Source organism: Pseudomonas sp. HP_12 (assembly GCF_055283955.1).
The window spans coordinates 1-57,671 of the sequence record NZ_JBTOQG010000056.1 but is presented as its reverse complement, the minus strand read 5'-3'; the positions used below and the strand labels follow the sequence as shown (position 1 = coordinate 57,671).

The window sequence follows — 57,671 nt, the reverse complement described above, 5'->3', positions numbered from 1 at the left end:
ACGTCGGTGCCGGTCAGCTTGACCGCCACGGTGTTGTCTTCGTCGCCCGTCGCCGTCGCTGGCTTGGTCACCGGCGCATCGTTGACGGAAATCACGTTGATCTGGCTGTCATGAACGACGGTCAGGTTGTTGGTGCCATTGGCATCCACGTCGGTCACAGCAATGGTCACGCCGCGCGGTGTGGTGCTCGGGTTGTTGCTGTTGTCGGCGTAGGTGATCGACTTGATCAGGGTTTCATAGTTGGCGACCGAAGCGTTGCCAACCAGATCGATAACGATGTTGCCGTTGGCGTCGTTGCTCAGGGTGTACTTGATGCCCAGACCGGTATCGCCGCTGTTATCGCCTTTGTAGTACTGGGAAACGATCAGGTCTTCGGCCTGAATACCGGTCAGCGTGATCTTCGCGCTGCTCAGTTGAGTGCTGTCGACGTCACTGATGCTGAAGTCTTTGACGATCGCGATCGGCGCGCCGTTTTCGGTGTAGGTGATGCTGCCGAAGTTGACCACAGGCGCGTCGTTGACGGGCGTGACCGTGATGGTGCCGGTGGCCGGGGTGGTGGAAGCCAGGCCCTGGTTGTCAACGGCGGTATAGGCGAACGGCGTGCTGCCATTCCAGTTGGCATCCGGCTTGAAGTAGATCGTCGCGCCGTTGTTGGTGGCGGTGATGTCGTTCAAGTTGGTCAGCGGCTGGGTGCCAGCGGCGTCGGAGTAGAAAGTGCCATTGGCAGGCGTGTTGACCAGGTTGAAGTGGTCAATGGCGCCGTCGACGTCGGAGCCGGTCAGCTTGACCGCAACGAGGGTGTCTTCGCTGCCATTGCCTGTGGCGGTGTTGACTACCGGCGCATCGTTCACGGATGCGACGTTGACGGTCAGCGACTTAACCGTGGTGGCCGAGTCATTGTTGGCGCTTTCGGTCGACGTCGAGCTCACTTGCAGGTTGAACGAGCCGTTGAAGTCTTTCGGCGGCGTGATGGTCAGGGTGCTCAGGTTCCAGCCGGTGAGGTACGCCTCGCCATCGCCGCCTTCAGAAACAGGGATGGAGGTGTAGCTGTGGCCGTTGCCATCGCTCAGCACCGCGCCCACTGGGATGCCGCCCACAATGACCGGGCCGAGGGACTCGGAACCATCGGTGTCCACCAGTGCAGCGCTCAGGTCCAGCTTGATGGCGCTGTCTTCATCGCCCTGAGCGTTGGTGACGGTGACGATCGGGGCATCCGCCACAGGCGTGACGTTGATCGTGCCAGTTGCCGTGTTGCCGGCTGGCAGGTTCTGGTTGTCGACCGCGGTGTAGGTGAAGGTGGTGTCGCCCGCCCAGTTCGCGTCTGGCTTGAAGTAGATCGTCGCGCCGTTGTTGCTGGCGGCGATGTTGGTCAAATTGGTCAGCGGCTGGGTGCCGGCGGCGTCGGAGTAGAACGTACCGTGTGCAGGCGCAGTGACCAGGTTGAAGTGGCCAATGGTGCCATCAACATCGGAGCCAGACAGCTTGACCGCGATGGTGGTGTCTTCATTACCTGCACCCGAAGCGGCGTTGACTACCGGCGCATCGTTGACGGAAATGACATTGATCTGGCTATCGTGAACGACGGTCAGGTTGTTGGTGCCGTTGGCATCAGCGTCAGTAACGGCGATGGTCACGCCGCGTGGGGCAGTGCTCGGGTTCTCGCTGTTGTCAGCGTAGGTGATCGACTTGATCAGGGTTTCGTAGTTGGCAACCGAAGCCTTGCCAGTCAGGTCGATGACGATGTTGCCGTTGGCGTCGTTGCTCAGCGTGTACTTGATGCCCAGACCGGTATCGCCGCTGGTATCGCCTTTGTAGTACTGAGACACGATCAGGTCTTCAGCCTGAATACCGGTCAGCGTGATCTTCGCGCTGCTCAGTTGAGTGCTGTCGACGTCGCTGATGCTGAGGTTATTGACGATCGCAACCGGTGCACCGTTTTCGGTATACGAGGTGCTGTCGAAGTTGACCACTGGCGCGTCATTGACGGCCGTGACGTTGATCGTGCCAGTGCCTGGAGTGGCGGCGGGCAGACCTTGATTGTCGACAGCGGTGTAGGTGAACGGCGTGCTGCCATTCCAGTTCGCATCCGGCTTGAAGTAGATCGTCGCACCGTTGTTGGTTGCGGTGATGTCGTTCAAGTTGGTCAGCGGCTGAGTGCCAGCGGCGTCGGAGTAGAACGTGCCGTTGGCAGGCGTGTTGACCAGATTGAAATGGTCGATCGTGCCGTCCACATCAGAGCCGGTCAGCTTGACCGCGACGATAGTGTCTTCGTTGCCATTGCCGGTGGCGGCGTTAACAACTGGAGCGTCGTTCACGGCAATAACGTTGATCTGGCTGTCGTGAACAACGGTCAGGTTGTTGGTGCCGTTGGCATCCACGTCGGTGACAGCGATGGTCACGCCACGTGGGGCAGTGCTCGGGTTCTCGCTGTTGTCGGCGTAAGTAATCGACTTGATCAGGGTTTCGTAGTTCGCAACCGAAGCCTTGCCGGTCAAGTCGATGACGATGTTGCCGTTGGCGTCGTTGCTCAGCTTGTAGCTGATACCCAGACTGGTGGTACCGGTGGTGCCATCGGTGCCGCCTTTGTAGTACTGGGAAACGATCAGGTCTTCAGCCTGAATACCGGTCAGCGTGATTTTCGCGCTGCTCAGTTCGGTGCTGTCGACATCAGCGATGCTGAAGTCTTTGACGATCGCGATCGGCGCACCGTTTTCGGTGTAGGTGATGCTGCCGAAGTTGACCACGGGCGCGTCGTTGACAGGCGTGACCGTGATGGTGCCGGTCGCCGGGGTGGTGGAAGCCAGGCCCTGATTATCAACGGCGATATAGGTGAACGGCGTGCTGCCGTTCCAGTTCGCATCTGGCTTGAAGTAGATCGTCGCGCCGTTGTTGGTCGCGGTGATGTCGTTCAAGTTGGTCAGCGGCTGGGTGCCAGCGGCGTCGGAGTAGAACGTGCCGTTGGCAGGCGTGTTGACCAGGTTGAAGTGGTCAATGGTGCCGTCGACGTCCGAACCGGTCAGCTTGACCGCAACGATAGTGTCTTCGTTGCCATTGCCGGTGGCGGTGTTGACCACAGGTGCATCGTTCACCGACGCGACGTTCACAGTCAGGGACTGGGTCGTGGTTGCCGATTGGCCGGTGATCTCAGTCGAGGTCGAGCTCACTTGCAGCGTGATCGAACCGTTGAAGTCAGCCGGTGGTGTCAGGGTCAGCTTGGTCAGGTCCCAGCCATCGATGATGACTTTGCCGTCGCCGGTCGGGATCGAGGTGTAGCTGTTTTTGCCATCGGTCAGCACTGCGCCAACCGGGATACCGCCCACGGTCAGGCCGCTCAGGCTTTCCGAACCGTCGGTGTCGACCAGTGCAGTGCCGACGCTGATCTTGATTGCGGTGTCTTCATCGCCCTGGGCGGTGGTGACGGTAACGATCGGAGCATCAGCCACTGGCGTGACATTGATCGTGCCAGTTGCCGGGGTGCCGGCTGGCAGGTTCTGGTTGTCGACAGCGGTGTAAGTGAAGCTGGTATCACCTGCCCAGTTTGCGTCTGGCTTGAAGTAGATCGTCGCGCCGTTGTTGCTGGCGGCGATGTTGGTCAAGTTGGTCAGCGGCTGAGTACCGGCGGCGTCCGAGTAGAACGTGCCGTGTGCAGGCGCACTGACCAGGTTGAAGTGGCCAATGGTGCCGTCGACATCGGAGCCAGACAGCTTGACCGCGATGGTGGTGTCTTCCTTGCCTGCACCCGAAGCGGCGTTGACTACCGGCGCATCGTTCACGGAAATGACATTGATCTGGCTGTCGTGAACGACGGTCAGGTTGTTGGTGCCGTTGGCATCAGCGTCGGTCACAGCGATGGTCACGCCGCGTGGCGCAGTGCTCGGGTTCTCGCTGTTGTCGGCGTAAGTAATCGACTTGATCAGGGTTTCATAATTGGCAACCGAAGCCTTGCCGGTCAGGTCGATGACGATATTGCCGTTGGCGTCGTTGCTAAGGGTGTACTTGATGCCCAGGCTCGTGTCGCCAGAGGTACCACCTTTGTAGTACTGCGAAACGATCAGGTCTTCAGCCTGAATACCGGTCAGCGTGATCTTCGCGCTGCTCAGTTGAGTGCTGTCGACGTCGCTGATGCTGAGGTTATTGACTATCGCGATCGGTGCACCGTTTTCGGTGTACGAGGTGCTGTCGAAGTTGACCACTGGCGCATCGTTGACCGGCCCGACGGTGACAGTCAGGGGCACGGTCGTGGTTGCCGATTGACCGGTGATCTCAGTCGAGGTCGAGCTCACTTGCAGGTTGATCGAACCGTTGAAGTCTTTTGGCGGTGTGATCGTCAGGTTGGTCAAATCCCAACCATTAATGTAGACCGCGCCGTCGCCTGTCGGAATCGAGGTGTAGCTGTGGGTGCCGTCCGTCAGCACGGCGCCGACCGGAATGCCGGACACCACGAATGGGCCCAGGGATTCGGAGCCATCGGTGTCGACCAGCGCGGTGCTTACGTTCAGCTTGATCGCCGAATCTTCGGCGCCCTGGGCGTTGCTGACGGTAACGATCGGCGCATCAGCCACCGGCGTGACATTGATCGTGCCAGTTGCCGTGTTGCCGGCTGGCAGGTTCTGGTTGTCGACAGCGGTGTAAGTGAAGTTGGTGTCGCCTGCCCAGCTCGCGTCTGGCTTGAAGTAGATCGTCGCTCCGTTGTTGCTGGCGGCGATGTTGGTCAAGTTGGTCAGCGGCTGGGTGCCGGCGGCGTCCGAGTAGAACGTACCGTGTGCAGGCGCACTGACCAGGTTGAAGTGGCCAATGGTGCCGTCGACGTCAGAGCCAGTCAGCTTGACGGCGATGGTGGTGTCTTCGTTGCCAGCACCCGACGCTGTGTTAACGGTCGGTGCATCGTTGACCGCGGTCACGTCGATTTGACCGGTGGCGCTGCCCGACAGGTTGTTGGTGCCATTGGCATCAACGTCGGTCACTTCGATGGTCACGCCACGTGGGGCAGTGCTTGGGTTATCGCTGCTGTTGGCGTAGGTGATCGAGTTGATCAGCGTGGTGTAGTCGGCGATCGACGCCTTGCCGGTCAGGTCGATAACGATGTTGCCGTTGGCGTCGTTGCTCAGGTTGTAGCTGATGCCCAAGTCGGTGGTGCCGCTGTTGCCGCCCTTGTAGTACTGGGAAACGATCAGGTCTTCAGCCTGAATGCCGGTCAGCGTGATCTTCGCGCTGCTCAGCTGAGCGCTGTCGACATCGCCGATCTGCAGATTGCTGACCAATGCCTGAGGTGCGCCGTTTTCGACGTAGTCAGGGTTGGTGAAGGTGACGGTCGGTGCGTCGTTGACCGGCCCGACGGTGACAGTCAGGGGAACAGTCGTGGTGGCCGATTGGCCGGTCAGCTCGGTGGAGGTCGAGCTCACTTGCAAGTTGATCGAACCGTTGAAGTCTTTCGGCGGCGTGATCGTCAGGTTGGTCAAATCCCAACCGTTGATGTAGACCGCGCCGTCGCCTGTCGGAATCGAGGTGTAGCTGTGGGTGCCGTCAGTCAGCACGGCGCCCACGGGAATACCGGACACCACGAACGGGCCCAGGGATTCCGAGCCATCGGTGTCGACCAGCGCGGTGCTCACGTTCAGCTTGATCGCGGAGTCTTCATTACCTTGTGCGTCGGCAACGGTGACGATCGGAGCATCGGCTACCGGCGTGACGTTGATGATGCCGTTCGCCGGCGCGCCCGCAGGCAGGTTTTGGTTGTCGACAGCGGTATAGGTGAAGCTGGTGTCACCGGCCCAGTTGGCATCCGGTTTGAAGTAGATCGTCGCGCTGTTGTTGCTGGCGGCGATGTTGCTGAGGTTGGTCAGCTCCTGGGTACCGGCGGCGTCGGCGTAGAACGTGCCGTGCTCGGCCATGGTGACCAGGTTGAAGTGGTCGATGGTGCCGTCGACATCAGCGCCGGTCAGCTTGACCGCAATGGCGGTGTCTTCGTCGCCCTGGCCCAGTGCCGCGTTCACGGTCGGGGCGTCGTTGACGGCAATCACGTTGATCTGGCCGTCGTGCACGGCGGTCAGGTTAGTGGTGCCGTTGGCGTCCAGGTCGGTGACGAAAATGCTCACGCCGCGCGGGACGGTGCTCGGGTTTTCGCTGTTGTCGGCGTACGTGAGCGACTTGATCAGGGTTTCATAGTTGGCGACCGAGGCATTGCCCGTCAGGTCGATGACGATGTTGCCGTTGGCGTCGTTGCTCAGGGTGTAGGTGATGCCCAGGTCGGTAACGCCAGTAGTGGCGCCTTTGTAGTACTGGGACACAACGAGGTCTTCAGCCTGGATACCGGTCAGCGTGATTTTCGCGCTGCTCAGCTGAGTGCTGTCGATGTCGGTGATGCTGAAGTTGTTGACCAGCGCGACCGGCGCACCGTTTTCGGTGTAGGTCGTGCTGTCGAAGTTGACCGCCGGGCCGTCGTTCACGGGCGTCACGTTGACGATCAGAGACTGCGTCGTGGTGGCCGCATCCTTGTTGGCGGCTTCGGTCGAGGTCGAGCTCACTTGCAGGGTGATCGGGCCGTTGAAGTCTTTCGGCGGGGTAATCGTCAGGTTGTTCAGGTCCCAACCGTCGATGTAGACAGCGCCGTCGCCTGTCGGAATCGAGGTATAGCTGTGGGTGCCGTCAGTCAGCACGGCGCCGACCGGAATGCCGGACACAACCAACGGGCCCAGGGACTCGGAGCCATCGGTGTCGACCAGTGCAGTGCTCAGCGTCAGCTTGATCGCCGTGTCTTCAGCGCCTTGGGCGTTGGCAACGGTGACGATCGGGGCATCGGCCACTGGCGTGACGTTGATAATGCCGTTGGCTGGCGTGCCGGCTGGCTGGCCCTGATTGTCGACAGCGGTGTAGGTGAAGCTGGTGTCGCCCGCCCAGTTGGCGTTCGGCTTGAAGTAGATGGTCGCGCCGTTGGCGGTGGCGGCGATGTTGCTGAGGTTGGTCAGCGCCTGGGTCCCGGCGGCATCGGCGTAGAACGTGCCGTTGGCTACCAGGCTGACCAGGTTGAAGTGATCGATGGTGCCGTCGACGTCAGCGCCGGTCAGCTTGACCGCGATGGTGGTGTCTTCGTCGCCTTTGCCCGATGCGTTGGTGACGGTCGGTGCATCGTTGACCGGGGTGATGTCGACTTCGCCGGTGGCGCTGCCCGTCAGGTTGTTGGTGCCGTGGGTGTCCACGTCAGTCACTTCGATCGTCACGCCGCGCGGGGTGGTGATCGGAGCGTCACTGCTGTTGGCGTAAGTGATCGAGTTGATCAGCGTGGTGTAGTCGGCGATCGAGGCGTTGCCGCTCAACTGAATGACAACGTTGCCGTTGGCGTCATTGCCCAGCGTGTAGCTGATGCCCGACGCCGTGGTGCCGGTGTTGCCGCCCTGGAAGGACGGCGAAGCGATCAGGTCTTCGGCCTGAACGCCAGTCACGGTGATCTTCGCGCCGCTCAACTGGCCGCCGTCGACGTCGCCGATCTGCAGGTTGTTGACCAGTGCCTGAGGTGCGCCGTTTTCGACGTAATCGGTGCTGGTGAACGAGACGGTCGGGGCGTCATTGACGGCAACGACGTGCACGATGCTGGTGGCCGGCACGGAATCGTTCTGGCCATCGTTGACGGTCACAGTAATGGTGCGGTCCGCGACGCTCGGGTCCTGGCTGCTGTTCTGGAAGGTGATCGACTTGATCACGGCTTCGTATTCGGCAGCGGTGGCGGCACCGGTCAGGGTCAGTACGATCTGGCCGTTGACGGTGGCGGTAGTGACCGCGATGTTCGCGTTCGGGCTGCCCACTACTAATGTGTCGGCGTCCTGAGCGTTGGTCAGGGTGACTTTCGCGCCTTGCAGGGTCGGGCTGTCGGCGTCAGTGACGGTCAACTGGTCGGCGATCGAAACGCCAGCCTGGCCTTCGGTGAACGTGGTTTCGCTGTTGGTGCCGTTACCGCCGCCATTCGGATCGACAACCGGCAGAGCGTCGTTGTCGATGATGGTGGTGGTGACGCTGCCATTGGTCGCGCTGGCAACGATGCTCTCGAAGTTGCCGCCGGTGATGGCGCCGATCGCCACGGTGACGTTTTCAACGCCTTCCGGGATCGTGTCATTAAGGGTGTTCAGGTCGAAGGTGACGCTGCTGCTGTTGGCAGGGATCTTCACGCTGACCACTTGCGTGTAGTCAGTGCCGTTGGATGCGGTGCCACTGTAGGTCAGATTGATCGTGACTTCGGTCTGCGCCGGGTTGCTCAACGTAATGGTGTACGTGGCGGCCTGGCCTTCAACCACCGACTGGGTGCCGGTGATACTGGCAACGGTGGTGTCGATGCTGTCGACGATCTGCACCACAGCCGGCGCCGTGTTAGGCACCAGGTTCTCAAAGTTGCCGCCGGTTGCGCCGGTAATCGTGGTGCTGATAACGGTGTTGGTGTTGTAGACGTCATTCGCTGGGGCCGCGACGACAACCGTACCGGTGGACTCGCCCGCACGGATGGTGATGGTCGAACCGTCGGACAAGGTGACGTTGACCGGGGTCTGTGCCGGGTTGGTCAGCGTAGCGGTGTAGGTGATCGAGGTGCCTTCGACAGACGTCGGCGCAGCGCTGAGGCTGACCGTGGTGGTGTCGATGGTGTCGGTGATGGTGGTCACCGCCGGGGTCGGATCGGTTGTCACGACCAGACCGCCACCGCCCGTTGTGCCGGTGATAGTGGTGCTGATAACGGAAGGGTCGATGTATGGCGTGTTGTTGTCAGCCAGTTGAACAGTGGTTGAGCCGGACGTGTCGCCGCCACGAATGACAATGGTCGAACCGTTGGACAGGGTGACCGTCAGGTCCGACGTCGGTGCCTGGGTGATGTTCGCCGTGTAGACCAGCGCGCCGCCGGCTTCGGTCAGCGTCTGGGTGGCGGTCAGTGTCAGGGTGCCCGTCGGCTGCGGCGCGACGGGGGTACCGCCGTTGTCGTTGCCGTTGTCGATCGCCAGGCCGTTGCTCAGCGTAGGCGGCGGCGTAGTCGTCGTCCCCAGCCCGTTGGTCGGGAAGCCGATGGTCGGATTCACTTCGCCCGCCGTCTCGGTGAGCATCACCACGCTGTGGCCGCCGCCTGCGTTGCCGCCGTCACCTGGCGCCGCTTGCGGACCCGCTGCAGTGGCTTCGAGGTCTTTGGTCGGGTCGGCGCCGGCCGCGATGGCCTGCTGCAGTTCGGCAACTGACGGTGCCGCTTGCGCGCTGGCTTCGGCAAGGTTGGTCGTGGACGCCGGTGCGTCGGCACTCCACTGGCTGTCACGGCCAATGTCCAGCTGACGGCCATCGGCAAGCTGCAGCGTGACTGCGCCTCCCGGGCCTGTCTCAAGCTGCTCGCCGGTGAACAACCGGTCACCCTCGATGAGCACACGACGAATCCCTTCCGGGGAAACTGCTACTACCTGGCCAACAATGCTTTTGACGATGGCAACAACACTGCTCATGGGGGTGACTCTCCGAAATTACCGTTCAGTTGGTATCCATCATGCCGACCGGCCTTAACTAACGCCGCTTCATTACTGGATGACGTAAAGATTCGCATTTGTTTCATTGCCAGATAACAAGTTAGGGAACTTATTAAGTTGCTCGTAATCTGGCGTCAATTTATTAACAGCAGGTCGGCACTGGAATTAACTTTCTGCCAAAGTATTGACCTATTCGGCGACATCCTAAACAATCGCTTCCGTAATGTCACATTGATATTTGATGAGATCGCGGATTTCTGCAGTGTGATCGCAAGCGCCCTTCAGAACACTCTCGAGACGATCACTTCAATGGCCATTTTTACGATGCGGCAGTGCGTATTGCTGCATTTTGAACAAGTACGTTCTCGGGAAATCACCAAAATGCGTAAGCACCTCTTCACTGCTGTACCCCTCATCCTTTGTGCCGGTTTCGTTCAGGCCCAGACGCTACAGTCCGCCATGCAGAAAGCCATGGACGAGCATCCCGAGGTGCAGGCCGGCATCAATGCCCGTATCGCCCAGGACTACGCACTCCGTGCTGCAAAGGGCGGCTACCTGCCGCGTGTCGATGTCACGGCGGGCTACGGCCGGGCCGGTTCCGATACGCCAAGCACCCGTGCCTCGACCGGTCGTCACGATTACCAGACGCTGGACCGTGGCGAGTCGCAAATCCGTCTTCAGCAAATGCTCTTTGATGGCTTCGCAACAAGTAACGAAGTTGCGCGTCAACAAGCCACCGCCAATTCCCGGGCATACTCGCTGTTAAATACAACCGAACGTACCGCGTTGACAGTTGCGCAGGTCTATCTCGATGTTCTTACTCAACGTGAAATGGTTCGGCTGGCCGAAGAAAACCTGAAGAGTCACGAACGTATTTACGACCAAATCAAACTGCGCACTTCCCGCGGTGTAGGTCGTATGGCCGATATGGACCAGGCCGATGCCCGTCTGGCACAGGCCCGTAACAACCTGATCACCGAACAAACCAACCTGGCCGACGCCCAGACCAACTACTTGAGTGCCGTTGGTCTGGAAGCTGACCAGCTGGAAGCGCCGTCGCCGTTCGCCATGATGCCTGCCGATCTGAACGAAGCCCGCCGCCAGATGCTCGAGAACAGCCCGGTGCTGCGCTCGGCCGAAGCCGACATCGTTGCCGCTGAAAAGCAGTACACCTCGGCGCAGTCCAATTACTACCCGCGTTTCGATGCAGAACTGGGCCGCAATGCCGATAACAACATTGGCGGCGACGAAGGCCACAACAATGGCTGGGAAGCCATGGTCCGCATGCGCTTCAACCTGTACGCCGGTGGCAGCAACAAGGCTGACCTGCAATCCAAGTCGTACCTGTCGAGTCAGGCCCTGGATATCCGCAACAACGCGCTGCGTCAGTTGAACGAAGAACTGGGCCTGGCCTGGAACGCCTACAACAACGCCAACGCCCAGGTGCCGATCGCTCAGCAGTACGTCGAGCGGGCCAACAGCGTGCGTACTTCGTACCAGCAGCAATTCAGTCTGGGAGAGCGTACCCTGCTCGACCTTCTCGACAGCGAGAACGAGTTGTTCACCGCGCAACAGCGTCTGGTGCAGCTGAAAAACCTGCAGACGTACACCCAGTACCGCATCAAGGCGGACATGGGCACATTGCTGAAGAGCCAGGGTGTCGTGGCGCCGATGGCATCGGTTGTGCAGAACGATGTGAAACCGACAGTTCAGCTGCCGGGCATGAACTGATTCTTGACGGAGTCAGGTTCTTTTAACCGTTAAGAAAGAGAGTGTCAGCGTGGACTTGGAATTACCTTCGGCTCAATTAGGTCATGATCCACGCAGCCAGCACGACGATCCGCTACTCGACGGGCTGTTGACACTCTGTGCCCTGCATCACAAACCGGCGAGCCGGGCCATGCTGACCACCGGTCTGCCATTGCCCGACCAGCGCCTGAGCCCGGATCTGCTGCCCCGCGCCGCAGCCCGGGCGGGTTTGCAGGGGCGTTTGCTGCAACGCAAACTCATCCAGATTCCCGAGATCGCATTACCCGCCTTGCTGCTCCTGAAAGACGGGCGCTCTGCCGTTCTGCTCGGTTGGGAGGGCCAATCGGCCCGCCTGCTGATCAGCGAAAGCAACGGCGGCGAAGTGCTGATCGAAACCGAAGCGCTGGCGCAGGATTACAGCGGTCGGGTGTTTTTCGCACAGCCGCAACATAAATTTGACGTGACCCAGGGCTCGCTCATCCCGCGCGCTCGTTCCTGGTTCAAGGACACCCTCAAGCTGTCTCGCTGGCTTTACGTCGACGCGATCGCTGCCAGCTTCGTGATCAACCTGATCGCGCTGGCTACCCCTCTTTTCGTGATGAACGTCTACGACCGCGTCGTGCCCAACCAGGCCACCGCCACACTGTGGGTGCTGGCGACCGGTATCTGTGGCGCGTTTCTGTTTGATCTTTTGCTCAAGGGCCTGCGCAGTCTGTGCCTGGACCTGGCCGGCAAGAAAACCGACCTGATCATTTCCGCCACGCTGTTCGAACGCATCGTCGGCATGGCGATGAAGTTTCGCCCGGCGCGGGTCGGCAGCTACGCCCAGAACATTCATGAGTTCCAGGGCATGCGTGACTTCCTCACGTCGCTGACCCTGACCAGCCTCATCGACCTGCCGTTCACGCTGATCATTCTGTTGGTGATCGCGCTGCTGGGCGGGCATCTGGTGTGGATTCCGATCATCGCCTTCCCGCTGGCGCTGGGCATCGGCCATTTCCTGCAAAAACCGCTGACCTCCACCCTTGAGCGCACCATGGCGCTGGGTGCCGAGCGTCAGTCGAGCCTGATCGAAACCCTCGCCGGCCTCGATGCGGTGAAGGTCAACAACGCCGAAAGCGAGCGTCAATACCAGTGGGAGCACACCATCGGTACGCTTAGCCGCCTGGAATTGCGCGTCAAAGTGCTTTCCGGTCTTGCCATGAACATCACCCTGCTGATCCAGCAACTGGCGGGCGTGGCGATGATCTGTTTCGGCGTTTACATGATCATGGACGGCGTCCTCAGCATGGGCGGCCTCGTGGCGTGCTACATGCTCAGCGGCCGCGCCCTTGGCCCGCTGGCGCAACTCTCCGGTCTGCTGACCCGTTATCAGCAAGCCAAAGTGACCATGGTCTCGGTCGATCAAATGATGGAGCTGCCTCAGGAACGTAACTTCGACGAGCGTCCCCTCAGCCGTCAGGTCCTGCAAGGCGCCATGGAATTCCGCAACCTTGAGTTCACTTACCCGAACCAGCAAAACCTGGCGCTGCGCAACATCAATCTGGTGATCCGCCCGGGCGAGAAGGTCGGCATCATTGGCCGTAGCGGGTCGGGGAAAAGCTCCCTGGCCAAACTGCTGGTCGGTTTGTATCAGCCTGATGAAGGCTCGTTGCTGGTGGATGGCGTCGACATTCGCCAGATCGACGTCAGCGAAGTGCGCCACAACATCGGCTACGTCGCCCAGGACATACAACTGTTGTCGGGCACGCTGCGCGACAACCTGATTTCCGGTGCGCGCTACGTGGACGACGAAATGGTGCTGCAGGCCGCTGAATTGGCCGGCGTGCACGAATTCGCCAGCCTGCATCCCCAGGGCTACGAGCTGCAAGTGGGTGAGCGCGGGCAGAATTTGTCCGGTGGTCAGCGGCAGAACGTTGCCCTGGCGCGGGCCTTGTTGCTCGATCCGCCGATCCTGTTGCTCGACGAACCCACCAGCGCCATGGACAACACCGGCGAAGAACGTTTGAAGCAGCGCCTGCACGGCGTTATCGAGAAAAAGACCGTGATTCTTGTGACACACCGAGCCTCGTTGCTCAGCCTGGTTGATCGCCTGGTGGTCATCGACCGCGGCCAGATCGTGGCCGACGGCCCGAAAGCCGCCGTTATGGAAGCGTTGAAAAAGGGGCAGATCAGTGTTGCTTAAGTCAGGTCAAAACTCCGGTGGCGGCATCTTCGGCTACTTCAAGGGCTCACCTTCGCTGGAAGGCCAGGCGCTGCCGGAAGTCAAAAAGGCATTGGTCGACGACGCCCCGCGCATCGTGCGGCTGACCATCTGGGCCGTGATTCTGTTCTTCGTCTTCTTGCTGGTCTGGGCCAACTACGCCGTGATCGATGAAGTGACGAAGGGCGAGGGCAAGGCCATTCCGTCGACCAAGATCCAGAAAATCCAGAACCTGGAAGGCGGCATCGTCGCGCAGATCTACGCCCACGACGGCCAGATCGTCGACGCCGGCGCCCCGCTGATTCGTCTCGACGACACGCGCTTTGCGTCCAACGTTGGCGAAACCGAGGCTGATCGGCTGGCCATGCAACTGCGCGTCGAGCGTCTGAGCGCCGAGGTCGATGACCGTCCGCTGAATATCAGCGCCGAAGCGCGCAAGCTGGTGCCGAATCAGGCAGCGAACGAAGAGTCGCTGTACAAAAGCCGCCGTCAGCAACTGGTGGATGAGATTGGTGGTTTGCAGCAGCAGTTGATTCAGCGTCAGCAGGAATTGCGTGAATTCGGCTCCAAGCAGGAGCAATACCGCAGCAGCCTGGCCCTTTTGCGCCAGGAGATCGGCATGTCCGAGCCGTTGGTGTCCCAAGGCGCCGTGTCGCCGGTGGACATCCTGCGGCTGAAACGCTCCGAGGTGGAAACCCGTGGTCAGCTGGATGGCACCACGCTGGCGATCCCTCGCGCACAAGCGGCGATTGCCGAAGTGCAGCGCAAGATCGATGAGACCCGTGGCAAATTTCGCAGCGACGCACTGACGCAGCTGAACGAAGCGCGTACCAATCTTTCGAAAGCGCAGTCGACGGCCAAGGGCCTTGAAGACCGCGTCAACCGCACGATGGTGACATCGCCGGTGCGCGGCGTGGTCAAACAGATGCTGGTCAACACCGTCGGCGGGGTTATTCAGCCGGGCAGCGACATCGCCGAAGTGGTGCCGCTGGATGACACCCTGCTGGTAGAAGCGCGCATTCGTCCGCAAGACATCGCCTTCCTGCACCCGGGGCAGGAAGCGATGATCAAGTTCACGGCCTATGACTACACGATCTATGGCGGGCTGAAAGGCAAGCTGGAGCAGATCGGCGCCGACACCATTCAGGACGAAGAGAAGAAGAACACCTTCTACGTGATCAAACTGCGCACCGACCGCAGCCACCTCGGCACTGATGAGCACCCGCTGCTGATCATCCCGGGCATGGTCGCCTCGGTGGACATCATCACCGGCAAGAAAACCATCCTGAGCTACCTGCTCAAACCCGTGCTGAAAGCCCGCGCCGAGGCACTGCACGAGCGTTGATGGCCGATGGTTGATGGCCGGTAGACTGGCCTCTTTCTTTGTAGGACCGGCTTCAGCCGGGAAGGCGTCGGGTGTGGCACCGCAAATGTAGGGTGTCCACGCGGGCCTCTTCCCGGCTAAAGCCGGTCCCACAGACTGACCGCGTGCTTTTTGTGGGACCATCTTTAGCCGGGAAAGCGTCAGGGCAGGCGCCATCACCTCCCGCGTTTGCTATCAATCCTCACCAGCCGCCCGCCTTCGAACCTCAAATACTGGTACATCCCGTTGCTCGGGCCGTAGATCCATTCCTGAACCTGCACCTGATCCACCTGGCGGTAGTGATTGACGGTTTCCTTGTAGCCGATGATGTCCTGGCTGACCGGTTGACCGCATTTCTGCTGCACTTCAAACATCCGGTCGCCCACGCTGATCAACTGGCTGCCGCAGCGCAACGTATCCGCCTGGGCAACGCCAGCCAGCGCTGTCACACCGAGAACCAACGCGATTCTCGTTATCGCATTTCTCAAAATCATTACTCGCTGTCGAGGTGAAGGGGGCTGATGACGCGGCCGTCCTTTTCCGGTTTGCCGAGGGTGGTGTCGATGAAATACACCCGCTCGTCTGCCAGTTGGCCCTTGTCCACCAAGTAGTCCTTGATGCTTCCGGCCCGCGCCTGACCAAGCTGACGCAGCAGCAGCGCGCTCGAACTCCAGGATTTGAGCACCGCCTCGCGCAGCTTGTTCTGACGCTCTTCCTTGCCCAGATTCACCCATTCAGCCGGCGGCTGCTGTTTCAGGCGCGTGCGATAGATGCCCTCGAGCATCGGTGCCTTCTCGTCAGCAGGCACGGTCAGATCGCTCGCCTGCGCCGGCACCTTGTCGCCACGGCGCTGGAGAATCTTGTAGTACGTGCTCTGGTATTCGCGCTCCAGGCGTTGCTGGGCAATCAGCGGCCCGTCGCTCGCTTCAGCGCTGGTGCCTTCAATCTCCAGGCGCAACGCCGGACGCGCTTTCAATCCCGCCGCCAGCTTGTCCAGCGACGCCATGGCTTCAGGGCTCAACTCATCAACCCCTGGCGCGAAGGACACCGTGCCTAAATCCTCTGATCCGCCACCGCCGCTGATCAACCCGCCAATGAATTTGAACGGCGCCGCCGCAGCCTTCACCACCAGATTGCGCAGGGTCTGCCAGACAATCGGCATCACGCTGAACTGCGGATTGTTGAGATCGCCCGTTACGGGCAGCTCGATGGAAATCTTGCCATCGGTATCCTTGAGCAGGGCGATCGCCAGTTTCAGCGGCAGATTCACCGCGTCCGGACTGTCGACCTTCTCGCCCAGTTGCAGCTGCTCGACCACCACCTTGTTCTCGGCTTTCAGCTGGCCTTTGGTGATCAGGTAATGCAGGTCCAGATTCAAACGCCCCTTGCGGATGCGATACCCGGCGAACTTGCCGGAATAGGGCGTCAACGTGGTCAGTTCCACGCGCTTGAAGCTCGTCGCGATGTCCAGACTCGCCATCGGGTTGAACGGGTTCAGCGCGCCCTTGATGGTTACCGGCGCATAGCGATCCACCTTGCCGTTGATGTTCACCGTCGCCGGTTTGTCCTGGCGGTTATCCAGCGTGCCGATCTTGCCGTTGAGTTGCTGAACAGCCGTAGCGAAATTCGGCGTAAGGCTGAAGTCAGCGAAGTTGGCCGAGCCGTTGGTGATGTTCACTTCGCCAATGCGAATGCCCATCGGCTTTTCGCTGCTGGCGGCAGCTTTGGCTTTCGGCGCGGCAGGCGCTTGATCAGCAGGCTGAGGAATCAGCAGGTCATCGATATTAGTTGAGCGATCGTCGGCAATCATGAATCGGGCATAGGGCTGATCAATGTTGATCGTGGCGATGGTCAGGCTGTCGCCGAGCTGGAAATTCAGGCCCTCGACATTCAGCCGCTGCCATTTCACGAAGTCCCGCGACTTGAGGGTGTCGAGGGTGTGCAACTGGTCGACCTGCGCCTTGCCGGTAATGCCCAGCGCCAAGGGCTCGGTGCTTTTCAGGTCGACCGCCAGATCGCTGTTGAGCATGCCGCTCCGGACTTCCAGACGAATGAACGGCGTGACGTAGGACTGCGCGACACGCAGGTCGATATCGCGGGTGGTGACGTTGAGATTGGCGCGAACCGGCGCCAGATTCACCTCGCCCTCGGCGGTCAGCTTGCCTTGCTTGCCCACGCCGGTGTCGAGCTTGAGCTTGAAGGGTGATTTGTTGAGGCTGTCGAAGCCGGTCAGGTCCAGGTTCAGCGGACCAACGTCAATCGCAACAGGCTCTTTCGGCACCTTGTCGGCGAGGTGAATGCGGTAGTCGCGCAGCTGCGTATCGCGCAGCAACACCTGCCACGGCTTGCTCGCCGCCGCTGGGTTTGCGCTGGCGGTGGTTTCAGCGCTGCTCGCGGTGGCGGGCTGCTGTTTTTCAGCCTCAACCTTTTTCGCCTGCGCCTTAGAAGGCTGGCTGGCGAACAGCTTTTGCCAGTCCAGCTCACCGTCTGACTCACGCGTCGCCCAGGTTTCCAGGCCTTCGCTGCGAATCTTGCCGACGGTCACCAACTGCTTGGCCAGATCGATCGACGTCTCGCTCACGCTCAGTTTTTTCAGGCGAGCCAGCGGCCTGCCGTCCGGGGCGTCGATGGCAAAGGGCGCAACGCTCAGGGACGTGTTGTCCAGCAGCAGCTCGGTTTCCTTGGCCAGACTGAGTGTGTAGTGGGTGTTGAAATTGAGTACGCCGTCTTTGAGCACCAGCGGCAGGGCATCGCGAACGTAGGGCCACCAGACTTTCATCTTGCCGTCGGTGACTTTGAGCGTGCCTTCCGACGCGATCGGCACCAGACTGATGCGCCCGACCCAGTCGATCTGACCGCCTTCAGGCCCTGCGGCGACCAGGGTCATGTCGGCGTTGTCTTCCGGCAGTGTGCTGAGGTTTTTCAGCTCGAAATTCAGCGCGTCGTAGAGAAACTCAATCGGCTCGCTGGGCCGCATGTCCTGGAAATGCACGTAACCGTCGGCCAGCTTGATTTCGCCGATACGCAGCGGAAATGGCTTGCCTGGAGGTTCGTCTGGTTTTGCAGGTTCGCTTGCGGGCAGCTTGAACAGGCCGGCCAGATTGAGCGTGCCGTCCTTTGCGAACAGCAGCTCCGTCTTGGGTTTATCAAGTTCGACGGCCTTGAGGTGCAGGGCCTTGGTCCACAGGCTATCGATTTGCAGGTTGGCGTAAAGCCGTGCGAAACCGATTTGCTCCTTGCCCGGTGCCCCGATGTTCAGGCCCCAGAGGGTGACTTCCAGGCTGTAGGGATTGAGTTCGAGGCGGTCGAGCCTGGCCGGCACCGTGCTGTAATTGGCCAGTTGTTGATTGATGATTCGCAATGCAACGCCTGGCAGGATCAGAAACCCCAGCACGCTGTAAATGGCGAAGACGGCCAGCAGGGCGCCGATGGCGCGTTTCAATCCTTTGGGCATGTAGGTCGCCGACTCTCTCGATGGGAGGTCCTTGGAGTATGGCACGCCAATCTGGTTCCGAATCCAGTCGCTTCAATCCCTGTGGGAAATTTCCTCAGGCTCGTTTGAGCATCACAGCTGCAAGATCAATGTCTTGAGCGGGGGCTGTTGATCCTGTGACGGAAAGTCGGCGCCCGGGGTCAGCACCTGGCAGTCGCGCACGGGTCGGCCAATCTTGCTCGCGCAACGCAGCACTTGCTCGCGCCAATCGTCCAGGCTGACCTTCGCCAGGTTGTTGCAGCAGATCAGCACGCCATCTTCAGCGGTGGTCAGCAGAGCGGGTTTCAGCAGGCTTTGATAATCGCGCAGCAGGTCAACCGTGCCGAAGGCGCTCTTGGCCCAGGCCGGCGGATCCAGCAAGACCAGATCATACTGGCGTTGCTCAAGCCGGACGTAGCTCGGCAGTTTGTGGCCGCGACGGGAAGCGATGGGCAGCCCGGCCAGTTGGCGAATGGCCGGGAAGTAATCGGACTGGACGAACTGCATGGCCGGCAGTTGCGGATTGAGCAGGCCGTTCTCGCGCCCGACGGCCAGGTTGCCCTCGGCGAAATCCAGGTTGCACACCTCGCGCGCGCCACCCGCCGCTGCGCTCAGGCCGACGCCGCAGGTGTAGGCGAACAGATTGAGCACGCTCTTGCCGGCGGCATGTTGCTTGACCCAGCCGCGGGCGTTGCGCAGGTCGAGAAACAGCAATGGATCCTGCCCGGCATGACGACCGCGCACCCGGTAATTCAGGCCCCACTCGTGGCCGACCAGATCGGCCAGCGCAGCGTCGTCGGCTTTATAGATCGGGTCAGTCCGGTCAACGCGCGAGTTGCCCTGGGAGCGGTCGTTGTAGACCAGCATCAATTCAAGGCCCAGCCGCCCATTGACGGTGGCATGCAGCGCCAGCAGCGAATCGAGATCCAGGCTGTTGTGGAAACTCTGCACCAGCAGTTGCGGGCCGTAGCGGTCGACCGTCAGCCCGCTCGCGCCTTCCTGGCTGCCGTGGAACAGGCGATAACAGTCGGTGCCTTGGGCGTGCAGTTCCGCCAGCAGGGTTTGACGATTATCGAGGGCGACGCTGAGCGCCTGATTCAACGAAGACATGCTCGGCCTTGGGGCAGGAATGAGGGCGTGGGAGTTTATCAGCAAGGCCAATGCCGGTGTTGCCGCCTGTTCGCCAGCAAGCTTCTACGGACTTTCGCACTGCCCTCACTCCTACAGAAACTGAGGTGAATCAGTTCAACCTTGGGGTCTCAGATATGACGCATGTGCGAGCAAGCTCACCCCTACAAGGGGCGTCATCCCCCGGTTCCTGAACCGTTCCTGAAGACTTCTGCAAAACCCCCACACCCTCCGTGCTGGCGATTTACTCTCATAAAACCCGGGCGTATGCTTCGCCCGTTTTCAACCAATGCGGAGACCCACAGTGGGTACTTGTTCGAGTGACAGACGTCAGCCGGTGATGACGACCGGCCCATACTCGGCACGATAACGCGCAGTCTTTTTCACTGCCGCTATCTCGCCGACAACGTGAGAAGCGGCAGTGCCGGCGGACTCTGATCAGAGCCCGCTTTCCTGTCCTTTCCCTGACGCCCAATCCTGCGTGATGACCGACGCGTCTGTCGTTCGTCTGCGCATCGGACGCGCGCGGCTTTTGCTGCGCGGGCCAGCCTGCGGCGCCTGCTCATCACGAGCGCGGCGCCAGAGGTTTGCCGTACCTGCTCAAGGTTCCTGTGCTTTCAGCTCCAGCAGCCTTCAGTCCAGGGGACATAACCATGAAGTACACCCTCCTGAAAGAATTCCTCGCAGACTTCGTCCGCACCCGCAAACTCGGCCGGCACTTTCGTCGGCTGGCGACGCTCGACAGCGTGACCGACGCCACCGTCAGCCGCGAAGTGCCGCCCACCCTGGCGCAAACCCTGACCCGGGGCGCCAGCAGCGATGTGCCTGAATTGCTCGCGCGCCTGAGCAGCCACGCCGACGGCCTCACCGAAACCGAAGCGCAAAGGCTGCGCGAGCAACACGGCCTTAACGAAGTCGAGCATGAACAGCCGCTGCCATGGTGGGTGCACCTGTGGCACTGCTACAAAAACCCGTTCAACCTGCTACTGACCCTGCTGGCGTTCATCTCGTGGCTGACCGAAGACATGAAGGCCGCCACGGTGATTTTCTCCATGGTCGTGCTCTCCACACTGCTGCGTTTCTGGCAGGAGGCGCGCTCCAATCAGGCCGCCGACGCGCTGAAAGCGATGGTCAGCAACACCGCGACCGTCATGCGCCGCGCCGACAGCACGTTCGACGCGGCCGATAACGCAACGCAAAAACGAATCGAACTGCCGATCAAGCAACTGGTACCGGGCGACCTCATTGTGCTGTCTGCCGGCGACATGATCCCTGCGGACTGCCGCGTGCTGAGCGCCAAGGACCTGTTCGTCAGCCAGGCCGCCATGACCGGCGAATCCATGCCGGTGGAGAAATTCGCGCGGCGTCAGGACCTCGACACGGGTAACCCGCTTGACCTGGAAAACATTCTGTTTATGGGCACCAACGTGGTGTCCGGCGCGGCGACGGGCGTCATTCTGGCGACCGGCAACAACACTTATTTCGGCGCACTGGCGCAGCGGGTCAGCGCTACCGATCGTGCGCCGACCTCGTTTCAGGCCGGGGTCAACAAAGTCAGCTGGCTGCTGATCCGCTTCATGTTCGTGATGGCGCCTCTGGTGCTGTTCATCAACGGCTTCACCAAGGGCGACTGGATGGAAGCGCTGCTGTTCGCGCTGTCCATCGCGGTCGGCCTGACCCCGGAAATGCTGCCGATGATCGTCACCTCGACGCTGGCCAAGGGCGCGGTGTTCCTGTCGCGCAAGAAAGTCATCGTCAAGCGCCTCGACGCCATCCAGAACTTCGGCGCCATGGACGTGCTGTGCACCGACAAGACCGGCACGCTGACCCAGGACAAGATTTTTCTGGCACGGCATGTCGACGTCTGGGGCGATGAGTCCGACGACGTTCTGGAAATGGCCTACCTCAACAGCTACTACCAGACCGGTCTGAAAAACCTGCTGGACGTCGCGGTGCTGGAGCACGTCGAGATTCACCGCGAGCTGCAAGTCGGCACTGCGTTCAGCAAAGTCGATGAGGTCCCGTTCGACTTCAATCGCCGGCGCATGTCGGTGGTGGTGCAACAGCAGCGCGAACCGCATCTGTTGATCTGCAAAGGCGCGCTGGAAGAGGTGCTGAGCGTGTGCAACCGCGTGCGCCATGGCGATGCCGAAGAAGCGCTCACGCCTGAGCTGCTCGAGCGCATTCTGAACGTCACCGCTGCATTCAACGAAGAAGGCCTGCGCGTGGTGGCTGTGGCCGCGCGTCCTATGAAGGCGGGCCGCGACACCTACGGCCTGGCTGACGAAAGCGACCTGACCCTGATCGGCTATGTCGCGTTTCTCGATCCACCGAAGGAAAGCACGGCGCCGGCGCTTAAAGCGCTGGCCGAGCATGGCGTGGCGGTGAAAGTGCTGACCGGCGACAACGAGCGCGTCACCGCGAAGATCTGCCGCGAAGTCGGTCTGGAGCGTCAGGGCCTGCTGCTGGGTGGTGATATCGAGCGCATGAGCGACGCTGAGCTGGCGGTCGCGGTCGAAACGACCAATGTGTTCGCCAAGCTGACGCCTTCCCACAAGGAGCGCATCGTACGGCTGCTCAAGGCCAACGGGCATGTGGTGGGTTTCATGGGTGACGGCATTAACGACGCGCCTGCGCTGCGCACAGCCGACATTGGCATTTCCGTGGACACAGCGGTGGACATCGCCAAGGAAGCCGCCGACATCATTCTGCTGGAGAAGAGCCTGATGGTGCTGGAGGAGGGCGTGCTGGAAGGGCGCCGGACCTTCGCCAACATGCTCAAGTACATCAAGATGACGGCCAGTTCCAACTTCGGCAACGTGTTCTCGGTGCTGGTCGCCAGTGCGTTCATCCCGTTTCTGCCGATGCTGCCAATGCACCTGCTGGTGCAGAACCTGCTGTACGACATTTCCCAGATTGCCATTCCGTTCGATAACGTCGATGAGGAACTGCTGAAAAAACCTCAGCGTTGGCAGCCTGCGGATGTAGGACGCTTCATGCTGTTTTTCGGGCCGATCAGTTCGATCTTCGACATCACCACGTTTGCGGTGATGTGGTACGTGTTCGGCGCCAACACGCCAGAGCATCAGACGCTGTTTCAGTCGGGCTGGTTTGTCGTGGGCCTGCTGACGCAGACGCTGATCGTGCACATGATCCGCACGCCGAAAATCCCGTTCCTGCAAAGCCGCGCGGCGATGCCGTTGATGGTGATGACCGGGGTGATCATGGCCGTGGGCATCTTCCTGCCGATGGGCCCGCTGGCGCACTACTTCAAACTGCAGGCACTGCCACCGCTTTACTTCGCCATCCTGCCGCTGATCCTGATCGGCTACGTGGCGCTGACCCAGGCGGTGAAGGGGTTCTATCTCCGCAGGTTTGGCTGGCAGTGATGTGCATGTGACGCAGGTCCCACTGACTGACCACGTGCTTTTGTGGGACCGGCTTTAGCCGGGAATGCGTCAGGCGTCACACCGCGAAAGTGAGAGTGTTCACGCCGGCCTCTTCCCGGCTGAAGCCGGTCCCACTGACTGACCGCGGCGTTTAGTGGGACTGGTCCTACACTTGCGTCTCGGCCAGGCTGTTATGGCCGGGCCAACGCCAGCGCCACGCCTTGTCCGCCGCCAATGCACAGCGTCGCCAGGCCTTTCTTCGCGTCGCGCTTGATCATTTCGTGCAGCAGGGTCACCAGCACGCGGCAGCCCGACGCGCCGATCGGGTGGCCGATGGCAATGGCGCCGCCGTTGACGTTGACCTTGTCCATGTCCCAGCCCAGTTCCTTGCCAACCGACAATGACTGGGCGGCGAAGGCTTCGTTGGCTTCGATCAGATCGAGCTCCTCCAGCGACCAACCCGCCTTGTCCAGGCAGCGGCGGGTTGCGCTCACCGGGCCGATGCCCATGATCGCCGGGTCAACACCCGCGTTCGCGTAAGCCGCAATCCGCGCCAGCACCGGCAAGCCCAGTTCTTCCGCTTTGCGGGCGCTCATCAGAATGACCGCCGCCGCACCGTCGTTCAGCGATGACGCATTGCCTGCCGTGACCGAGCCGTCCTTTTTGAACGCCGGCTTGAGCTTGCCCAGTGATTCAGCAGTGGTCCCCGCACGTGGCTGCTCGTCGATGCTGAAAGAGAGCGGATCGCCTTTGCGCTGAGGAATCAGGACCGGGGTGATTTCATCCACGAAGCGCCCGGCCTCGATGGCAGCCGCGGCTTTCTGTTGCGACGCAGCAGCAAACGCATCTTGCGCCTCACGGCTGATATCGTATTTCTCGGCCAGGTTCTCGGCAGTGATGCCCATGTGGTAATCGTTGAAAGCGTCCCACAGACCGTCGCTGATCATCGTGTCGACCATCGTCGCGTGGCCCATGCGCAGACCGGTTCTCGCGCCCGGCATCACATAGTTCGACAGGCTCATGTTTTCCTGTCCGCCAGCGATGATCACCTCCGCGTCGCCGCAACGAATCGCCTGGGCCCCCAGATGCAGCGCCTTGAGGCCCGAACCGCAGACCTTGTTCAGCGTCATGGCGGGCACTGTGAACGGCAAGCCCGCCTTGATCGCAGCCTGACGTGCAGGATTCTGCCCGGCACCCGCCGTCAGCACCTGGCCCATGATCACCTCATCGACCTGCGCACCGTCCAGACCGGTCTGCGCCAGCAGTTGACGGATAACGGTAGCGCCGAGATCCACTGCAGGAATATGCGCCAATGAACCCTGGAAACTGCCCACCGCGGTGCGGGTAGCGGCAACGATTACGACGTCTTGCATGGTGCGAATCCTCTGTGGTGTGCGACGCGGCGCCGGCTCGGGCTTGAAAAGGTGAAGAAAACAGCGCGGTCAGCCGGATCAAGGGAGAGCATGGTTGCATGAATGACGATGATAATTTAAGCCCTTTGTCGCCCGGATGCTGCTGCGATGGCGATCAAACGCCCCCCATCCCTGGACCGGTCTGCGGATGGCTCCTACGGAAACATATGACAGGAAGTGTCTCAGGTTCCGACGCAAACCCGGGAAGCGGCTGATTTTTGTCGAGTGTGAAGGCAGGGACAATCGCCGGCCATTTCAGCGTCCATTTCCCAGGAGCCCCCCTTTGCCAAACGACAATCATGGCGATCAAAGCGGCGACCACAGTCTGAACGTCGGCGTCGGCGACTTTCGTGGCGCCAACGTGAACATCAGTCACAACGAACGCCCCACCTTCACACCCGAGCAATTGCACATTGAGCGCCATCCGGCGTTTGGCGGGCGCAGCCTCGACAGCCGCAACGTCTCTGTCTTTGGGTATATCACGGGAATCGCCAGCCTGATCGGGCTGTACTTCACCCTGTTCCAGCCGCCATTGGGCGGGCAGAGCTCGTGGTCAACATTGTTCATGTTTTCATTCATCGTTGCGGTGATGGCCGCCGCACTGTCAGCCTTGCTCCGTCGACGCAAGTTCGAGCATTTCTTCGGCTGCGGGCACTATCTGGAGATCAGCAAGACCGGACGGCTACGGGTTAATCGTCTGACTGCGCAATGTCCCTGGTGCGGATCGTTGATGCACTTGCGGCGCGTCGGCCCGAAGGAAGGGCCGCGTGACGATCAGTTCCTCTGCGTGCGCAATCCGGCGCAGCACACCGTTCAACTCGACCCGACGGTGCTTCCCGACATAGAAGACTGAGAAGCCTAAATGCACGAAACCCGCTGCCTCTTGCGAGAGAGCGGGTTTCGAGGGTGTTACAGGACGGCAGATCAGCCGCGGTGACGACCGCGGAAGTAATTGATCAGGCCCTGGGTCGAAGCGTCTTCAGCGACAGTTTCGTCGGTGCCGACAAGGCGGCTGTAAACGCCTTTGCCCAGCTCCTTGCCCAGTTCAACGCCCCATTGGTCGAAGGCATTCGTGCCCCAGACTACGCTTTGCACGAACACTTTATGCTCGTACATCGCGACCAGCGCGCCCAGGCGGCGAGGGCTGATGCGCTCGACCACAATGGTGTTGCTCGGACGATTGCCCGGAATGACCTTATGCGGCGCGACGCGCTGCACTTCGTCTTCCGGTACGCCCTTAGCGCGCAGTTCTGCCTCGGCTTCGGGGCGGGTTTTACCCTGCATCAAAGCCTGGCTCTGGGACAGGCAGTTGGCGTACAGCCATTGGTGGTGGTCCGACACCGGGTTGAAGCTGACGATCGGCACAATGAAGTCGGCCGGGATCATTTGCGTGCCCTGGTGCAGCAACTGGTGGTATGCATGCTGGCCGTTCGCACCAACGCCGCCCCAGATGACCGGGCCCGTGTCAGTTTTGACCGGCACGCCGTCCTGGCGAACGCTCTTGCCGTTGGATTCCATGTCCAGCTGTTGCAGGTGCTTGGTGATGTTGCGCAGGTAATGGTCGTACGGCAGGATCGCGTGACTTTGCGCGCCCCAGAAATTGCCATACCAGATACCCAGCAAGCCCAGCAGCACCGGCATGTTCTCTTCGAACTCGGCGTTCTGGAAATGCTGATCCATGGTGTAAGCACCGGACAACAGCTCCTTGAAATTGGACATGCCGATCGCCAGCGCAATAGGCAGGCCAATGGCCGACCACAGCGAGTAACGGCCGCCGACCCAGTCCCACATCGGGAAGATGTTTTCTTCACGAATCCCGAACGCAACCGCCGCGGCGTTGTTGCTCGACACCGCGATGAAGTGACGATACAGCTCGGCTTCGGACCCACCCTGGGCGAGGTACCAGGCGCGGGCAGCGGTGGCGTTCTTCAGGGTTTCGAGGGTGGTGAAGGTCTTGGACGACACGATGAACAGCGTGGTTTCGGCGCGCAGCTTCTGAGTCAGCTCGTGCAGCTCGGTGCCGTCGATGTTCGCCAGATAATGGCAGCGAACGCCTTTCTGCGCGTACGACAACAGCGCTTCGGACACCAGCTCAGGGCCCAGGAACGAGCCGCCGATGCCGATATTGACCACATCGGTGATCGGCTTTTCGGTGTAGCCGCGCCACAGGCCGTCGTGGATGCGCCCGACCAGATCAGTGATCTGGTTCAGCACCTTGTGCACTTCCGGCATCACGTTGACGCCATTGACCAGCAGCTTGTCGCCCACCGGACGACGCAGGGCGGTGTGCAGCGCAGGGCGACCTTCAGAAGCGTTGACCAGCTCGCCGTCGTACTGCGCCTTGATGGCGTCTTTCAGGCCAACTTCATTGGCCAGATTGACCAGCAACTGACGGGTCTCGGCAGTGATCAGGTTCTTCGAGTAGTCGAGAAACAGACCGGCACTGCTGAGCGTGAATTCGTCGAAACGCTTGGGGTCTGCGTTGAATGCTTCGCGCATGCTGAAATTTTGCATCGCTTGGCGGTGATCTTTGAGCGCCTGCCAGGCGGGCAGGGTAGTGACGTCATGAGGAGTGCGGTAGTACGCCATCGCTGCGGGTTTCCTTGTACTTGAACTGCCTTTTGGACACTGAAAAGCAGGATTGGACATGAATTCGTGGACGCATCAGAGACTAGTCCCCGGCAACGCCGATGTCTGCGCCTTGCTTTACCTTTGCTCGGTACTTTTTCTCACGGAGTAGAGTTGCTGGTCTGACACGAACTGTATCGGTATGGCATTGCGGGTGTGGCTAAGTTCATCGCCAGGGTCCTGGAAAGGCCGAGGCCTGCGCTTCACACTCGGTTTCGCGCAGTGAGCATAGGCGCAGATGGTCATCCGATCACGTGACTTTTGCTTTACACGTGACCGGATGCGTTCTTCAGCCGGGCGGGCAGGTTATTCCCTGACCAGATGCAGGTTGTCGATCAGGCGCGTCTTGCCCATGAACGCCGCGCCCAGCACCACCAGATCATGATCATCCGGGGTCGCAGGACGCAGGCTGACTGCGTTGCGAATCTCCAGGTAATCAGGACGGAAGCCCGCGGCTTCCAGGGCTTTGACGCCATCGCCGATCAACTGCTGATGATCCTGTTCGCCATTCTGCAATGCCGTGCCGATCTGTTTGATCACGCGGTACAACGCAGGCGCTGCAGCGCGCTGGTCTTCAGTCAGGTAGCCATTGCGCGACGACAGGGCCAGGCCATCGGCGGCACGCACGGTGGGTTCGCCGATGATTTGAATGGGCATGTTCAGGTCACGCACCAGCGCATTGACGACGGCCAGTTGCTGGAAATCCTTCTGACCGAAAATCGCGATGTCCGGCTGCACCATGTTGAAAAGCTTGCTGACCACCGTCGAAACGCCGTCGAAGTGACCGGGACGGCTGCCGCCACACAGGCCTTCGGACACCACCGGCACCCGCACGATGGTCTGATCAGCCATGCCATGGGGGTACATTTCATCGACCGTCGGCGTGAACAGCAGGTGGCAGCCGGCCTGAAGCAGTTGTTCCTGATCGGCGGCGAGAGTGCGCGGGTACGACGCAAGGTCTTCGGTGGGACCAAATTGAAGCGGGTTGACGAAGATGCTGGCGATCACGAAATCAGCCCGTTGAACGGCTTTAGTGACCAGGGCGATATGGCCGCTGTGCAGGTTGCCCATGGTGGGCACCAGGGCGATGCGCTTGCCTTCGCTGCGTGCGCGGGCAACGACGGCGCGCAACTCGCGAACGGTTTTGACTGTGTTCATGCCGAGAATCCGTGTTCTGGAGCGGGGAAGCTGACGTCCTTGACCGCGCTGACATACGCGCCAATCGCTGACTGAATGTCCGGCTGACCGGCCATGAAATTCTTCACGAACTTGGGCACGCGGCCGGTGATCGACAGCCCTAGCATGTCATGAAGCACCAGCACCTGACCGTCTGTGGCGCTGCCGGCGCCAATACCGATCACCGGAATCTTCACGGCGTGGGTGATTTCCTGGGCCAGTTCGCTCGGCACGCATTCCAGCAGAATCATCGCGGCGCCGGCCTGCTCAAGGGTAATCGCGTCGGCCCGCATTTGCCGCGCCTGCGACTCCAGACGACCCTGCACTTTATAGCCGCCCAGCACGTTGACCGCCTGAGGCGTAAGGCCCATGTGCGCACACACCGGAACGCCGCGCTCGGCCAGCAGCCGGATCGAGTCGGCAAGCCACGCCGCGCCTTCGATCTTGACCATGTGCGCACCCGCTTGCATCAGCGTGGCGCTGTTGGCAAAGGTCTGCTCGGGGGTGGCGTAGGACATGAACGGCAGATCCACCAGAATCAGCGCGCCCTGGTTGCCGCGTTTGACGCCGGCCACGTGGTACGCCATTTCAGCGGTGGTGACGGGCAGCGTGCTGTCGTGGCCCTGAAGGACCATGCCCAGCGAGTCGCCGACCAGCAGCACTTCCACGCCGGCCTGGCTGGCGGTGTGGGCAAAAGTCGCGTCGTAGCAGGTCAGCATGGTGATTTTTTCACCTTTCTGCTTCAGAGCCAGCAGGGACGTAACGGTGATATCGGGCATGGAAAGTCCTCATTCAGGCGCTGTGAATACTGCGGCGAGCAACGCGTGATTCATCTTGGGAGGCAGGCACATCGTCGTTTCGCGATGTTTGCAACGGCCTGATCCGCGCCTTGTGGCCGGTCGCCCGGCTTTGGGACGCTTATCTTCGTGAGGAGGGGGCGGGAAGTCAATTCCGGGTGTTACCGGTTTGAACGTACCTGCAGAAAGGCGTCAGCTCGGCAATCGCTCCAGGCCTTCGAACGGGCACTGAGCAAGCAAATCATTCAGCGCGCGGCCATCGGCGAAGGTGATCCCCGGCGCCAGCTCGGCCAGTGGGTACAGCACAAACGCGCGCACCTGCATCTGGTAGTGCGGCACCTTCAGGCGCGGCTCATCAATGAGGCGATCGCCGAACAGCAAGATGTCGAGGTCCAGCGTGCGCGGCCCCCAGCGTTCGAGGCGTTCGCGGCCCTGATCGTTTTCGATGCCCTGCAAGGCATCAAGCAGCGTGAGAGGGGGAAGCGAGGTGTCGAGCGCCGCGACCGCATTGGTGTAACGCGGCTGACCCGGCAACAGCGAGTCGCTGACATAAAAGGAGGAAACGCCTGACAGACTGCTCTGCGGTAACAGGCCCATAGCCTTGATCGCTTCTCGCAACTGTTCGGCAGGGTCGGCCAGGTTGCTACCGAGGCCGATGTAAACGCGCTCGATCATCGGGTGTTATTCCGCCCCGTCGACGCCGGCGCGTTTGCGCTTGCCGCTGCTGCTGCTGCGACGGCGTTTGCGCGGAGCCTGGCCGGTGGCGTCTGGCTTGCTGCCCAGGTCACGAATCATGTCGCGGCGTTCGGAGTCGTTGGCGTCCTGATAATCCGTCCACCATTCACCCAGCCCGTCGGTTTCTTCGCCGGCCAGTTCACGCAGCAACAGAAAATCGTAGCCGGCACGGAACCGCGGGTTTTCCAGCAGCAGGTCGGCGCGTTTGCCCGAACGGCGCGGCAGACGTTCCTGCATGTCCCAGATCTCGCGGATCGGCATGGTGAAGCGTTTCGGAATCGCGATCCGCTGGCACTGTTCGGTGATCAGTTCGTGGGCCGCTTCCTGCATGGCCGGGATCGGCGGCATACCGCGCTCTTGCAGACGCAGCACGCGAGCGGGCAGGGCAGGCCACAGCAATGCGGCAAACAGGAACGCCGGAGTGACCGGTTTGTTCTGCTTGATGCGCAGATCGGTGTTGGCCAGCGCTTCGCTGATCAGCGTGTGGGTATAGGTCGGATTGTATTCGAGCGCTTTGGAGCTGGCCGGAAACAGGGGCTCGAACAATTCGAGATCGACGAGCATCTCGAACGTCGCTTCGGCGTAACCCGAGAGGAACAGCTTCAGGACTTCTTCAAACAGACGCGCCGAAGGGATGTCGCGCAGCATGGGCGCCAGCGGGCGGATAGGCGTGGCGCTGTGCTTCTCGATACCGAAATCCAGCTTGGCGGCGAAACGCACGGCCCGCAGCATGCGCACCGGGTCTTCCTTATAACGCTGCTGCGGATCACCGATCAGACGAATCAGGCGATTGCGGATGTCGTGCACACCATTGGCGTAATCGAGGACGCGCTCGGTGACCGGATCGTAATACAGGGCGTTGATCGTGAAGTCGCGACGCTGGGCGTCGTCTTCGAGGGTGCCGTAGACGTTGTCACGCAGAATGCGCCCGCTCTCGTTGCGTGAAGACTGGTTGCTGTCTTCGTCTTCGTCGTCGATCGGGTGATTGGCGCGGAACGTCGCGACTTCAATGATTTCACGGCCGAAGTGGATATGAACCAATTTGAAGCGGCGGCCGATGATGCGGGCGTTGCGAAACTCGGCGCGGATCTGCTCGGGCGTGGCACTGGTGGCGACGTCGAAATCCTTTGGCGTGATGCCGAGCATCATGTCGCGGACGCAACCGCCGACCAGATAGGCCTGGTAGCCAGCGGTCTGCAGGCGCTCGACGATGTTCACCGCATAGCGGCTGAATTGATTGCGTTGCAACGAATGCTGGCTGCTGCTGAGCACTTCAGGCGTTGTGCGCACATGTTGCTGCGGCTTGCGCAGTGGGGAACGGAATGACTGGAACAGCTTCTTCAGCATGGGAGGCACTGTTTGAAGGAATATTCGGCCAATTTCGAAGAGTGACCGCACGATGGGCGGGGATTCTAGCATTTAGTCGGGGGATGGTGTAGGAGGCAGCGCGATGGGTGCGTGCGGGTACTGAATGCGCTGCGTGGCGCGGGGTGTCGAGCGGGGGGAGTGTTTAGTGCAGATGCTACTGGGGGAGCCGAAGCTCCCCCAAAGTGCGTGCTCTTATTTTTATTGTCTGATGGGCTTTTTATTTTTGTTGACCGCCCAATTCACGGCTTTCGCCTGTGAAACCTCCCAATCGGGAGTCAAGAGCAAACGGATTGCTTTGGTCGCTGTGCGGCAGTGATCTATCGATCCAACCAGTTCAGGCTCTACCTAAGGGTAGTTTTTGTTGTTCTCGGCCTGGTTGCGGGACAAGTCCCAAATGCAACGCCTCTCCAAAAGAATCAGTTAGCTGCGCCTCCGCCGTGTTGTTCTTGTTATGCGTGAGTCGATTCGTCTTGTTTTTATTATGTTGGTGTTTCAGGTGACTGATTTTTGTTGTTCTTGTACGAATACCTATAGCAGTACCTGTGCCAACTTTCGAAAAACGAGCTGCAGGCCTTTGAATCCAGGGGTGTGGCAAATTGACGCTATTTTGCGCAGGCGAAAAAAAACCGGGGGTTCGTTACCGTACGCCCCGGTTTTGTTACGCCACCGTTTTTGAGGTAACAGTTTTTTCACATTCCCCGTAACCCGCGTGCCAGAGCCCGCGCAGGGACGGACTCACGTTTCGCTGGCCACTCCGGTCTTGCGCCGCGGGATGCCCAGGCGTTGGCGACGCTCCCACAGGCACTTGCGGCTGACGCCCAGCTTGCGGGCCAGCTCGGTTTCGGTCATGTGGTCCTGATGCTCCAGGACGAAGTGCTGGAAATAGTCCTCCAGCGACAAGTCCTCGGTTGGCTCGCCGGCGGTGGAACTAGACGAGCCAGACGTTTGCGGGGCAAGGCCGATGAACTCGTTGACGTCGAGATCGCTCAGCTCGATATCGATGCCCAACAGCTCCGCGGAAATGTCCGGGCTTTCGCACAGGATCACTGCGCGCTCGACCGCATTCTCCAGTTCCCGCACGTTGCCTGGCCACGAGTAGTGCCGAATCGCCTGCTCGGCGTCCGGTGCGAAACGCAGGTCGTTGCGGCCGGCCTTGAGGCTTTGCCGCGCCAGAAACGCATTGGCGATCTCGTTGACGTCCGCACCGCGTTCACGCAATGCGGGCAGCTTCAGCGCGATCACGTGAAGGCGGTAGTACAAGTCCTCGCGGAACTGGCCGACTTTGGCCAGGCTCTTGAGGTCTCGGTGAGTCGCTGCAATCAGGCGCACGTCGACTTTCTGCGACTGCACCGAGCCCACGCGGCGAATTTCGCCTTCCTGCAGGACGCGCAGGAGTCTCGCCTGAGCTTCCAAGGGCAGCTCGCCGATCTCATCGAGGAAGAGAGTGCCGCCATCCGCCGCTTCGACCAGACCGGCACGCCCGGCGCTGGCACCGGTGAAGGCGCCTTTTTCGTGGCCAAACAGTTCGGATTCGATAAGGGATTCAGGGATCGCCGCACAGTTGACCGAAATCATCGGGGCCTTGGCGCGACGGGAAAGGTTATGCAGCGCGCGGGCCACCAGTTCCTTGCCCGTACCGGACTCGCCCTGAATCAGCACGTTCGAGTCGGTCGGCGCGACTTTGCGTATCTTGCTGTACATGTCCTGCATCGGCGGGCAGGAGCCGATGATGCCGATCTCGCCATTGCTGTTGTCCGGACCGGACTTGTCGCCCGTCGCAGTTTTTGCGGTGGCGGCGCGTTCGGCCTGCATGCTTTGCAGCGTCTGGCGATCACGCAGAATGCGTGAGACGGCCTGAAGCATTTCGTCGTGGTCGAAAGGCTTGGCGATGTAATCCACCGCGCCCATTTTCATCGAGTCCACGGCCGAGCGCAGGCTGGCGTAACTGGTCATGATCAGCACCGGCTTGCCTTGGCCGAGCTTGATCAGCTCTGTGCCGGGTGCGCCGGGCAGACGTAAGTCGCTGACGATCAGGTCAAACGAAGGGATGCTGAAACGTTCCTGAGCTTCCTGCACGGATCCGGCTTCGCTGACCTGGTACTGATTACGTTCCAACAGTCGACGCAGGGCGGAGCGGATGATGGTTTCGTCTTCCACGATCAAAATGTGAGGCATTGATTCGGTTCTCTCGACGGTCTCAGTTCACGGCGGACGTCGCTTCGACATGTCGCGGTAAGGTCACCCGAATTCGGGTTCCGCGTTGGTGCTCGGGGTCAGCCGGGCTGTCGATGGTGATTTGTCCATAATGCTCTTCAACGATGGAATAGACCAGCGCGAGCCCCAGTCCTGTTCCTTCGCCCGGATCCTTGGTGGTGAAGAAAGGTTCGAACAAGCGGTCCATGATGGCTTTCGGAATGCCGCTGCCTTCGTCTTCCACGATCAGGTCGACCGTGTGTTCGGAAGCCTCGCTTTTCACCCGTACCGCACTGCCGGCGGGCGATGCGTCGCGGGCGTTTGACAGCAGGTTGATCAACACCTGTGCGAGCCGCTGCGGATCACCGTCCACCCAGTGGTTCGGGTTGCACAGGTTATAGAACTGCACTTCGAAATTGCGCCGGTTCAACGCCAGCAGACCAATGGCATCCTGCGCCACCTCTGCCAGGCACACCGGTTCGTCAGCATGTTGATGCCCGCCGGCGTGGGCGAAGCTCATCAGCGACTGCACGATGCGGGAAACGCGTTTGGTCTGCTCGATGATCTGGCTGCTGATTTCCGTCAACTCGGCGTCTTCTTCGCGTTCTTCGCGCAGGTTCTGCGCCAGGCAGGCGATGCCGGTGATCGGGTTGCCGATTTCGTGGGCAACGCCGGCAGCCAGTCGACCAATGCTCGCAAGACGCTCGGAGTGCACCAGTTTGTCTTCCAGCATCTGCGTATCAGTCAGGTCTTCGACCAGAATCACCAGCCCGCTGTTGCCCGGCGCAAGCGGCTCATCAATGGCCGCCTTGTGCAGGTTGAGCCAGCGAGTCTGACCGTCGAGGCCCAGGCGCTGCTTATGCAAGTGCTCGTCCGGGACATTGATGAACCCCAGCAGCAGCTGCTTCCAGGGATCAACGATGGTTTCGAGCCGTGACCCGACAACGCGCTGAGCGCCGATACCGGTCAGCTCTTCCATAGCCTTGTTCCACATCAGGATCTCCTGATCCTTGGCCAGGGAGCACACGCCCATCGGCAGCTCTTGCAGGGTCTGGCGGTGATAACGGCGCAGGGCGTCGAGCTCGGCAGCCAGGCCGGTGAGGCGGGAGTGGTAATCCTCAAGGCGGCTTTCGATGAAGTGAATATCCTCGGTGACATAGTTCTCACTGCCGGACTTGTAAGGCAGAAACGTCTCAACCATGTCCTGCGCCACACTTGGCCCCATCAGCCCTGAAAGGTTGGCTTCGATACGGTCGCGCAAACGCCGCAGTGCGTAAGGCCGGCGCTCGTCGAACGGCAGATAAAGGTCCCGCAGCGCTTGTTCGACTTCCTTCTGCGCAGCTTTCGCGCCCAGGGGTTTGGCCAGTTGAGTGGCGAACTCCTGGGGTGAAGCAGCGTGAAGTTCGCGACGCTGTGGGCGGCGAACGTTGTCCACGGCGCAGGCCTCGGCCGCACTTGCCTCTTCTGGACTGGGATTGCTGAACAGCGAAATCAGGGTGAACACCAGCACGTTGGCCGCCAACGAGGCAATTGCCGCCATGTGCCAGCTGGTGTCATCCAGCACGTAAATCATGTTCAGCAGCGGGATGTAGAACCCCTGGAAGTCGCCGATCAGCGGCAGCAACATGCTGATGGTCCAGACCGCGATGCCGGCAATCAGACCCGCCATGAAGCCGCGGCGGTTGGCCGCCGGCCAGTACAGCACCGATAGCACACCTGGCAGGAACTGCAATGTCGCAACGAACGCGACGATGCCCAGATTCGCCAGGTTCTGCTTGGCGCCAAGCAGAAGATAAAAGCCGAAACCGGCCATGATGATGGCGACAATCAGGCCGCGCCGGGTCCATTTCAGCCAGCGATAGATATTGCCTTCGGCAGGCGGCTGGTAAAGCGGCAGCACCAGGTGGTTCAGCGCCATGCCGGACAGCGCCAGTGTGGTGACGATGATCAGTCCGCTCGCTGCGGAAAGTCCGCCGATATAGCCGAGCAGGGCCAGGGTCTTGCTGTGGGCGGCGATGCCAATACCCAAAGTGAAATATTCAGGGCTGGTGGTGGCGCCCAGTTTCAAACCGGCCCACAGCACCAGGGGTACCGCCAGGCTCATCAGCAGCAGAAACAGTGGCAGACCCCAACTGGCGCTGACCAGCGAGCGCGGGTTGAGGTTCTCGGTGAAGGTCATGTGATACATGTGCGGCATCACGATGGCCGAGGCGAAGAACACCAGCAGGAGCGTTCGCCACGGGCCTTCCTGCAGTGGCGTGTGCAACGCCGCCAGTGCGCTCTGGTTTTGCAGCAGCCATTGCTCAAGGCTCTGCGGCCCATCGAACACGCCATACAGCGCGTACAGACCGATGCCGCCGATGGCGACCAGCTTGATGACCGACTCGAAGGCGATGGCGAATACCAGCCCTTCGTGTTTTTCCCGTGTGGCGATGTGACGGGACCCGAAGAAGATGGTGAACAGCGTGATCAGCACACAGAACGCAAAAGCCACGTAGTTGCGCACCGGCTCCCGGGTCAGAATGCCGATGGAGTCGGCAACGGCCTGGATCTGCAGTGCCAGCAACGGCAAAACGCCGATCAGCATGAAGATGGTGGTCAGTGCTCCCGCCCAGGTGCTGCGAAAACGGAAGGCGAACAGATCGGCCAGTGACGAGAGCTGGTAGGTGCGGGTGATCTTGAGAATGGGGTAGAGCAGGACCGGGGCGAGCAGGAAAGCGCCGGACACCCCCAGATAACTCGACAGAAAGCCGTAGCCGTATTCGTAAGCCAGCCCCACCGTGCCGTAGAACGCCCACGCACTGGCGTAGACGCCAAGCGACAGCGTGTAGGTCAGGGGGTGACGAATGATCCAGCGCGGGATCAGGCCACGTTCACTGATCCAGGCAACGCCGAACAGCACCGTCAGGTAGGCGGCACTGACCAGAATCATCTGGGTCAGGCTAAAGCTCATCGGCATCTCGTTGGCTCTGCAGAATGAAGGTCACTACGATCAGGATCAGCCACAGCATGTACGGCCTGTACCAGGCGCCGGTGGCATCGATCCACCAATCCATGATGGCCGGGGAAAACAGGTAGATACCCACCACCAGCAGCAGGACCAATCGATAGATATACATTTGGCCTCCCAGGTTGACTGACCAGAAGATGACGGAGCGGCATGGTAACGGATGGCGATGGGGCTGCAAGCGACGTTTCCGCCAGCTTTGTGCTGCCTCCCTGTGAATCGGCTGCGCGAGCTCAGTCTATTCGAGCTTCCTCGATATAGCCCAGGCGGGGTATCGAATCGGCATTCCAGTGGGCAATGGCCCAATCCAGTACCTCTCGGGGCGTAGCGTATTTCAGTTCATCCGGCGTCTTTTGCCCCAGCGCGCGCAGCCCTCGAAGCAGCAACGGCGTGGCCTGATCGGGTGGCAGGGGTGGCGAACGGTAGGATTTACCCAGTTTATGGCCGTCGGGTTGGGTGATCAGAGGCACATGAAGGTAGCGCGGTTGCGGCAGGCCCAGCAGTTCCTGCAGGTACAGCTGACGTGGCGTGGAGTCGAGCAGATCAGCGCCGCGTACGATGTCGGTTACGCCCTGCCAGCCGTCGTCGAGGACCACCGCCAGTTGGTAGGCGTAAAAGCCGTCGCGGCGACGAATGATGAAATCGCCCGCGTCGCGCCCCAGATGTTGCCGAAACTCGCCCTGCACGCGGTCTTCGAAGCGGTATTCCAGCTCAGGCACCCGAATGCGGATGGCCGCGTCTTCGGGTGAGTGCCCGGCGTTCCGGCAAAAACCCGGGTAAATGCCGTTGTAGCCTTCCAGTTGCTTGCGCGAACAGGTGCAGGCGTAAGCGAGCCCATAGCTGAACCACTGATGGATGATCGCCTGATAAGCCTCATGCCGGTCGCTTTGCCTCACCAGTTCGCCGTCCCATTCGAACCCGTAGGCTTCGAGGGTCTGGAGTATCCCCGCCTGGGCACCCGGAACCTCGCGGGGAGGGTCGAGATCTTCCATGCGCATCAGCCATTTTCCGCCGACCGAACGGGCGTCGAGATAGGAGGCCAGCGCTGCGACCAGAGAGCCGAAGTGCAGATAACCGCTGGGGGTCGGCGCAAAGCGCCCTATATAAGAAGGGATTTTCATGGGCGCTGATGGTACTGGAAATAAAACGTACGAAATACCGGACGACCTGTCGTGCAGTGTGGGAAAACGCCACGCCCCCGTAGGGCGCTTTCCAGCCCACACCGTCGGGTGCTCGGCCGGTCAATGCGGGGACACAAAAAAGGACGCCGAGGCGTCCTTTTTACTGGATCAACAGGATCACTTACCGACCTGTTTTTCCTTGATTTCAGCGAGGCTTTTGCAGTCAACGCACATGTCGGCCGTTGGACGGGCCTCAAGGCGCTTGATACCGATCTCGACGCCGCACGATTCGCACCAGCCGTATTCCTTGTCCTGAATCAGCTGCAGCGTCTTGTCGATCTTCTTGATCAACTTGCGCTCACGATCGCGGGCGCGCAGTTCCAGCGCGAACTCTTCTTCCTGGCTTGCACGGTCTGCAGGGTCAGGGAAGTTAGCCGCCTCGTCCTTCATGTGAACAACCGTGCGGTCAACTTCTACCATCAACTCCTGTTTCCACTTGGACAGGATCTTGGTGAAGTGCTTGCGCATGGGGTCGCCCATGTATTCCTCACCCTTCGTCGCGACGTAGGGTTCGAAACCACTGATTGCCGGGGTGCTCTTTTGCTTTTCTTCGGTGGGCATGAACGGACCGCCTCTCACTCTTCTAAGCCATTACACAGGTTAAGATCCATCGCCGACACCTGCCGGCCCTGCGGCTGCAAGCGGGCGAACTTACCAGATCGAATCGGAGCGCGCTACTCCCGGTTGTCGAGGATGGCCCGCAGCACGCACGTGGACTATGACCACAGCCTGAGCGCCCGGTTTTATCTATTTTCCACTGCGCTGAGTTTAGTGCCTGCGGCGCGAGCGCCCGGTTTTCTGGACTGTCGGCTGCAAGTCGCTGCTGCTCCGGCCGATAAACGCTGTAGCCGCCCGGGCGGATGAGTAGAATCGGCGACTTGTCTAGCCACTCCTCACCCCACCCTTACCAAAGGAAGGCCCATGCCACAGCCCTACAGTGCGCGCAGCCGCGCCATCGAACCCTTTCATGTCATGGCGCTGCTGGCGCGGGCGAATGAACTGCAAGCGGCGGGGCATGACGTTATCCACCTGGAGATCGGCGAGCCGGATTTCACCACGGCCGAGCCGATCATCAAGGCCGGTCAGGCGGCGTTGGCCGCTGGCAAGACCCGTTACACGGCGGCCCGTGGTCTGCCGGAACTGCGCGAGGCCATCTCGGGCTTTTACGCTCAGCGTTACGGCGTGAACGTCGATCCGGGCAGAATTTTGATTACGCCAGGCGGTTCGGGTGCACTGCTACTGGCGGCAAGTCTGCTGGTCGATCCCGGCAAACATTGGCTGCTGGCCGATCCGGGTTACCCGTGCAACCGGCATTTTCTGCGTCTCGTGGAGGGGGCTGCGCAGTTGGTGCCCGTGGGGCCGGACGTGCGTTATCAACTGACGGCCGATCTGGTCGCTCAATACTGGAACGAGGACAGCGTCGGTGCACTGGTGGCTTCTCCGGCCAATCCGACCGGGACCTTGCTGCACCGCGACGAGCTTGCCGCGCTTTCGGCGTCGCTCAAGGCGCGGGATGGCCACCTTGTGGTGGACGAGATCTATCACGGCCTGACCTACGGAATGGACGCGAGCAGCGTGCTGGAAGTCGATAACGACGCCTTTGTGCTGAATAGTTTTTCCAAGTATTTCGGCATGACCGGTTGGCGACTCGGTTGGCTGGTTGCCCCCGAGGCGGCGGTCGGTGATCTGGAAAAGCTGGCGCAGAATCTTTACATCAGCGCGCCGAGCATGGCGCAAAGTGCGGCACTCGCCTGTTTCGAGCCGCAGACCCTGGAGATCCTCGAACAACGTCGTGCCGAGTTTGCCCGCCGTCGCGACTTCTTGCTTCCGGCGCTGCGCGAACTGGGCTTCAACATTGCCGTGGAGCCAGAAGGCGCCTTCTATCTATACGCAGACATCAGCGCGTTCGGTGGCGACGCATTCGCGTTCTGTCATCACTTTCTGGAAACCGAGCACGTCGCATTTACTCCCGGGCTGGATTTCGGTCGGTACCGCGCCGGCCATCATGTGCGCTTCGCCTACACCCAAAGCCTGCCCCGGCTTCAGGAAGCGGTCGAGCGAATAGGCCGTGGTCTGCGGAGCTGGCAAGGCTGATGCGTTTCTCACCTCCACTTGAAGAAGGCCGGCTGATTCAGCGCTACAAACGCTTCCTTGCCGACATCGAGACCGCCAGCGGCGAGCGGCTGACGATTCACTGCCCCAACACGGGTTCTATGTTCAATTGCATGATGCCGGGTGGCCGGGTCTGGTTCAGCCGCTCCAATGACCCCAAGCGCAAGCTGCCGGGCACTTGGGAAATTACCGAAACACCACAGGGGCGGCTCGCCTGCGTCAACACCGCGCGCGCCAACAGGCTGGTGGAAGAAGCACTTCTGGCCGGCGTGATCACGGAATTGGAAGGGTTTACGGCGCTCGAGCGCGAGGTCGCCTATGGCCAGGAAAACAGCCGCGTCGACTTCCGTCTGGATTACCCTGATGGCCCGCTGTACCTGGAAGTCAAAAGCGTGACTTTGGGCTTTGATGACAGTCGGGTCGCTGCGTTTCCCGATGCGGTCACCCAGCGCGGCGCGAAGCACCTGCGTGAATTGGCGGCCCAGGCGCGGGAAGGCGTGCGCGCCGTGTTGCTGTACTGCGTGAACCTCACGGGCATCGATGCCGTCCGGCCCGCCGCCGAAATCGACGCGGCCTACGCCGCTGCTTTGCTTGAGGCGGCTGCGGCAGGGGTTGAAGTCCTGGCGTATGGCGTCGAGCTGACCCCTGACGAAGTGCGCATTGATCGGCGCCTTGAGATTCACCTCACGGAAACGCGCCCGCTCAGTCCGGTGCCACTGGACTGATCCAGATGCCCTGAGCGTCTTCGCCGCAGTCGATAGCCCTCAGGGAGTTGCCCTCGCAAGGGCCGGCGACGCACTCGCCGTTCTCGATCAGGAACAGCGCACCGTGAGTGGCGCACTGGATCAGACTGGCGCTGGCATCGAGAAACTCATCGGGCTGCCATTCCAGCGCTACTCCACGATGGGGACACCGATTGGCGTACACATAAACCTGCCCCCCTCGCCGGACGGCCAGAATCTTGAGCTCATCAACCTCGAACCCGAGGCTTTTGCCTTCAATCAGCGCAGCGCTGTCGCACAGGTATTTCAGCGTAGTCTCCTTAGCGCTTGACGCTCAAATGCAAATAATTATCAAATGCCTGGCCGTAGCAGGCTGCGCATTCTGCCAGCAGTCAAACCCGTCAGTCGATGAACGAAATCCAGCCAGTCGCGCCTTGAGGTGATCGACTGCGCCTTCCTTTATAGAGGACGCACCTTTTATGCGCTTCACCGCCCAGCTGATCGCGATCGTGATAGGGCTGTTTGTTGCCCATCTGGCAACGGCCGCTTCACCCGAGCCGCAACGCTGGGTCAGTGCCGGCGGCGCCTTGACGGAATGGATCGTCGCGCTGGGCGGGGAATCGCATCTGGTGGGCGTGGACAGCACCAGCCAGCACCCGCCATCGGTCAAATCGCTGCCGGGCATCGGTTACCAGCGGCAGTTGTCGGCGGAAGGTATTCTCACGTTGCGTCCGAAGATTCTGATAGGCACCGAAGAAATGGGGCCTCCGCCGGTCATCCAGCAACTGCGCACGGCCGGCGTGCAAGTGGAGGTGCTGTCGGCGAGTGCAGAGTTGTCTGCGCTGCGAGCCAATCTTGAAAGGCTCGGCGCGCTATTGGGCAATGAAGGCGAGGCGCGGCAGTTGAGCGACCAATACATCCAGCGGCTCGCGGCGGAGCATGAGCGAGTGACGCAACTGAAGCGTTCCGCGCCCGGTGTTCTGTTGCTGGTCAGTCATGCAGGCAGCGCGCCGATGGTGGCTGGCGCAGGCACTGTCGGCGACTGGCTGATCGCCCAGGCGGGTGGCCGCAACCTGGCTACCCACTCTGGCTATAAAGTGTTTTCCAATGAGGCACTGAGCGGGCTGAATCCTGAAGTGCTCGTTGTAAGCGATCGGGCTCAAAACGGCGTCCAGCCGCGCGAGGCATTGCTGCGTGAAAACCCACTGCTCGGGGCAACCAGGGCCGTCCGGGATAACCGCGTAATCGAGATTGACCCGACGTTACTGGTGGGCGGTCTTGGGCCTCGATTGCCGGACGCCGTGAAGTCGTTGGCAGACGCCTTCTATCCTGACGCCTCAGCGCTCAACGCTAGGGTCTCGAACGCTCAATGAAGCTTGATCTTGCCCCCAAAACGCTGTTTATCCTGCTGGGCTTCGCCTGCTTGCTGGCGATATGGCTGTCTCTCGCGCTCGGGCCTGTCAGTCTGCCAATGATGGACACCTTGCGCGCGTTTCTTCATCTGGTGGGCGTGCCCGTGGCGGAGGACAACTTGCAGCAGGCGGAACTGATCGTGGGCCAGATCCGCCTGCCTCGTACGTTGCTTGGACTGGCTGTAGGTGCAGTGCTGGCGTTGTCCGGCGTGGCGATGCAGGGTCTGTTCCGCAACCCCTTGGCGGATCCCGGTCTGGTCGGGGTTTCCAGTGGCGCGGCATTGGGGGCGGCGGTAGCCATCGTCGCCGGGGCATCCCTGGGCGGAATGCCTGAGGCGTTCCAGCCGTATCTGCTGTCCATCTGCGTCTTCGCCGGTGGGCTTGGTGTTACCGCAATCGTCTATCGGCTCGGACGCCGCGATGGCCGAACCAGCGTCAGCACCATGCTGCTGGCGGGGGTGGCGATGACCGCGCTGGCCGGTTCGATCATCGGCCTGTTCACGTATCTGGCCGATGACGCCAGCCTCCGGACGCTGACGTTCTGGAATCTGGGCACGCTGAACGGCGCCAGTTATGCCCGGCTCTGGCCTCTTTTGCTGGTTTGCGTGGCAGTGATTCTCTGGCTGCCGCGCCGAGCCAATGCGCTCAATGCGTTGCTGCTGGGAGAATCGGAGGCGCGTCACCTGGGCATCGAAGTCGAACGCCTCAAGCGTGAGCTGATTCTGTGCATCGCCTTCGGCGTGGGGGCCGCCGTAGCGGCGGCGGGGCTGATCGGTTTCATCGGCCTCATCGTGCCGCACCTGGTGCGACTGCTGACCGGGCCGGACCACCGCGTTGTTCTTCCCGCATCGGCGCTGGCAGGCGCAACGCTGCTGCTCTTCGCGGACATCTTTGCCCGACTGGTGATGGCCCCTGCGGAGCTGCCGATCGGGATTGTCACCGTGTTCATTGGCGCGCCGTTTTTTCTATTCCTGCTGGTTCGAGGGCGTAGCTGATGTTGATCGCCAATGACTTGGGCATCATGCGTGATGGCAAACAGGTGGTCGCCAACATCGACTTGGCATTGGCGCCCGGTCAGATGCTTGGCGTGCTGGGCCCCAATGGTGCCGGGAAAAGTACGCTGATGGCTGCCCTGTGCGGCGAGCTTGCCCCGACCCACGGCCAGGTGTTGCTGGACGACATTCCCCTCAATCAGTGGCGTGGCCCCGAGCGGGCGCGGCGGCTGGCTGTACTGCCGCAGAGTTCGACGTTGAGCTTCGCGTTCAAGGTCGAGGAAGTGGTTGCGATGGGCCGCTTGCCCCATGACAGCGGTCAGCAGCGTGACGGTGAAGTTATCCAGTACGCCCTTGCGGCCGCCGATGGGCTGCACCTGCTGGGTCGCAGCTATCTGACGCTGTCGGGAGGCGAGCGTCAGCGGGTCCATCTGGCGCGAGTGCTGGCTCAGGTGTGGCCCGGCGAGGAGGGCCAGATCCTTCTGCTGGACGAGCCGACCTCGGCGCTCGACCCGCTGCATCAGCACACCACGCTGTTAGCGGTTCGCGCGTTCGCCGACCGTGGCGGCGCGGTAATGGTGATCCTGCATGACTTGAATCTGGCCGCCCGTTATTGCGATCACCTGTTGTTGCTGAATCAGGGTCGGGCACATCTATCCGGCACACCTCAGCAAGTGCTGAAGCCTGAAGCGCTGAAGTCGGTATTCGGCCTGGATGTTCTGGTACAGCCCCATCCCGAGCGTGGGCATCCGCTGGTGATCGCTCGCTGAAATGGGGCTCGGATCGACCGCTATAAGCTGCCCATGTCAACGCAGCAGCCCCATTTTCGATGCCCGTGCGGGCAATGTCCTTCGGACAATTCTTGTAATCACGTAGGCCTGCTCTTTTGCGTCTTTGTGACCGTTCAGGCACAGCCGTTCTCGATTATCGTCGCCCCAGGCAAAGACATTGAGGGTGTGTGATGAACGACCTAAACGAAGCAATGGACGTGTATGAGGTCGAAGCGTCGCTGGCGCAACTGGCTATCGGCCTGATGGAGTTGGCGTCGTTGAACGCCGACGACACGCCTGAAAAGATTATTGCGTTGTGTCATCGAGCTCTGACACCTGTGGGACATGTTGCCGCCGTTTGCGTAATGCCCAGATTCGCAGGACTGGCGCGGCGCACGCTCGACAGTCTTCATGCGCGGGAGATCAAAGTCGTGGCCGCGGTCAATTTCCCCAGCGGTTCGCCTTCTGTCAGCTCCGCCGAGTCGGAAACCCAGGCGGCAATCCTTGCGGGCGCCGACGAAATCGATCTGGTTTATCCCTTCCATGCGCTACTGGGCGGGGACAGGCAGATCGGCGCAGACATCATCAGTGCCTGCAAAGCCAGGTGTGCTCGGGCAGCATTGACCGTCACGCTGGAAACCGGCGTGCTGCGTGATCCGCAGGTCATTCACGGTGCAAGCTGTGTGGCGATTGAGGAGGGCGCCAATTTTCTGAAAACCAGCACGGGCAAACACATCATCAACGCAACGCCCCAGGCCAGCCGAATTTTGATTGCGGCCATCGCCGAGTCAGGCGCCCATGTGGGCATCAACGTTTCGGGAAACGTGCGGACGCTTGATGAAGCGCGGGTGCACATGGATCTGGTCAGGGCACGATTCGGCCCCCGCTGGCTTGAGCAGGGGAGACTGCGGCTCGGGGCGACCAGCCTGCTGGATGATCTGTTGGTCCGTCTGGGTGTGGGCCATTAAATCGCAGGCAAAAAAAGACCCGGCAAAGAGCCGGGTCAAAAACCGTGATTAGCCTGATGAGGAGATAATCTGAGAGTCCGAACCAAGGAGCCTTTCAGGTTATCGGCCAGTCTCGCGACCGGATGTGATAATCATAGTGATTCTCATTTGTAAGTCAACAGTGTTCTGCAGACTATTTTGCTGTGCGAGCTCAGCGTTCCCCGATTGCCCCAGGGCTCACGTTCCTCAATTCGGTGTCCAGGGAATCTTTGTATTCTTGAGGCAGCTCGCTCCAAAGGCGATTCGACAACGCGCCCTCGAGTGAATACAGCAGCGCTTTGGATGCTCGGAAACCCCTGACCTTGACGGCCCGGTAGGCCTGGATTGCGCCAAGACGGCGCAGGTCGGCGACAGTGTGAATGCCCGCAGCGTGAAGCCATTGAACCGAGGTCTTCCCAAGATTCTTCATCCCCAGTAACTCATCGTCCATGATTGCAGCCCTTTCCAGTCAATCCGTGTAATAACTTCTCCGTAGGCTCGACACAAACTGAAAAGGCGAGCCATGCCCTTGAGCGTAGACGACCTCGAGTCAAGCTGCGGGAGAATGTCATCGGAACGCGGGCCACGCCGCCGAACGGTAGGGGTCAGGTGAGGAGGAAAGGCGAGCACGGGCCCGGCACGGCGGCGCATGCGGGGCGAGGCATAGAGCGAGGTTTGGCGGCTGTGATGAGGTTAGCGGGTGCGATAGCGCAGGCGCGTACCGAAATTGACCGACATGAGGATTTCGTCAGCACTGAGCTCTGGCGGGAAGTACGCCCCGGATATCTGCGCGTGGGCGATGCTTGCACCCTCGAGCCTGGTTGTCCGGAAGTCAACGCCACGCAGGTCCGCAGATCTGAAGTAGGCGTCGCTGAAATCGACCTCTTCCGCGTTGAGTTCACGCAGGTCGAGACCACGGAAATCCCCAGCCGAAAGATCAACAGGGCCCTGCTTGGGCCGTTCGAGGTTGAAGGCGGTCACGTCGTCTTTTCGCAGCAATGCGAACAGAGGCGAGTCGAGCTGCTTGGGCTGGTTCATCTGACGTCTCCTTTGTTGGAATTCTGACGCCACTATAATGCCACTAGTGGCGAGCCGTGAAGCGATATCCTTCACGACTCGACCACTGGTTTGGCTGGCGTGTTACAGGCCCGGCAGATGCTGACGGATGTCCGCGACCAGCTTGTCCAGATCGCCGCTGACGTTGGTCTCGACGTGCCGGCTGCGCAGTATCTCGTCGGCGGTCAGCGCTTCGCGACTGGCCAGCTGCGCTTCAATGACTTCCATCGTTGCGTCGGAAGGGTCCTCATTCTGTGCCCGACGTTGCGCTAGCCAACCCTCGATAACTGCCTTTGGCGCAGCGCAATCAATGATCAGGAAAGGAACGCCCATCGCCTCGGCAATCTGCGCGGCTGCCTGACGCTGTGCGAGCTTCAGATAAGTTGCGTCGATGACCACCGGCAAGCCTGCGCGGAGCACGACACCCGCCAGCTCGTTCAGGCGCTGATAGGTGGCAGCGCTGACATCGGCGGAATACAGGTCGTTATGGTCGGCAAATACACGCTTGCGCTCGACATCCGAACGCAGGCGGATAGCACCGAGCGCTTCCACCAGCCGCATCGCGACCTGACTTTTCCCGACCGCAGAAACGCCATGAGTGATAGCCAGAAAATTGGACGGGATCGCGCTGTAGCTCTCGGCCAGGTTGGCGTAGTTACGATACTGGCGCAGGGTTGCGGCGCGCTGCACCTGGTCAGCATCGGCATTCAGGCTGAACAGCGCCACTTTGGCGCGGACCAGTGCGCGGTAGGCTTTGTAGAAATTCAGCAGCTGCAGGCCTGCGTAGTCGCCGGTCAGCTCCAGGTACTGGCTGACGAATCGACGGGACAGGCTTTTCAGGCCGCGATCCTCAAGGTCCATGGCCAGGAAGCCGATGTCCGCATAGACGTCTGTCATGCGGAAGGGCTCGTTGAATTCGATGCAGTCGAAAATCACGACCTTGCCATCGATCAGCGTTGCGTTGCCCAAGTGGATGTCGCCATGGCACTCGCGGACAAACCCGTCCAGCTTGCGCTGGTTCATCAATGGCTTGAGGCGCTCGAAGCTGGTGTTGGCCCACGCTTCCAGCGCTTCCAGCTGAATGAGGTCAGACTTTTCGCTGAGGAAGGGCAGAATCTGCTCAAAGTTCTGCGTGACCGGCGCCATGACGCTGTCAGCACTGCCAAGTGGGTTTTCCATTGGGACTTTGGGCGATTTGAGATGAAACTCGGCGATCTGCCGGGCCATGTCGTCGATGTGCGCGGTGGTCAGTTCGCCTTTGGCTTGCAAGGTGCTGAGCAGGCCGTCCTGCGGGAACTGGCGCATTTTCAGCACGTACTCGATCGCTTCGCCTTCACCATTCAGCTGCGGAGCCTCGATACTGCCGGTGACAGGCAGCACTTCCAGGTACAGATCGTCCGTCAGGCGCTGGTTCAGCATCAGCTCCTGCTCACAGAAATGCTTACGCGCCGACAGGCTGGTGAAGTCCAGAAAGCCAAAGTTGACCGGCTTCTTCATCTTGTAAACGTAAGGGCCGGTAAGCAGCACCCAGGAAATATGCGTCTCGATGACCTGAAACTGTTCGACCGGGTGAGGAAACAGGGCGGGGTTTTGCAGCGCGGCTATCAGTGTCTGGCTCACGGACGATCCTTGAAAGGTGATAAGTCGATAGAGAAGTAGCGAAAGGCGGCCATTATGGCCGCTACAGACATTGCTGCAAACCGCTTAAAGGGTGGTCTGTCGGGGGCTTTGAAAGTGCGTATAATCCGCCGCCATGACCCGATCCCGCACCCCGAAAAAATCCCCCAAACCCACCAACAGCCGCCTGCGCAGCCTGTTGGGCTGGGCCCTGAAACTCAGTCTTGTCGGGCTGGTGATCCTTGGCTGCTTCGCCGTTTACCTGGATTCCATCGTCCAGGAAAAATTCTCCGGCAAGCGCTGGACCATTCCGGCCAAGGTCTATGCGCGACCGCTGGAGCTATTCGTCGGCCAGAAGCTTTCACGCGACGACTTCCTTCTGGAGCTCGATGCGCTGGGCTATCGCCGCGAAGCCGTGGCCAACGGGCCGGGCGCTGCTGCGGTCAACGGCAACAATGTCGATCTCAACACCCGCGGCTTCCAGTTCTATGAAGGCGCTGATCCGGCACAGCAGATCCATGTGCGCTTCTCCGGCGATTACGTCGCGGAACTGACCGCCGCCAATGGCGCCAAGCTGGCTGTTGCGCGGCTTGAGCCTCTGATGATCGGCGGCTTGTACCCGAAGAATCTCGAGGACCGGATTCTGATCAAGCTCGATCAGGCGCCGCCTTATTTGCTCGACACCCTCGTCACCGTCGAAGACCGCGATTTCTACCATCACTTCGGCGTATCCCCGAAAGGGATCGTGCGGGCTTTCTGGATCAACGCATCTGCTGGCCAGATGCGCCAGGGCGGATCGACGCTGACTCAGCAGTTGGTCAAGAATTTTTACCTGACCAACGAGCGCAGCATCACCCGCAAGCTGACAGAAGCGATGATGGCTATTTTGCTGGAGATCCATTACAGCAAGCAGGAGATCCTCGAGGCCTACCTCAATGAAGTGTTTGTGGGGCAGGACGGCCAGCGCGCGGTTCACGGTTTTGGTCTGGCGAGTCAGTATTTCTTTAGTCAGCCGCTGTCGGAGTTGAAGCTGCATCAGGTCGCCTTGCTGGTCGGTTTGGTCAAAGGGCCTTCGTATTACAACCCGCGTCGCAATCCTGAGCGAGCGCTGGAACGTCGCAATCTGGTCCTCGATCTGCTGGAGCAGCAGGGTGTCGCTACGCCGGAAGTAGTAGCTGCGGCGAAGAAGATGCCGCTGGGCGTGAGCAAAGTCGGTTCGCTGGCTGACAGCTCATTCCCGGACTTCCTTGATCTGGTCAAACGCCAACTGCGTCAGGACTACCGCGACGAAGACTTGACCGAAGAAGGCCTGCGGATCTTCACCAGTTTCGACCCGATTCTGCAGATGAAGTCCGAAGCCGCCGTGCGCGAAAGCTTCGCCAAGATTTCTGGCCGCAAAGGCGCGGATGAGATGGAAACGGCCATGGTCGTGACCAATCCGGAAACCGGCGAAGTTCAGGCGCTGATCGGCAGTCGCCAGGCAGGCTTTGCGGGGTTCAACCGGGCGCTGGATGCCGTTCGGCCGATTGGGTCGTTGGTCAAACCGGCCATCTACCTCACTGCACTCGAACGTCCGCAGCAATACACGCTGACCAGTTGGGTACCCGATGAACCCTTCCAGGTGAAAGGCGCCGACGGCCAGATCTGGAAGCCGCAGAACTACGATCACAAAGCCCACGGCAATATTTTCCTGTATCAGGGCCTTGCGCATTCCTACAACCTGTCCAGCGCGAAGCTGGGTCTGGACCTGGGCATTCCGAATGTCTTCAAAACCCTGACCAAGCTGGGCGTGACCCGTGAGTGGCCGGCTTTCCCGTCGATGCTCCTGGGGGCTGGCGCGCTGACGCCAATCGAAGTGGCGACGATGTATCAGACCATCGCCAGCGGCGGCTTCAATACGCCATTGCGCGGGATTCGCAGCGTACTGACTGCAGAGGGGGAGCCGCTCAAGCGCTACCCTTTCCAGATTCAACAACGTTTCGACCCGGGTTCGATCTATCTGCTGCAGAACGCCATGCAGCGGGTGATGCGCGAAGGCACGGGTAAATCGGTGTACAACGTGCTGCCGAGCACCCTGAATCTGGCGGGCAAGTCGGGCACCACCAACGATTCCCGCGACAGCTGGTTTGCCGGTTTCAGTCAGGATTTGCTGGCGATCGTCTGGATGGGCCGCGACGACAACGGCAAGACGCCGTTCACTGGGGCCACCGGCGCCTTGCAGATCTGGACCAGCTTCATGAAGAAGGCCGATCCGCTGCCGCTGGACATGGCGATGCCCGATAACGTCGTGCAGGCCTGGGTCAATGCCAGTACTGGTGAAGGCACCGACGCCAGCTGCCCGAACGCCGTACAGATGCCGTATATTCGCGGCAGTGAGCCGCAACCCGGCCCGACGTGCGGTGGGCCTGCAGCGCCCGCCGATTCGGTGATGGACTGGGTCAAAGGCTGGTTGAACTGAGCCTGGTTGAATTAAGCAAAGAGGATGTGACGTGAACAAGTGGTGGATTCCGGCTGTAACGGCTCTGGCTTTGCTCAACGGTTGCGCGTCCCAGACGCGCAGTGCGATTCCGGTAGTGGACTCAGGGTCACGCGTTTCAAACGGCGAGCGTGTTTCGTCGACACGCAACAACACCTACCGCGCGCCCGTGCAGGCGCCAACGCAGTCCCAATCGATCCAGGAAGATTCCGGTGTCACGGTCATGGTGCCCGGCGGCGCCGACGCCAGTGGCGCGCCGATATCGACGTTCGTGCCGCCCACCACGGCGCCGATCAGTACCGCTCCGATTAGCACGTCGCCGGTCAATCAGGCGCCGGTGAACAACACGTACACACCGCCGCCAGCGACCAGCACTACCTACAACATGCCGGCGTCGGCGCCGACTGGCATTCCGTCTGCGTCCAGCGGCGGGTTATCGGAAGACGAGCAACTCGATGGCCCGGTGCTGGCCTTGCTGACCACCGCTCAGCAACAGCAATCCGGTGGTGACCTCAACGGCGCGGCGTCAAGCCTTGAGCGGGCGCAGCGCGTTGCTCCCCGTGAGCCACAGGTCCTTTACCGTCTGGCGCAAGTGCGTCTGGCTCAGGGCGATGCGCCTCAGGCCGAGCAACTGGCGCGTCGCGGTCTGACCTACGCCAATGGCCGTGCCAGCCTTCAAGCCAGTCTTTGGGGGTTGATTGCCCAGTCGCGTGAAAAACAGGGCGACGCCGCCGGCGCGGCGCTGGCGCGGCAGAAAGCCAATGGATAAACGCTTCCCGAAAATCGCCGACCAGTTGCTATTGATCGAGCGCGAGTTGCGAGTGCTGGGATGGTGGAAGGATGTGCCGCCCAGCGATAAGTCGCTGTCCAGCCGTGAACCCTTCTGCGTCGACACGCTGGATTTTGATCAGTGGTTGCAATGGATCTTCCTGCCGCGCATGAAGATCATCCTTGAGCGTGATCTGCCATTGCCCACGGCATCCGGTATTCTGGAAATGGCCGAGATGGTGTACGCCAGCCGTATCGGGGAAGCGCGCGAGTTGCTTGCCCTGCTGAAAGGCTTTGACCGCCTGATCACAGAGGCGGTCTGACCCTCAGTTGCATTGGTCGTCGAGGTACTTCTTGACCTCGGCGATGCGAGCCTGGCGCTCTTCTTCCGTGAACCGCCGGAACTCGCCGTTCACCTCCTGTCGTACCCGAGGGTTGTTCTGCAGTTGGGCAAGGTTGGTGCGCTGCTCGTCACACGCTTCTTTAAGCTTCGCTTCCTGAACGGCGACCTGCTTCTTGACCTTGGCATCGACCGCCTCCTGCTCCCGTACCCCGTCCTGGTTCTGTGGCGGCGGGGCAGGGGGTGCGGTGACGGGGCTCGCTGTATTGATTTCCTGTGCTGCCTGCCCGGCAGGCGGCTGGGCGTCGAAATGCGTGACGCCCTGAGCGTCGACCCATTTGTATATCTGCGCGGCCTGGCTTACCGCCGGGGCGACGGCAAGTGTCAGCGTCGCTGCAAGCATCATCCAGCGCATTCCCGGTTCCTTACTTCTGTGGCATTGGCCGGAAACCTATCACAAGCGCGGCGCCACGACCTCATTCGGTGCCTTTTGGCGGACTGCGGACGAAGAAAGCGCATCGATGACTTGACTTGCGGGGGGCGAATCCGAACAATCCAAAGTTCGCTGTAGAGGGACTGCCAGAAGCAGACCGTCTCGGTAGATCATGAGGCGCACACCCGCGCCGACCCGTAACACCCGCAACGCGTTACCTCGCGCTGGGTGGGAAGACTTCGAAACACTTAAAGGGGCGATCCCAATACTTGCTCAGTCAGTGCTGACGTAGTCGGCGACCACCGTCGCTCATGCTCTGCTTTGCAGTAAACCTATTAAGACCCGTCTCCTCGCTTGTGTGGACGGTATTCTGGCGTTTTAGAGGTGAACAACGTGGAGCTTTTATCTGGCGCTGAAATGGTCGTCCGCTTTGTGCGTGACGAAGGCGTAGAGCATATCTACGGGTACCCTGGCGGTGCCCTCCTGCATATATATGACGCGCTGTTCAAAGAACCGGCTGTGAGCCACATCCTCGTTCGTCACGAACAGGCCGCGACTCACATGGCGGACGGGTACGCCCGCGCCACCGGCAAGGCAGGTGTCGTACTGGTGACGTCGGGTCCCGGAGCAACCAACGCCATCACCGGCATCGCCACCGCGTACATGGACTCGATTCCCATGGTGGTGCTGTCCGGCCAGGTCCCGAGCAATATGGTCGGTACCGACGCGTTCCAGGAAACCGACATGATCGGTATCTCCCGGCCGATCGTGAAGCACAGCTTCATGATCAAGCACCCGTCGGAAATCCCGGAAGTCCTGAAAAAGGCGTTCTACCTCGCCCAATCCGGTCGTCCTGGTCCTGTCGTTGTCGATATCCCGAAAGACATGACCAACCCGGCGGAAAAGTTCGAATACATCTTCCCCAAGAAAGCCAAGCTGCGTTCCTACAGCCCGGCGGTTCGTGGCCACTCCGGCCAGATCCGCAAAGCCGTGGAAATGCTGGTCGCGGCCAAACGCCCGGTCATCTACGCCGGTGGCGGCGTGATCATGGGCAACGGTTCGGCGCCATTGACCGAACTGGCGCAGCAATTGAACGCCCCGGTCACCAACACGCTGATGGGGCTGGGTGCCTACCCGGGCACTGATCGCCAGTTCGTCGGCATGCTGGGGATGCATGGCAGCTACACCGCCAACCTGGCGATGCACCACGCCGACGTGATCCTTGCGGTCGGCGCACGTTTCGACGATCGCGTCATCAACGGCCCGGCCAAGTTCTGCCCGAACGCCAAAATCATTCACGTCGACATCGACCCTGCTTCCATCTCCAAAACCATCAAGGCCGACGTGCCTATCGTTGGTCCGGTGGAAAGCGTCCTGACCGAAATGGTTGCGACCCTCAAAGAGCTTGCCGAAACCCCAAACAAGGATTCGGTCGAGACGTGGTGGAAGCAGATCGAAGAGTGGCGCGCCGGCGGTGACCTGTTCCCGTACAACCGTGGCGACGGAAGCGTCATCAAGCCGCAGACCGTGATCGAGACGCTGTGCGAAGTGACCAAAGGCGATGCTTACGTCACCTCCGACGTGGGTCAGCACCAGATGTTCGCGGCTCAGTACTATCGTTTCAACAAACCCAATCGCTGGATCAACTCCGGCGGTCTCGGCACGATGGGTTTTGGCCTGCCTGCCGCGATGGGCGTTGCGCTGAGTTTCCCGAATGACAATGTCGCCTGCGTCACCGGCGAAGGCAGCATTCAGATGAACATTCAGGAGCTGTCGACCTGCCTGCAGTACAACCTGCCGGTGAAGATCATCCTGCTCAACAACGGCGTGCTCGGCATGGTCCGTCAGTGGCAGGACATGAGCTACAGCGGCCGTCACTCGCACTCCTACATGGAGTCGCTGCCTGACTTCGTGAAGCTGGTCGAGGCCTACGGTCATGTCGGCATGCGCATCACCGATCTCAAGGACCTGAAGCCGAAGATGGAAGAAGCGTTCGCCATGAAAGATCGCCTGGTGTTCCTCGACATCCAGGTCGACGTCAGCGAGCACGTTTATCCGATGCAGATCAGAGACGGCTCCATGCGTGACATGTGGCTGAGCAAGACGGAGCGGACATAACCATGCGCCACATCATTTCGCTATTGCTGGAAAACGAACCGGGCGCGCTGTCTCGTGTGGTCGGCCTGTTTTCGCAACGCAACTACAACATCGAAAGCCTGACAGTGGCGCCAACCGAGGACCCGACCCTGTCGCGTCTGACGCTGACCACCGTTGGACATGATGAAGTGATCGAGCAAATCACCAAGAACCTCAACAAGCTGGTCGAGGTGGTCAAGCTTGTCGATCTGTCGGAAAGCGCCCACATCGAGCGCGAGCTGATGCTGATCAAGGTGAAAGCCACTGGCGCACAACGTGCCGAGATCAAGCGTACCACCGACATTTTTCGCGGCCAGATCGTCGACGTCTCCAGCAGCGTCTATACCGTGCAGTTGACCGGGACAAGCGACAAGCTGGACAGCTTCATCCAGGCGATTGGCACCACCGCCATTCTGGAAACCGTACGAAGCGGCGTCACGGGCATTGCCCGCGGCGACAAAGTGCTGAGCATCTAACCTAATTTTGCAAATGGCCTTGCGGCCAAGTTATCAGGGGAATTTCATGAAAGTTTATTACGACAAAGACTGCGACCTTTCGATCATCCAGGGCAAAAAAGTTGCCATCATCGGTTACGGTTCTCAGGGCCACGCTCAAGCGTGCAACCTGAAAGACTCGGGCGTTGATGTCACCGTTGGCCTGCGCAAGGGTTCGGCCACTGTCGCCAAAGCTGAAGCTCACGGCCTGAAAGTGACCGACGTGGCTTCCGCTGTCGCCGGTGCAGACTTGGTCATGATCCTGACCCCGGACGAATTCCAGTCTCAGCTGTACAAGAACGAAATCGAGCCGAACATCAAGAAGGGCGCAACACTGGCCTTCTCCCACGGCTTCGCGATTCACTACAACCAGGTTGTTCCACGTGCCGACCTCGACGTGATCATGATCGCGCCAAAAGCACCGGGCCACACCGTGCGTACCGAGTTCGTCAAAGGCGGTGGCATCCCTGACCTGATCGCCGTTTATCAGGACGCTTCGGGCAACGCCAAGAACGTCGCACTGTCGTACGCGTCGGGTGTTGGCGGCGGTCGTACCGGCATCATCGAAACCACGTTCAAGGACGAGACCGAAACCGACCTGTTCGGCGAGCAAGCCGTTCTGTGCGGCGGTACCGTTGAACTGGTCAAAGCCGGTTTCGAAACGCTGGTGGAAGCCGGCTACGCGCCGGAAATGGCTTACTTCGAGTGCCTGCACGAACTGAAGCTGATCGTCGACCTCATGTACGAAGGCGGGATCGCCAACATGAACTACTCGATCTCCAACAACGCCGAATACGGCGAGTACGTGACCGGCCCGGAAGTCATCAACGCCGAATCCCGTCAGGCCATGCGCAACGCTCTGAAGCGCATCCAGGACGGCGAATACGCGAAGATGTTCATCGCCGAGGGCGCCAGCGGCTACCCGTCGATGACCGCCAAGCGTCGTAACAACAAGGCGCATGGTCTGGAAATCATTGGTGAGCAACTGCGCTCGATGATGCCTTGGATCGCCAAGAACAAGATCGTCGACCAAGCCAAGAACTAAGATCACAGATTAGTTCTTGCAGGAAAAAACGCGGCCTTCGGGTCGCGTTTTTTCGTTATGGGGGCTCATCTGGTATAAAGCTGCATCGTTTGTCGGCCCAGCGGCCACAAGCATTTGTCGAAATTCTTCAGCTGCAAGGTATTGTCCATGAGCGAACGTCCCGAAGAGCCGAACAAGGCTTCTGACGCCGAAAGCCTGCTACCGATCGATGAACACATTGAAGAGGGCCATGACGCCGAAGGGCGCCAGGTCCGTCATCGCGGCATCTACCTGCTGCCCAATCTGTTCACCACCGCGAATCTGTTCGCCGGCTTCTACGCAATCATCAGCGCCATGAGTGCGCAGAGCGCATTGAGTGCAGGTGATCAAGTGAGCGCGAGTAAATACTTTGCGTTTTCCGCCATCGCCATCTTCGTTGCCATGGTCCTGGACGGTCTTGATGGCCGCGTCGCGCGGATGACCAACACCCAGAGCGCATTCGGCGCAGAGTACGACTCGCTTTCCGACATGGTTGCTTTTGGCGTGGCGCCGGCGTTGTTGGCATTTGGCTGGGCCCTGGGCGACATGGGCAAGGTCGGCTGGATGGTCGCCTTCATCTATGTCGCGGGCGCAGCATTGCGTCTGGCGCGCTTCAACACTCAGGTAGGCAAGGCGGACAAGCGTTACTTCATAGGGCTGGCAAGTCCTGCCGCGGCGGGCGTAGTCGCAGGCACCGTCTGGGCCTTCAGCGATTACGGCATTCAGGGTTCGAAATTGTCGTTCCTGGTCGCTCTATTGGTTGCTGCTGCCGGGATGCTGATGGTCAGCAACATCAAATACAACAGCTTCAAAGAGCTGGATCTCAAGGGGCGAGTGCCGTTTGTTGCGATCCTCGCGGTGGTTCTGGTGTTCGCCGTCGTGTTCAGTGATCCTCCGCGTATTCTGCTGCTGATATTCCTCGGCTATGCAGCGTCTGGTCCGATCCAGTACCTGCTGCGTCTGCGTCGCCAGAGGTAGTTAGTCGGCCTGCATTTCCCGCATACTCCGCAGCTATAGATGCTTCAGTTCTCTATAACTGCGGAGTCATCATGCTGATCAAGATCCCTTCCACATCTGATTGCAAAGAATCGGATGTCACGCCCGAATCCATTTATCTCTCTCGCCGCGCGTTGCTCGGCAGCTCACTTGCAGGGCTCGCCGTCAGTGCGATGCCTCGTTGGGCCCAAGCCGAGGAAGCCTCGCGCTACGCCAACGTTGAAGCCGGTGCCGCGCCGGACTGGTTCAAAGGCAAATTGCCTGCGACCAAGTGGCAAGCCGTTACCGTCAAGGACGAGACGATCACGCCGTTCAAGGATGCGACCCACTACAACAACTTCTACGAATTCGGCACCGACAAGGGTGATCCTGCGCAAAACGCCGGTTCCTTGAAAACCGAGCCGTGGAGCGTTGTCATCGACGGGGAGGTGGCCAAGCCTGGCCGCTACGCGCTTGAAGACTTCATGAAGCCTTATCAGCTGGAGGAGCGTATCTATCGTCTGCGCTGTGTAGAGGCGTGGTCGATGGTGATCCCTTGGCTGGGTTTCCCGATCTCCGAGCTGCTCAAGCAGGTTGAACCCACGGCGAATGCCAAATACATCCGCTTCGAAACGCTGCAGGACCCGAAGACCATGCCTGGCCAGCGCTCCGGCTTTGCATTGATCGACTGGCCTTATGTAGAAGGTCTGCGCCTGGATGAGGCGATGAATCCCCTCGCGATTCTGGCGGTGGGCATGTATGGACGGGAGCTGCCCAATCAGAACGGCGCGCCGCTGCGTCTGATCGTGCCTTGGAAATACGGATTTAAAAGCGCGAAGTCCATCGTGCGCATCAGCCTGACGAGCGAGCAGCCGGAAACCACGTGGCAAAGCATTGCGGCAAGCGAGTATGGTTTCTATGCCAATGTGAACCCGACTGTTGATCACCCTCGTTGGACCCAGGCGCATGAGCGACGTCTGCCTAGCGGGCTGTTCAGCCCGAATATTCGCCAGACCGAGATGTTCAACGGGTATGGGGAGCAGGTTGCTTCTCTTTATGCAGGCCTGGATCTACGGAAAAACTATTGATGCGCTTCATCTACTGGCGAGTGTCGGTGTTCATCGCAGCAGCGTTGGTCCCCATGTATTGGCTCTACCAGGCGTGGATTTTTGCTTTGGGGCCGGATCCCGGGAAAGTGCTTGTTGATCGCTTGGGCCTTGGAACATTGACCTTGCTTTTGATCACGCTGGCGATGACCCCATTGCAGCGCACGACGGGCTGGCCCGGATGGATCGCTGTTCGCCGGCAGCTGGGGCTGTGGTGTTTCACCTATGTGGCGCTGCACATGCTGGGTTATGGCTTCTTTATTCTGGGGTTCGACTGGACGCAATTGGGCGTTGAGCTGGTCAAGCGGCCCTACATCATTGTTGGCGCGCTGGGGTTTCTGGGTCTGTTGTCGCTGGCGGTCACCTCCAATCGCTACAGTCAGCGCCGTTTGGGCGCGCGGTGGAAGAAGCTGCATCGGCTCAGTTACCTGATTTTGGGGCTGGGTTTACTGCACATGCTGTGGATTGTGCGGGCGGATCTGAAGGAGTGGGCTATATATGCAACGATCGGCGCACTGCTTCTTGTGCTTAGGATCCCCGTAATTGCTGGGCGTATCCAGCGTCGTCGGGCCAAGAGCAGCAACGTTGCCACCAAAGTTTAAATAAGTGCTTGACGCTCCTCTGGATCTGTCTATAATTCGCCCCACTTCCGGCGCAGACGAAACGGAAAACTCCTTGATAATCAAAGAGTTGGACAAATTAAGCAGCGAGGAATGCTTCGGTTCAGATGCTTGAATCGACAGCGGTAAAAAAGGCAGTTGACAGCAGATTGTAACGCTGTAGAATTCGCCTCCCGCTGACGCGAGACGTTAAGTCGAGCGAAGCGCAAGTGGTTGAAGTTGATAAGGAAACTTTGAAAACTTCTTAAAATAACCGCTTGACAGAAACAAGAGACGCTGTAGAATGCGCGCCTCGGTTGAGACGAAAGAT

40 protein-coding genes (1 of these 40 running past the window's edge) are annotated in these 57,671 nt (G+C 60.3%); 20 read left to right on the top strand and 20 right to left on the bottom strand.

Annotated elements, in window-relative coordinates; genetic code table 11:
• A protein-coding gene (locus ACYASU_RS21760; protein ID WP_463584012.1) for a retention module-containing protein crosses the window boundary here: on the bottom strand, positions 1–9,461 show its 5' portion. The gene continues 6,130 nt to the left of window position 1, outside the view; only the first 9,461 of its 15,591 coding nucleotides appear in the window; its start codon is at positions 9,459–9,461; the stop codon falls past the left edge of the window.
• A gap of 402 nt (positions 9,462–9,863) precedes the next feature.
• Here ACYASU_RS21760 and ACYASU_RS21755 point away from each other — a divergent pair, with 402 nt between their 5' ends.
• Genes ACYASU_RS21755 through ACYASU_RS21745 form a run of 3 tightly spaced genes read left to right on the top strand, consistent with a single transcriptional unit; the run spans position 9,864 to position 14,779 of the window.
• Positions 9,864–11,213 carry a TolC family outer membrane protein gene (locus tag ACYASU_RS21755; protein ID WP_192174598.1) on the top strand — a complete coding sequence of 450 codons (1,350 nt, stop codon included), beginning with the start codon at positions 9,864–9,866 and terminating at the stop codon, positions 11,211–11,213.
• A 49-nt stretch (positions 11,214–11,262) separates the two neighbouring features.
• Positions 11,263–13,416, top strand: a complete 2,154-nt coding sequence (locus ACYASU_RS21750; RefSeq protein WP_346631253.1) for a type I secretion system permease/ATPase — start codon at positions 11,263–11,265, stop codon at positions 13,414–13,416.
• The gene (locus ACYASU_RS21745) at positions 13,406–14,779 is read left to right on the top strand and encodes an HlyD family type I secretion periplasmic adaptor subunit (RefSeq protein ID WP_192174600.1); all 1,374 of its coding nucleotides are present in this window, start codon (positions 13,406–13,408) and stop codon (positions 14,777–14,779) included. The genes ACYASU_RS21750 and ACYASU_RS21745 overlap by 11 nt, the downstream gene beginning before the upstream one ends.
• Positions 14,780–14,973: 194 nt before the next feature.
• On the opposite strand, the gene ACYASU_RS21740 is transcribed toward ACYASU_RS21745, so the two are convergent.
• The 3 genes from ACYASU_RS21740 to ACYASU_RS21730 form a co-directional block, all read right to left on the bottom strand.
• Positions 14,974–15,291: a DUF2845 domain-containing protein gene (locus ACYASU_RS21740; protein ID WP_463584011.1), complete on the bottom strand. Its 318-nt coding sequence runs from the start codon at positions 15,289–15,291 to the stop codon at positions 14,974–14,976.
• Positions 15,291–18,251, bottom strand: a complete 2,961-nt coding sequence (locus ACYASU_RS21735) for a DUF748 domain-containing protein (protein WP_463584010.1) — start codon at positions 18,249–18,251, stop codon at positions 15,291–15,293. The genes ACYASU_RS21740 and ACYASU_RS21735 overlap by 1 nt, the downstream gene beginning before the upstream one ends.
• 111 nt (positions 18,252–18,362) lie before the next feature.
• Complete coding sequence (locus ACYASU_RS21730) at positions 18,363–19,379, bottom strand: class I SAM-dependent rRNA methyltransferase (protein ID WP_463584009.1); 1,017 nt, start codon at positions 19,377–19,379, stop codon at positions 18,363–18,365.
• 671 nt (positions 19,380–20,050) lie between these two features.
• Between ACYASU_RS21730 and mgtA the strand changes: the two genes are divergently transcribed.
• Positions 20,051–22,786, top strand: a complete 2,736-nt coding sequence (gene mgtA / locus ACYASU_RS21725) for a magnesium-translocating P-type ATPase (RefSeq protein WP_463584008.1) — start codon at positions 20,051–20,053, stop codon at positions 22,784–22,786.
• A 191-nt stretch (positions 22,787–22,977) separates the two neighbouring features.
• On the opposite strand, the gene ACYASU_RS21720 is transcribed toward mgtA, so the two are convergent.
• Positions 22,978–24,159: an acetyl-CoA C-acetyltransferase gene (locus ACYASU_RS21720; protein WP_463584007.1), complete on the bottom strand. Its 1,182-nt coding sequence runs from the start codon at positions 24,157–24,159 to the stop codon at positions 22,978–22,980.
• 322 nt (positions 24,160–24,481) lie between these two features.
• Between ACYASU_RS21720 and ACYASU_RS21715 the strand changes: the two genes are divergently transcribed.
• Positions 24,482–25,051, top strand: a complete 570-nt coding sequence (locus ACYASU_RS21715) for a hypothetical protein (protein WP_463584006.1) — start codon at positions 24,482–24,484, stop codon at positions 25,049–25,051.
• A 71-nt stretch (positions 25,052–25,122) separates the two neighbouring features.
• Here the strand turns inward: ACYASU_RS21715 and pgi are convergent, their stop codons facing one another.
• From pgi to dksA, 10 genes are all read right to left on the bottom strand, one after another.
• The gene (pgi, locus tag ACYASU_RS21710; protein WP_192174607.1) at positions 25,123–26,787 is read right to left on the bottom strand and encodes a glucose-6-phosphate isomerase; all 1,665 of its coding nucleotides are present in this window, start codon (positions 26,785–26,787) and stop codon (positions 25,123–25,125) included.
• 345 nt (positions 26,788–27,132) lie between these two features.
• The gene (gene panC / locus ACYASU_RS21705; protein ID WP_463584005.1) at positions 27,133–27,984 is read right to left on the bottom strand and encodes a pantoate--beta-alanine ligase; all 852 of its coding nucleotides are present in this window, start codon (positions 27,982–27,984) and stop codon (positions 27,133–27,135) included.
• Positions 27,981–28,781 carry a 3-methyl-2-oxobutanoate hydroxymethyltransferase gene (gene panB, locus ACYASU_RS21700; RefSeq protein ID WP_192174609.1) on the bottom strand — a complete coding sequence of 267 codons (801 nt, stop codon included), beginning with the start codon at positions 28,779–28,781 and terminating at the stop codon, positions 27,981–27,983. The genes panC and panB overlap by 4 nt, the downstream gene beginning before the upstream one ends.
• Before the next feature lie 210 nt (positions 28,782–28,991).
• On the bottom strand, positions 28,992–29,474 hold the full coding sequence (folK, locus tag ACYASU_RS21695) for a 2-amino-4-hydroxy-6-hydroxymethyldihydropteridine diphosphokinase (RefSeq protein WP_192174610.1): 483 nt from the start codon (positions 29,472–29,474) through the stop codon (positions 28,992–28,994).
• Positions 29,475–29,480: 6 nt separating this feature from the next.
• Positions 29,481–30,881, bottom strand: coding sequence for a polynucleotide adenylyltransferase PcnB (locus ACYASU_RS21690; protein ID WP_346631262.1), 1,401 nt, complete (start codon positions 30,879–30,881; stop codon positions 29,481–29,483).
• Between the two features lie 756 nt (positions 30,882–31,637).
• Positions 31,638–33,077 carry a sigma-54-dependent transcriptional regulator gene (locus ACYASU_RS21685; RefSeq protein WP_133776134.1) on the bottom strand — a complete coding sequence of 480 codons (1,440 nt, stop codon included), beginning with the start codon at positions 33,075–33,077 and terminating at the stop codon, positions 31,638–31,640.
• 22 nt (positions 33,078–33,099) lie between these two features.
• The gene (locus tag ACYASU_RS21680; RefSeq protein WP_192174612.1) at positions 33,100–36,054 is read right to left on the bottom strand and encodes a sensor histidine kinase; all 2,955 of its coding nucleotides are present in this window, start codon (positions 36,052–36,054) and stop codon (positions 33,100–33,102) included.
• Positions 36,038–36,214 (bottom strand): hypothetical protein, encoded by a 177-nt coding sequence (locus tag ACYASU_RS21675; RefSeq protein ID WP_002552060.1) that lies wholly within the window; start codon positions 36,212–36,214, stop codon positions 36,038–36,040. Before ACYASU_RS21675 ends, ACYASU_RS21680 begins: the two co-directional genes overlap by 17 nt.
• Before the next feature lie 121 nt (positions 36,215–36,335).
• Entirely contained in the window at positions 36,336–37,223 is an 888-nt protein-coding gene (gluQRS, locus tag ACYASU_RS21670; protein ID WP_463584004.1) for a tRNA glutamyl-Q(34) synthetase GluQRS, read from the bottom strand.
• A 177-nt stretch (positions 37,224–37,400) separates the two neighbouring features.
• A complete protein-coding gene (gene dksA / locus ACYASU_RS21665; protein WP_065988293.1) occupies positions 37,401–37,844 on the bottom strand; it encodes an RNA polymerase-binding protein DksA in 444 nt (147 codons plus the stop codon).
• Positions 37,845–38,204: 360 nt separating this feature from the next.
• Here dksA and ACYASU_RS21660 point away from each other — a divergent pair, with 360 nt between their 5' ends.
• Positions 38,205–39,377 (top strand): pyridoxal phosphate-dependent aminotransferase, encoded by a 1,173-nt coding sequence (locus tag ACYASU_RS21660; RefSeq protein WP_463584003.1) that lies wholly within the window; start codon positions 38,205–38,207, stop codon positions 39,375–39,377.
• A complete protein-coding gene (sfsA, locus tag ACYASU_RS21655) occupies positions 39,377–40,120 on the top strand; it encodes a DNA/RNA nuclease SfsA (protein WP_463584002.1) in 744 nt (247 codons plus the stop codon). The genes ACYASU_RS21660 and sfsA overlap by 1 nt, the downstream gene beginning before the upstream one ends.
• Here the strand turns inward: sfsA and ACYASU_RS21650 are convergent.
• Positions 40,098–40,427, bottom strand: coding sequence for a Rieske (2Fe-2S) protein (locus ACYASU_RS21650; protein ID WP_463584132.1), 330 nt, complete (start codon positions 40,425–40,427; stop codon positions 40,098–40,100). The two genes, sfsA and ACYASU_RS21650, sit on opposite strands and share 23 nt — an antisense overlap.
• Positions 40,428–40,596: 169 nt before the next feature.
• On the opposite strand from ACYASU_RS21650, the gene ACYASU_RS21645 reads away from it, so the two are divergent.
• The 4 genes from ACYASU_RS21645 to deoC all read left to right on the top strand — a co-directional run bounded on the left by ACYASU_RS21645 (position 40,597) and on the right by deoC (position 44,259).
• On the top strand, positions 40,597–41,490 hold the full coding sequence (locus ACYASU_RS21645) for a heme/hemin ABC transporter substrate-binding protein (RefSeq protein WP_463584001.1): 894 nt from the start codon (positions 40,597–40,599) through the stop codon (positions 41,488–41,490).
• Between the two features lie 50 nt (positions 41,491–41,540).
• Positions 41,541–42,524, top strand: a complete 984-nt coding sequence (locus tag ACYASU_RS21640) for a FecCD family ABC transporter permease (protein WP_463584131.1) — start codon at positions 41,541–41,543, stop codon at positions 42,522–42,524.
• Positions 42,524–43,291: a heme ABC transporter ATP-binding protein gene (locus ACYASU_RS21635; RefSeq protein ID WP_463584000.1), complete on the top strand. Its 768-nt coding sequence runs from the start codon at positions 42,524–42,526 to the stop codon at positions 43,289–43,291. The genes ACYASU_RS21640 and ACYASU_RS21635 overlap by 1 nt, the downstream gene beginning before the upstream one ends.
• A gap of 212 nt (positions 43,292–43,503) precedes the next feature.
• Positions 43,504–44,259: a deoxyribose-phosphate aldolase gene (gene deoC / locus ACYASU_RS21630; protein ID WP_463584130.1), complete on the top strand. Its 756-nt coding sequence runs from the start codon at positions 43,504–43,506 to the stop codon at positions 44,257–44,259.
• Positions 44,260–44,449: 190 nt separating this feature from the next.
• Here deoC and ACYASU_RS21625 read toward each other — a convergent pair whose 3' ends face one another.
• From ACYASU_RS21625 to ACYASU_RS21615, 3 genes are all read right to left on the bottom strand, one after another.
• A complete protein-coding gene (locus ACYASU_RS21625) occupies positions 44,450–44,728 on the bottom strand; it encodes a TfoX/Sxy family protein (RefSeq protein WP_346627723.1) in 279 nt (92 codons plus the stop codon).
• 242 nt (positions 44,729–44,970) lie between these two features.
• Entirely contained in the window at positions 44,971–45,315 is a 345-nt protein-coding gene (locus ACYASU_RS21620; protein WP_192174620.1) for a pentapeptide repeat-containing protein, read from the bottom strand.
• 102 nt (positions 45,316–45,417) lie between these two features.
• Positions 45,418–46,953, bottom strand: coding sequence for a bifunctional aminoglycoside phosphotransferase/ATP-binding protein (locus ACYASU_RS21615; protein WP_463583999.1), 1,536 nt, complete (start codon positions 46,951–46,953; stop codon positions 45,418–45,420).
• Between the two features lie 133 nt (positions 46,954–47,086).
• On the opposite strand from ACYASU_RS21615, the gene mrcB reads away from it, so the two are divergent.
• From mrcB to ACYASU_RS21600, 3 genes are read left to right on the top strand one after another with little or no spacing between them, the layout of a single operon-like run.
• The gene (mrcB, locus tag ACYASU_RS21610) at positions 47,087–49,408 is read left to right on the top strand and encodes a penicillin-binding protein 1B (RefSeq protein WP_463583998.1); all 2,322 of its coding nucleotides are present in this window, start codon (positions 47,087–47,089) and stop codon (positions 49,406–49,408) included.
• A 31-nt stretch (positions 49,409–49,439) separates the two neighbouring features.
• Positions 49,440–50,195 carry a tetratricopeptide repeat protein gene (locus ACYASU_RS21605; protein ID WP_463583997.1) on the top strand — a complete coding sequence of 252 codons (756 nt, stop codon included), beginning with the start codon at positions 49,440–49,442 and terminating at the stop codon, positions 50,193–50,195.
• Positions 50,188–50,517, top strand: a complete 330-nt coding sequence (locus ACYASU_RS21600; RefSeq protein ID WP_346631271.1) for a YqcC family protein — start codon at positions 50,188–50,190, stop codon at positions 50,515–50,517. The genes ACYASU_RS21605 and ACYASU_RS21600 overlap by 8 nt, the downstream gene beginning before the upstream one ends.
• A gap of 3 nt (positions 50,518–50,520) precedes the next feature.
• Here the strand turns inward: ACYASU_RS21600 and ACYASU_RS21595 are convergent, their stop codons facing one another.
• Positions 50,521–50,949, bottom strand: a complete 429-nt coding sequence (locus tag ACYASU_RS21595) for a DUF4124 domain-containing protein (protein ID WP_282373292.1) — start codon at positions 50,947–50,949, stop codon at positions 50,521–50,523.
• Between the two features lie 411 nt (positions 50,950–51,360).
• On the opposite strand from ACYASU_RS21595, the gene ACYASU_RS21590 reads away from it, so the two are divergent.
• From ACYASU_RS21590 to msrQ, 6 genes are all read left to right on the top strand, one after another.
• Complete coding sequence (locus tag ACYASU_RS21590) at positions 51,361–53,085, top strand: acetolactate synthase 3 large subunit (RefSeq protein WP_463583996.1); 1,725 nt, start codon at positions 51,361–51,363, stop codon at positions 53,083–53,085.
• Between the two features lie 2 nt (positions 53,086–53,087).
• Positions 53,088–53,579: an acetolactate synthase small subunit gene (gene ilvN, locus ACYASU_RS21585; RefSeq protein WP_093469284.1), complete on the top strand. Its 492-nt coding sequence runs from the start codon at positions 53,088–53,090 to the stop codon at positions 53,577–53,579.
• A gap of 46 nt (positions 53,580–53,625) precedes the next feature.
• Positions 53,626–54,642, top strand: a complete 1,017-nt coding sequence (gene ilvC, locus ACYASU_RS21580; protein ID WP_282373296.1) for a ketol-acid reductoisomerase — start codon at positions 53,626–53,628, stop codon at positions 54,640–54,642.
• A gap of 147 nt (positions 54,643–54,789) precedes the next feature.
• Positions 54,790–55,638 carry a CDP-diacylglycerol--serine O-phosphatidyltransferase gene (gene pssA, locus ACYASU_RS21575; protein WP_192174627.1) on the top strand — a complete coding sequence of 283 codons (849 nt, stop codon included), beginning with the start codon at positions 54,790–54,792 and terminating at the stop codon, positions 55,636–55,638.
• 71 nt (positions 55,639–55,709) lie between these two features.
• The gene (gene msrP / locus ACYASU_RS21570) at positions 55,710–56,723 is read left to right on the top strand and encodes a protein-methionine-sulfoxide reductase catalytic subunit MsrP (protein WP_463583995.1); all 1,014 of its coding nucleotides are present in this window, start codon (positions 55,710–55,712) and stop codon (positions 56,721–56,723) included.
• The gene (gene msrQ / locus ACYASU_RS21565; RefSeq protein ID WP_463583994.1) at positions 56,723–57,343 is read left to right on the top strand and encodes a protein-methionine-sulfoxide reductase heme-binding subunit MsrQ; all 621 of its coding nucleotides are present in this window, start codon (positions 56,723–56,725) and stop codon (positions 57,341–57,343) included. Before msrP ends, msrQ begins: the two co-directional genes overlap by 1 nt.
• The last annotated feature ends 328 nt before the right edge of the window (positions 57,344–57,671 follow it).

Bases quoted from the DNA above. Each gene is read 5' to 3' on its own strand.
- ACYASU_RS21620 (WP_192174620.1), bottom strand. From the start codon at position 45,315: ATGAACCAGCCCAAGCAGCTCGACTCGCCTCTGTTCGCATTGCTGCGA.
- ACYASU_RS21595 (WP_282373292.1), bottom strand. From the start codon at position 50,949: ATGCGCTGGATGATGCTTGCAGCGACGCTGACACTTGCCGTCGCCCCG.
- ilvC (WP_282373296.1), top strand. From the start codon at position 53,626: ATGAAAGTTTATTACGACAAAGACTGCGACCTTTCGATCATCCAGGGC.
- ACYASU_RS21660 (WP_463584003.1), top strand. From the start codon at position 38,205: ATGCCACAGCCCTACAGTGCGCGCAGCCGCGCCATCGAACCCTTTCAT.
- ilvN (WP_093469284.1), top strand. From the start codon at position 53,088: ATGCGCCACATCATTTCGCTATTGCTGGAAAACGAACCGGGCGCGCTG.
- mgtA (WP_463584008.1), top strand. From the start codon at position 20,051: ATGAAGTACACCCTCCTGAAAGAATTCCTCGCAGACTTCGTCCGCACC.
- ACYASU_RS21680 (WP_192174612.1), bottom strand. From the start codon at position 36,054: ATGCCGATGAGCTTTAGCCTGACCCAGATGATTCTGGTCAGTGCCGCC.
- panC (WP_463584005.1), bottom strand. From the start codon at position 27,984: ATGAACACAGTCAAAACCGTTCGCGAGTTGCGCGCCGTCGTTGCCCGC.
- pgi (WP_192174607.1), bottom strand. From the start codon at position 26,787: ATGGCGTACTACCGCACTCCTCATGACGTCACTACCCTGCCCGCCTGG.
- deoC (WP_463584130.1), top strand. From the start codon at position 43,504: ATGGACGTGTATGAGGTCGAAGCGTCGCTGGCGCAACTGGCTATCGGC.
- ACYASU_RS21600 (WP_346631271.1), top strand. From the start codon at position 50,188: ATGGATAAACGCTTCCCGAAAATCGCCGACCAGTTGCTATTGATCGAG.
- ACYASU_RS21740 (WP_463584011.1), bottom strand. From the start codon at position 15,291: ATGATTTTGAGAAATGCGATAACGAGAATCGCGTTGGTTCTCGGTGTG.
- gluQRS (WP_463584004.1), bottom strand. From the start codon at position 37,223: ATGAAAATCCCTTCTTATATAGGGCGCTTTGCGCCGACCCCCAGCGGT.
- msrP (WP_463583995.1), top strand. From the start codon at position 55,710: ATGCTGATCAAGATCCCTTCCACATCTGATTGCAAAGAATCGGATGTC.
- ACYASU_RS21720 (WP_463584007.1), bottom strand. From the start codon at position 24,159: ATGCAAGACGTCGTAATCGTTGCCGCTACCCGCACCGCGGTGGGCAGT.
- ACYASU_RS21685 (WP_133776134.1), bottom strand. From the start codon at position 33,077: ATGCCTCACATTTTGATCGTGGAAGACGAAACCATCATCCGCTCCGCC.
- ACYASU_RS21625 (WP_346627723.1), bottom strand. From the start codon at position 44,728: ATGGACGATGAGTTACTGGGGATGAAGAATCTTGGGAAGACCTCGGTT.
- ACYASU_RS21675 (WP_002552060.1), bottom strand. From the start codon at position 36,214: ATGTATATCTATCGATTGGTCCTGCTGCTGGTGGTGGGTATCTACCTG.
- msrQ (WP_463583994.1), top strand. From the start codon at position 56,723: ATGCGCTTCATCTACTGGCGAGTGTCGGTGTTCATCGCAGCAGCGTTG.
- pssA (WP_192174627.1), top strand. From the start codon at position 54,790: ATGAGCGAACGTCCCGAAGAGCCGAACAAGGCTTCTGACGCCGAAAGC.
- ACYASU_RS21730 (WP_463584009.1), bottom strand. From the start codon at position 19,379: ATGTCTTCGTTGAATCAGGCGCTCAGCGTCGCCCTCGATAATCGTCAA.
- ACYASU_RS21645 (WP_463584001.1), top strand. From the start codon at position 40,597: ATGCGCTTCACCGCCCAGCTGATCGCGATCGTGATAGGGCTGTTTGTT.
- ACYASU_RS21690 (WP_346631262.1), bottom strand. From the start codon at position 30,881: ATGCTGAAGAAGCTGTTCCAGTCATTCCGTTCCCCACTGCGCAAGCCG.
- ACYASU_RS21635 (WP_463584000.1), top strand. From the start codon at position 42,524: ATGTTGATCGCCAATGACTTGGGCATCATGCGTGATGGCAAACAGGTG.
- panB (WP_192174609.1), bottom strand. From the start codon at position 28,781: ATGCCCGATATCACCGTTACGTCCCTGCTGGCTCTGAAGCAGAAAGGT.
- ACYASU_RS21735 (WP_463584010.1), bottom strand. From the start codon at position 18,251: ATGCCCAAAGGATTGAAACGCGCCATCGGCGCCCTGCTGGCCGTCTTC.
- mrcB (WP_463583998.1), top strand. From the start codon at position 47,087: ATGACCCGATCCCGCACCCCGAAAAAATCCCCCAAACCCACCAACAGC.
- ACYASU_RS21755 (WP_192174598.1), top strand. From the start codon at position 9,864: ATGCGTAAGCACCTCTTCACTGCTGTACCCCTCATCCTTTGTGCCGGT.
- folK (WP_192174610.1), bottom strand. From the start codon at position 29,474: ATGATCGAGCGCGTTTACATCGGCCTCGGTAGCAACCTGGCCGACCCT.
- dksA (WP_065988293.1), bottom strand. From the start codon at position 37,844: ATGCCCACCGAAGAAAAGCAAAAGAGCACCCCGGCAATCAGTGGTTTC.
- sfsA (WP_463584002.1), top strand. From the start codon at position 39,377: ATGCGTTTCTCACCTCCACTTGAAGAAGGCCGGCTGATTCAGCGCTAC.